This window comes from Microbulbifer sp. JSM ZJ756 (assembly GCF_044383805.1).
Lineage (GTDB): Bacteria > Pseudomonadota > Gammaproteobacteria > Pseudomonadales > Cellvibrionaceae > Microbulbifer > Microbulbifer zhoushanensis.
This window is the reverse complement of the sequence record NZ_JBISER010000001.1, coordinates 56022-113692: the sequence shown is the minus strand read 5'-3', so window position 1 is coordinate 113692 and position 57671 is coordinate 56022. Positions and strand designations below refer to the sequence as shown.

The following is a 57671-nucleotide window of genomic DNA, read 5'->3' as shown; positions in this document are numbered from 1 at the left end:
CCTGCCGGAAACCCGCCTGGGCCTGCTGCCGGCACAGGTGGCCCCATTTATCGTTGCGCGTATCGGGTCATCGCAGACCCGCAGGCTGGCGCTCGCCGGCGCCAGTATCGGTGCCGGGGAGGCCCTGCGCATCGGCCTGGTGCACGCATCGGTGAAAGACGCAAGGGAACTCGATACCGCAGTAGCACAGCAGCTCGCGGCGGTGGGTCGCTGCGCACCAGATGCGCTCGCCGCCACCAAGCGGCTGCTCCTCGACAGCAGCCCCGTACCGCTCGCTGGCGACCTCGACCAACTGCTGGACCACGCTGCACGGCAGTTTTCCGATGCGGTCCAGGGCCACGAGGGCCGAGAGGGAACCCGGGCCTTTATTGAGAAGCGCCCCCCGGAGTGGCAGCAGCAATGATGCAGATACCAGAGAAGTCACCAGCGTCCGCCCGCCCCACACTTCTGGTGGCCAACCGGGGCGAAATCGCCGTGCGCATTATCCGCACTGCTCGCAGTGAGGGGTACCGTACGGTGGCCATCTACAGTGAGCCGGACAGGGACGCCCTGCACGCGCGCATGGCCGATACCGCCGTCGCCATTGGCGGGTGCAGTCCACAGGAATCCTACCTGGATATCGGCAAGATACTCGATGCCGCGCAACGGGCTGGCGCTAACGCCGTGCACCCGGGCTACGGTTTTCTCTCGGAAAATGCCGATTTCGCCCGCGCATGTGCGGAAAGCGGGCTTCTTTTTGTCGGCCCGCCGGCGCAGGCCATCGAGGCCATGGCCAACAAGCGCCGCGCGAAGGCGCTCGTGGCTGATGCCGGGGTTCCCTGCATACCTGGCTTTGCCGCCGGTGACGCGGTCGCTGACGACAACGACCTGGTCCGCGCTGCTGAAGAGATCGGCTACCCGCTGATGATCAAGGCCGCCGATGGCGGTGGTGGCCGCGGCATGCGGCTGGTGGAATCCGCCGAGGAATTGCAGGCCCACCTGCGCTCAGCCCGCAGCGAGGCCCGCAGTGCCTTTGGCAGCGACGAAGTTATCCTGGAAAAAGCACTGGTCAATGCCCGTCACGTAGAGGTCCAGGTCTTCGCCGACAACCATGGCAATATTGTCCACCTGGGCGAGCGGGATTGCTCGGTCCAGCGGCGGCACCAGAAAATTGTTGAGGAGAGCCCCTCCCCCGCAGTAGATACTGACCTGCGCCAGCGCATGGGTAGCGCGGCTATCGCGGCAGCGGGCGCCTGCGATTATCGCGGTGCCGGCACAGTGGAATTCCTGCTGGACGAAAGCGGGAACTTTTACTTTCTGGAAATGAATACCCGCCTGCAGGTTGAGCACCCGGTGACCGAGATGGTCACCGGCCTCGACCTGGTAGCCTGGCAACTGTCCGTCGCCCGTGGTGAGCCGCTGCCAGTGACCCAGGACGAGATCCAGCTTTGTGGCCATGCCATCGAGGTAAGACTCTATGCGGAAGACCCGGATCGCGATTTCCTGCCCCAGACCGGCGAGGTACTCCACTGGCGGACACCTGCCGGTGATGGTATCCGTTGCGATCACGCGGTCATCAACCGTGGCCTTGTCAGCCCGTATTATGACCCCATGCTGGGCAAACTGATTACCGCCGGCCGGGACCGGGAACAGGCCCGGCTGCGCATGCTCGACGCCCTGGCGCGGCTCGAACTGATCGGCCCGAAACATAATGGCTATTTCCTCAACCGGCTGGTGGCCGACCCGCTATTTGCCGCCGGCCAGGCCACAACTGCATTCCTGGGCAATGAGGGAAGATACCTTGTTGAGGCCCCGGAGAGTGCCCGGGCGACTCCCCGGCACGCCGCCATCGCAGTAGTGCTGATGCATCAGGGCCTGCTCGATCCTGCAGACCTGCGCCGCCATCGGGCTGACTGGCGCAGCGGCGATCACAGCACACCACTGGTTTACCGCCTGCAACAGGAAAATAACAGTTTCGAGTGCCAGTTGCTCCCGCTTCGCGCGCGGCATTATCGTGTCCACTGCGAAGGCTTGACCTTCGAGATGGCACTGATGCGCTCTGCTGAAAAGCAGGTGCTGCTGGCAGTCGATGGAGTGGAGGAAACTGTCGTCTTTCATCACCGCGCCTCCGAGCTGGTTACCCTGGTCGGGGGCAGGCAGCTGGCATGGCGGGACTGTACCCATGCCCCGGCACGTACAATGGAAGGGCCGGCGAGCGGCACCCTCAAGGCTCCCATGGATGGCACCGTGGTTGAGCTCTGTGTGGAACAGGGCCAGCCGGTCCGCAAGGGCGATTCCGTCGCAGTGGTTGAGGCGATGAAAATGGAGCATGCGCTCAGGGCCGACTGCGACGGTGTCATCGCTGAACTTGCCGCACGGCCCGGGGAGCAGGTACGCGGTGGGCAATTGCTGGTACGGATAGAACCGGAAGCAATGCTCTCCTCCGCCGAGCAGTCCACCGCCGCATCCTGATCCGGCCACCAAAGTGCATCAACGGTTACCAGAGGGACAGCCTGTGTTCGACATTGATTCCAGCCGCCTGTACAGCCCCTTCCGCACCGACGAGCATCATCAATGGCGCGAGCAACTGCGCCGTTTCGTCGATCGAGAGATTGCACCATTTGTCAGCCAGTGGGATGAGGAAGGCCAATTGCCACAGGAGCTGTGGCCCAAAGCGGCGGATGTCGGCCTGTTACCTCTCGGTTATCCCGAAGCCTACGGCGGCATTCCCGGGGATATATTCCACACCATTGTCGCCGCCGAAGAACTCGCCCGGTGTGGCGCGGGCGGGCTTTACGCCAGCCTGATGGTGCACGGCATCGCCCTGCCACCAGTCGTCCATTACGGCAGTCCCGCCCTCAGGGAGGCGGTGATTCCCCCGGTACTGCGCGGCGAAAGGCATATTGCCCTCGCGGTCACCGAGCCCGGTGCCGGCTCAGATGTTGCCAACCTGCAGTGCCGCGCCGAGCGGGATGGCGATGACTTTATCGTCCGCGGCGAAAAGACCTTTATCACCGGTGGTATGCGGGCCAACTGGTTCACCGCCGCGGTGCGCACTGGCGGCGAAGGCTTCGGGGGAATTTCGCTGCTGCTGATCCCGGCCGATGCAGCCGGCGTGGAGCGCCAGGCGCTGGAGCAGAAACAGGGCTGGTGGTGCTCCGACACTGCCAGTATTTTCTTCGACGGGGTTCGCGTCCCGAGGGCCAACCTGGTCGGGGAGGAGAATGCCGGTTTCCTGCCGATCGTGCACAATTTTAACAGCGAACGACTCGGCATCGCCGCGTCCTGCGTAGAGTACAGTCGCGTCTGCCTGCAGGAAGCGATCGACTGGGCACGGGAGCGCAAGACATTCGGCAAGCGGCTCGCCGACCACCAGGTAATCCGCCACAAGTTTGCGCAGATGCTGCAGCGCATCAACGCCACCGCCGCCTACCTGGAACTCTGTGCCGCTGCCGAGCAGCGTGGTGAACTCGGGGTTGCCGATGTATCACTGCTGAAGGTGCAGGCCACCGAAACCATGGAACTCTGTGCCCGCGAAGCCATGCAGGTTATGGGAGGCGCGGGCTATATGCGTGGCAGCCGCACGGAACGCATTTACCGCGAAGTCCGGGTCAACGCGATCGGCGGCGGTTCCGAGGAAATCCTGCGGGACCTGGCGTCGCGGCAGATGGGAATCTGACGGCAATCACAGAGAAGAGAGGGACAGTTACCAGCGATCAGCGTCCCAGACATCGTGCTCCACCCCCGGGATATTGTGCTTGCGTGCATCGAACATCGGCTGGTCAATGCCCCGCGCGCGCTGTTCCTCGTAGTCAGCCATTACCCGGAATGCCACCCCGGACAGTAACAGCATCGCCAGCAGGTTCGCCGTCGCCATAAAGCCCATGGACATATCGGCCATATTCCACAGCAGCGCGAAATTGTCGGAGCTGCCACTGGCCGCCACCCAGGCACCAAAGAGGATAAACAGGATATAGAGTGCCCGGTAACAGAGGATCGATGTGCGGGTGTGCCAGAGGTAGAAAATATTGGTTTCCGCGTAGTAATAATTGGCAATGATGGAGGTAAAGGCAAAGAAGATCAGCGCGATGGCAATAAAGCCGCTGCCCCAGCTGCCCACTTCGCTGGCCAGCGCATCCTGGGTCAGGGTCACGCCCTCGATGTCACCCACCATATGCACATCAGCCAGCAGGATGATCGCCGCTGTCGCCGTACAGATCAGGATGGTATCCAGGAATACTGACGCCATCTGCACATAGCCCTGGACCGCCGGGTGCTTTACGTCCGCCGCGGCACCCACGTTGGGTGATGAGCCCATACCGGCCTCATTGGAGAAAAGACCACGCTTGATGCCATTGGCAACAACCGCCCCGAAAGCACCCGCCCCGGCTTCCTGCACGCCGAAGGCATTGCTGACTACCAGGCCCAGCACGGATGGCAGCTCACCCAGGTTCATAAAGATCACCAGGATCGCAATGGCCAGGTAGGCCAGCGCCATCACCGGTACCACCAGCCCGGCAAAGCGGCCGATGGTATGAATCCCCCCGAAAACGATCATTGCCGCCACCAGGGCAACAATCACTCCCACCAGCAGCGGGTTTATCTCGAACGCGGCGCTGATAGCAGAAGCCATTGCATTGGCCTGCACGGCGTTAAAGAAGAAGCCGAAACTGATCACCAGGAAAATCGAGAACACCACCGCCAGCCATTTCCACTGGCGACCCAGGCCTTTCTCGATGTAATAGGCGGGGCCGCCACGGAAAGTACCGTGCTCCTCCCCGCGCTCCTTATAGGTCTGCGCCAGGGTGTTTTCCACAAAACTGGTGGCCATGCCCACCAGGGCCACAAGCCACATCCACAGGACAGCACCCGGGCCACCGGCCGTAATCGCCACCGCCACACCGGCAATATTACCGGTACCGACCCTGGCGGCGGCACTGGTGGCAAAGGCCTCAAATGAGGAAACCGAGTCATAGTGCTCGCGGCGCAGGCTACAGCGCATGACGTAGAGCATATGACCGAAAGCGCGGAACTGGATGAACCGGCTGCGTATGGTGAAGTAAAGGCCTGCGGGCAACAACGCCGCAATCAGGACTCCCAGCCACCAGAAACCACCGATCCCCCCCCAGGCAAGGGAGTTGCCCCAGCCGATTACTGTCGAGAGTGCATCAAGGAAGGATTGCATTCGGCCACTCCGCTGGTTGGCCCCGGTTTGCGGGCACGACACCGGCCCGCAACTGGTGGCGGAAAAGACTACACCTGCGTTTAAGACTAGTTTACCCCGAGGGAACTATATGACCCGTGGCAGACCGGTTGGTCCCCTGCCGGCGACGGGGCCCATGCCCCTAGAGGAAAATCTCCCGCGCCCGCTGCGGGGACACGACGGTACGACCGGCTTCCTCCGCCAAATTAACCAGCGCCTCGATCAACGGGCCATTGCCACTGGTACGCGAGCCATCCGGGAGGTAGAAAGTATCCTCCACCCCACTGCGCAGGTGGCCGCCAAGTTCGGCGGTCTTGCGGTGCAGTGCCCAGATTTCCTGGCGCCCGATCACCGTACTCTGCCACAGGGTTCCTTCATGCATGTATCGCGTTAATAGTTGCAGCAGGTCCGGGTCCGCGGGCATGCCCGAGGCGACGCCCATCACCAGGTTATAGTTGGGCTGCTCGACCATACCTACATCGCTGAACATACCAACAGAGCGGACAATGCCCACATCAAAGCACTCGAACTCCGGCCGTGTGCCGGTCTCGCGGCAGACCTCCAGTAACTCCTCAATTTTCTCCACCGTGTTCTCGAACAACATCGGCGGCCAGGCCCAGGTGCCATTCGAACGGGCTTTCAGGTAATTGAGGCTGCCGGCATTGCAGGCGGCAATTTCCGGCCGCCCGGCACGAATGCAGTCCAGCGCGCCCTGCTGGTCCCGACCGATGGTGCCGGTGCTGAAGTTGAGGATTACGCCCGGACAGGCATGGCGAATCGCCTCGGCAATGGCCACGGCCACCTGGGGATCCCAGCTGGGCAGGTGTCCCATACCCGGTTCCTGGGAACGGAAATGCACATGCATCACCGACGCACCGGCATCGAAGGCCTCGCGGGCAGAGGCAGCCATTTCTTCCGGCGTGACCGGTACCGGGTGCTGCTGCGGATTGGTGAGCACGCCGGTCAGGGCACAGGTAATGACAACTTCATCGGACATGGGCAGGACTCCTGAATTATCTTTATTGGAACCCGGGCCCGGGGCAAGCACCTCGCCATCCCGGGGCATAGTGGAATTCGCGCCGCAGGCCGCAATCCGGGCCGGCTGGAACAGAACACAAACCAAGCAATTGCTTGGTTGGTCAGGCTGCCACAGGCCGCCGGGCCGGCAAAGCCGACTTGTACACGGCCTGGCGGCTCGGCAGAATGCGCGCCATAAGTCGGGCAAGCAGCCCCGGAATAAACAGCGGTAGAATGGAGACCAATTCATGAGCGAGCAGCCCAACGGCATTACCGCCGCACCCTACGGCAGCTGGAAATCTGCCGTTACCGCCGACCTCCTGGTAAAGGGCAGCGTGCGACTCGGTGAAGCAAGCCTGGTAGACGGCCGCTATTACTGGCTGGAATCCCGCCCGGCAGAAAAGGGGCGCTCGGTCCTGGTCCAGCACTGCCCGGAGCATGGTACCCGGGATATCACCCCTGCCCCGCTCAGTGTCCGCTCCAAGGCGCATGAATATGGCGGCGCCAGCTACCTGGTTGCAGGGGACCAGGTGTACTTTGTGCTCGCAACGGACCAGCGCATTTACCGGATGCCGCTGGAGGGTGGCGAACCACAGCCTCTCACACCGGATGATCCCTGCCGCTACGCAGATTTTTCCCTGGACCAGCACCACAATCGCCTGGTCTGTATCCAGGAGGACTACCGCCCGTGTGAAGGCGGCGATGAACCAGTGGCACGCATTGTGGCTGTCCCACTGGCGGAAACTGCCACGCAGGGTGAACCCGATGTGCTGGTAGAGGGAGCTGACTTCTACTCCAACCCCCGGCTCAGCCCGGACGGCCAGCGGCTCAGTTTCCTGCGCTGGTTCCATCCCAATATGCCCTGGGATGGAACCGAGCTTTGCCTGGCAAACCTGGATGAAGACGGCATTCCCGGAAATATCGAAGTCGTTGCCGGCGGCGCGGAGGAGTCAATCTTCCAGCCCCAGTGGTCCCCCGGGGGTGAACTGTTCTATGTTTCTGATCGCAGTAACTGGTGGAATATCTATCGTCGCGGCGACGATAAACCGATATGGGAGAAGGACGCCGAGTTCGCCACGCCGCAGTGGGTCTTTGGTATGTCCACTTACAGTTTCCTGACCAGTGACTCGATACTCTGTACCTACACCGAAGAGGGTCGCTGGCAGCTCGGGCGCATTGACCTGGAAGGCGGGGGTCATGAGCGAATCGAGCAACCTTACTGCGATATCGAGAGCCTGCACTGCGAGAGCCATAAGGCGGTATTCATCGCCGCATCCCCCGGCGATTTTTCCTCAGTAGTCGCTTTTGACGACCACTCCGGGCAACTCACCAAGATCGCCCGCAGCAATAGTGCAGGGCTGCCCGCAAACAATTTCTCCCAGGCCCAGGCTATCCAGTACCCGGTGGGCGACCGGAACGTATTTGCCTTCTATTACGCGCCGCAGAACCCGGACTACACCGGTCCCGGGGACGAGTTGCCACCGCTGCTAGTCCTCAGCCACGGTGGTCCCACCGGGGCCACCTCAGCCGGGCTAAACCTGAAAATACAGTACTGGACCAGTCGCGGGTTTGCCGTACTGGACGTCAATTACTCCGGCAGCACCGGCTATGGCCGCGCCTACCGCGACCGCCTCAAGGATGGCTGGGGCGTGCTGGATGTAGAGGATGTCTGTGCCGGGGCGGAATACCTGGTTGCGAAGGGCCTTGCGGATCCGCAGCGGCTCCTGGTCAAGGGCAGCAGTGCCGGGGGCTATACCGTGCTGGCCGCCCTCACTTTCCATCACACTTTCAAGGCCGGCGCCAGCCTTTATGGCGTCGGCGACCTCACCACGCTTGCCCGCGACACCCATAAATTCGAATCCCGCTACCTGGACAAGCTGGTGGGTCCGTGGCCCGCTGCGGAAGCGCTGTACCGTGCACGCTCGCCGATCAATCACGTGGAGCAACTCAACTGCCCGGTGATTGTATTCCAGGGGATGGAAGACAAAGTGGTGCCGCCCAACCAGGCCGAAGCGATGGTCGATGCCCTGCGTCAGCAGGGTATTCCCGTGGCCTACATTACCTTTGCCGAGGAGGGGCACGGCTTCCGCGCCGCCGACAGTATCAAGATGGCACTGTCTGCAGAGCTGGAGTTTTACAGCCGTATTTTCGGCTTTCCGCTGGCGGAGCCCGGCCCCGGTATCGAGATCGAGAATCTCAGTCAGCAAAGTGCCAACGGATAACAGGAGCTGAATTCCAGTGGGACGATGGAGACCGCCGCGGCCCCGCGGCTCACGCTATATCACTCCCGAGGGCGCCCGCCGCATGCGCGCTGAGGTAAAGTTCCTGTGGGAAGAGGAACGGCCGCGCGTAACCAATGCCGTGAGTGAAGCTGCCAAACTGGGCGATCGTTCCGAGAATGCGGATTACATTTACGGCAAGAAACGCCTGCGGGAAATCGACAGCCGGGTAAGGTTTCTCACCAAGCGCCTGGAAGAAATCACGGTGGTGGACCGTATCCCGGAAGAGCGCGACAAGGTGTTTTTCGGGGCCTGGGTCACCATTGAGGATGACAAGGGCAACACCAGTACCTATCGCATTGTGGGCCCGGACGAATTCAATGTGAGAGAGGGACTGATCTCCATGGACTCGCCGGTAGCCCGCGCGCTGCTGGGCAAGCGACTGGACGACGAGGTGGATATTCGCATTGAGGAGCAGTGGGTAACCTATTACGTCCTGGAAATCCGATACGAGGAAGCTGCCGACTGAATGACCGTCGTTTACTCCCGGCGGCAGTAAAAAACCTACCTCATCATTAATTCACGGCACTATCAAATAAACGGTAGCCGGCAGTGGATCCAGCTCAGCCGATTCCTGCTTCTCTCCGGCCGTGAAACTTCCTGGAGTTCGCCCGGGTTCTCCCCGGCGATTACCACATACCTCACTTCGCATGCGCCTCCCTGCAATTTTAAGGGGAACCCCGATTGATCAATTACTAACCACTTCGTTTGCAGGGTATGCAAAAGCGAAATCAATCTGTATGATTTTGCGCCAATTGCGTCGCGCATATGGGGTGTGCGGCTGGCGAAAAGCGCTGCATAAAATTTGTTCACCAAAAAGACAGGGAGTTTCGGGTCGCCATGAGGCGACTATCAGGTCATTGAAGGCTGCAGGTGCATAGCGGACATAACACGCAGCGCGGCTCCGCGAAATGTATAAAAAATAGCCACCAGAAGTGATTCCAATGATGTCTCCCTGTATTCGCACTCTGCTGTTGATGGTCTCTATTTGCCTGCTGTCCGCCTGTAGTGGTGGCGGCGGTGGCGATGACTCCCCTTCCAGCCCGCCCGGCTCCAGTTCCACTGACAATGGCAGCTCCGGTGACAGTGGTGGCAGCAACGGCGGCGATAGCGGTGGTTCCGGCAATACCGGTACAACCGGCCTGCTTCCCGGGGACTATGTCTCCGTCGGCAACTGCGTACCCTTCGAGGGCAGCGAAAACGCCGAGCTGAAGATATTTTTCCTCAATATCAACGACGCACCGTATTTTGACGAGCTGGTCAACAATGCGGTTTTCGAGCAATTCCAGGCGATTCCCCCATTCAGCGAATACTTCAGCCACCTGGCTTTCTACCAGCTGGATGTCGGCAGTGGCGAGGACTTCAACTGCAAGGGCACCAACCAGGGCCTCAACGGCGGTGACCTCCTCCAGTGCGACGACGAAAAAATCCACCAGGAAATCCTGGCCCAGTGCGATGTCAGTGACATCAATGGGCTGATCAAGGTGGCGTTCGCGGACTCTCCCAACGGCGGCTCGGCCGGCGAAGTAATTTACGTGGGATCGAACTCGAACCTGGACCAGGAGACAGTGCTGGAAAAACAGACCAATACCGTAATCCACGAAGTGGGCCACAACTTCGGGCTGGCGGACTTCTACGGTGGAGGCATCAACAAGAACGGCGATGCCGTGGAAGGCTGGCCCAGCGAGCGCTCGCGGGAATGGCGCAACCTGGACGGTCCCGGCTGCTCCAAATGGTGCAATTCTTTCAAACCGGCTTCCGAGTACACGCAGTCCGAGACTTCCGTCTGCCCCACCCTCACTACCCGTGACCAGTGTGTCAGCCACAACCGGCTCGAGGACGGGGACTGCACCAAAGACGAGAACGGGGTTTACCAGTGCTGCGCCTGGTCGGAAACCCCGGACGACTACTTCGGCTCCAACTGCGCGCCAGTCTGGGGGACCGAGGATATCGGCCTGGACTGCGAAGCCGGCGCCGGCTGCTTCTATGGCGGGGCATACGGCAATAATTCCTGGCGCCCGGTGAAATCCTGGGAAGACAGCATCATGTACGGACCGGACGATTCCACCGCCTTTGACAGTGTTTCCGAGCGCGAACTCAGGAAGGCACTGACCTGCTGTGCTTCCTCCGAGGACGGGACCGCAGCCTGTGAGGATTTCCGCGAGGAGTATGCGGATTTCCTGGCCAATGAACAGCTCTGGAAGCAACGCCTGGGCTCCTGTGGCGTGGGTTCCGCCGGCTGAGCCACGGCTGCAGCATGCACATTCAATACGGGTCCCCGGCTTCTTTTCTTTGTTGAGCCGGCGGCCCGTTCCGCGCGGCGCCCACCCGGATAGACTAGAGTTCCCCCATCTCGCCAGCGGGGAAACAGGTCACAATGGAATCGAGGCAAAAGCCGTATCGCACGGCCGGAACCTGCAGCAGGCGCCAGTTTCTCCGGGGCCTGGGCGTCGGCCTGTTTACCACCGGTATCAATGGGGCGCTGCCCCTGGCCTCCTGGGCGCTCGCTTCACCCCGCAACCTGCATGGCGGGATCGGGGATTACCATCCGCAGGACTATTTTGACCTGGCGCTGCGATATACCCCCCTGGGTATCGACGGTCGCTACGGCACAGCCACTGCCATCAACGGCACCGTCCCCGGCCCTTTGATCCGCTGGCGCGAGGGCGATACCGTGACAATGGATGTCACCAACCACCTCGATGGAACAAAGCACGCTTCCATTCACTGGCACGGGATCCTGGTACCTTTCCGCATGGATGGTGTGCCCGGGGTGAACTTCAATGGGATCCAACCGGGCGAGACCTACCGCTATCGATTCCCGGTGGTACAGGCGGGCACCTACTGGTACCACAGCCACTCACGTTTTCAGGAGCAGACCGGCACCTATGGCCCGCTGGTGATTGACCCGAAGGACGGTGAGCCCTTCCACTACGACCGCGACCATGTAATCGTCCTTTCAGACTGGGCGTTTACCGATCCCGAGTCCCTGTTCCGCAATATCAATCTCAACCCCGAACACTACATCTACTACAAGCGCACCGTGTTCGACTATCTGCATGAGGTGCGGGAAAAAGGCTTTGCAGAAGCCAATGCCGAACTGCTGCCATTTCGCAGGATGAACATGAGCCCCCGCGATCTCTCCAACGTCACCGGGTATATCTATACCTACCTGATGAACGGTCATTCGCCGGACATGAACTGGAGCGGCCAGTTCCTTCCGGGTGAGACGGTCAGGTTAAGGGTGATCAATGCCGCGGCAATGAGTAACTTCGATGTGCGCATCCCGGGCCTGGATATGGAAGTAGTGATGGCCGACGGCAAGGCAGTGCAGCCGGTACGCTGCCACGAATTCCGGATTGGTGTAGCAGAGACTTATGACGTACTCATCAGGCCGCGGGAAGCCCGCGCCTACACCCTGTTTGCCGAGTCGCTCGACCGCAGCGGCTACGCTCGCGGGACCCTTGCCCCGGAACCCGGAATGACCGCACCGGTACCGGAACTGCGACCAGTGCCGGATCGCAAGCTGGAAGATATTGGCATGGGCATGATGAAGGGCCGGTATTTCGGCGGCATGTCAGAGGCAATGAAGGAAAAGCTGCACCGCAAGCGCCTGCAAATGCAGGATGACGCCATCCCTGGACCCAATGGCCCTATGCCTTTCCTGCCCAACAGGAAAAACCCCAATGTGGCCATGGTGGTGATGAATCCGCAGCGCCGGCTCAATCAGCCCGGTATCGGCCTGGGCAACGATGGCTGGAAAGTCCTTACCTACTCTGACCTGGTTTCCGCGGAGCCCCAGCCCTACAGCGCCACGGTCGACCGCGAAATGACCATCAACATCACCGCCAATATGGAGCGGTTTATTTTCTCGCTGGATGGAAAGAAATTTACCCAACAACCCGGTCCCTACCTGTTCAGGTACAACGAAAGGCTGCGGCTGTTCATGGTCAACCACACCATGATGGAACACCCGATGCACCTTCACGGGATGTGGATGCAGCTGGAAAACGGCGAGGATAATGAACGGATACCATTCAAGCACACCATCCTGATCAAGCCGGGAGAGGTGCTGTCGGTGCTGATTACACCCATCGAAAAAGGCGATTGGGCGTTCCACTGTCACCTGCTCTACCACATGGAGGCGGGGATGTTCCAGGTGGTACGGGTTGCCTGAGCAAGCTTATGAAAAACTACCCTGCCCTGCCCCTTCTCCTGTTGCTGCCGGTGAGCTTCGCGGCAGCGTCGGAGCCCCCGAAAAATGTCCCGATCCAGGCCTCAGAGGATGGCACCGAGCCCAAACCGGAAGGCTACCGGAGCCCGCCACTGCCCCCTGAACCTGGAAAGCAGATTCGCAAGTACGCAGAAGATGCGACGGGAAAACCCCAGGGAAACTTTGGAGTTATTCCCATCCACGACAACCAGAAATTTATGCAGGTGCTGGGCAAGAGACTCGAGTACCAACGCGACGGTGATACCGAAAAGCAGCTCTGGGAAATTGATGCCTGGTATGGTGGCGACCATAACAAACTGTATCTGGAGTCCGAGGGCGAGCGGGAAGCCGGCGGCAAGACCGAGGCGGCAAAGCTCGAGGTTTTCTGGAACCACGCCATCCGCCCTTTCTGGGACTACCAGCTGGGTATACGACACGACTTCAATCCCCGCGAAAGTCGCTCGTTTCTGGCGTCGGGGCTGCAGGGAATGACACCCTATGGCTTTGAAACCGACCTGACCGGCTACATCAGCGAAGACGGCCATGTCTCCTGGCGGCTGGAGATAGAGCGGGGCTTCCACTTCAGCCAACGGGTTGTGCTGGAGCCCAGGCTGGAAACGGATTTCTCTTTCTCCGATATCCCGGCCTACAACATTGGCGAGGGATTTACCGCTATCGAGCTGGGGTTGCGCCTGCGCTACATGATTACACCCAAGTTTGCCCCCTACCTCGGTGTTTCCTGGGAACGCAAGATTGGGGAATCCGCCGACCTGGTCGAAGCTGATGGGGAGGACTCTGAATTCACCTTCGCAGTAGCCGGTGTGCGCTTCTGGTTCTGATAACTGGCCGCCGCTGCCTCCTGTGGCACAGGCTGTTGAGAGCAACGCCAGATCAGGCTGTGATGTCTATCCCGGCACCTGCTCCCCGCCGCCCCCGGGATCACCAGGCCGCCACAGGGCCCGCGGCCAGCGACTATATTAAAGGATGAACTCACCCGCGACAGATTAAGGACGCCTGCCGGACTGACGAAAAACTCACACCAGTGCATTCGCCCCATGCCGGCTGGCTTGAATGATCCGACAGCATAATCCCAATAAATGGACCCTGACTTGCAAGGAAGCCCCGGTTCCCCCGGACAGCCACTGGAGAACCCCGCCAGCAACGAGATACCCGGCGCTATTGGCTACGTCGACCTGGATAGCGCCATCGCGTTCGGTATCGCACTCAGCCTGGGGTTGCTGGTGGGCCTGCAGCGCGAGCGCACCACCGATCGCATTGGTGGCATTCGCACCTTTCCCCTGATTGCGGTATTTGGCGCCCTCGCGGCACGTATCGGCATGGTCTACCAGGCCCAGTGGCTGGTGCCCGCAGGACTCCTGAGCGTCACTATCCTGCTCATTCTCGGCAATGTTGAGCGACTCCGTGGCGAGGAGGAAACCACCGGCATTACCACGGAAATCACCGCACTGATGATCTACCTGGTGGGGGCCTATGTGATGGTGGGCGAGAAATCCATCGCCGTGGCGGTTGGTGGCACCATCGCCATACTGCTACACCTCAAGCCCAGTATGCACGCCTTTGCCCAGCACCTGCCGGAGAAAGACCTGCGTGCCATCATGCAGTTTGCGTTGATTTCCCTGATCATCCTGCCGATTCTCCCCAACCGGACCTTCGGCCCCTACGATGTACTGAATCCCTTCAAGATCTGGCTGCTTGTCGTGCTGATCGTGGGCATTGGCCTCGGCGGCTATGGCGCCTACAAGATCGTCGGCGCCCGCACCGGCACGCTGCTCAGCGGGCTTATTGGTGGCCTGATCTCCTCCACCGCCACCACGGTCAGTTACGCGCGCAGGGCGCGCAATCAGGCAACGCTGGTCAGGCTGGCAGCCCTGGTGATCCTGATTGCCTCCACCAGCATGTTCCTGCGCATGTTCGTGGAAATTGCCGTGGTTGCGCCGCGCATGGTCCTGCAACTCATCCCGCCCCTGGCGGTTATGCTGGTGGTAAGTGTCACGGTGTGCGGGCTGGGCTACCTGAGAATCGGGGCCCGGGAAGACCAGATGCCCGAGCAGACCAACCCGGCGGAACTGACCCCGGCACTGGTGTTTGGCCTGATGTATGCCCTGGTCTTACTCGCCGTCGCCGCGGCCAAGGATTATTTCGGCAACCAGGGTATCTATGTCGTGGCGTTGATTTCCGGTTTTACCGACGTGGACGCCATTACCCTGTCCACCGCCAACCTGGCCGGCAGGGGGGCACTGGAAGCCGCCACCGCCTGGCGTGCAATGATCATCGCGACACTGGCCAACCTGGTTTTCAAGGCGGGCGCTGCCGGTGCCCTGGGTGGCTGGGCGCTGTTCAGGGGGGTGCTGCTGCTGTTTACCTTACCCTTTATTACCGGCATTGCCGTGATATTCCTCTGGCCAACGGGCGCTGGTTGAGCAGGCCGGCCGCGCTGCAGGTACATGGAGGCACTCGATGGAGAGCACAGCCACTGACAGTGAGGCCATCGCGTTCCGTGCCGAGAAGCTCACCAAAACCTATGGCAGCGGTGAAGCCACTGTGCACGCCTTGCGTGGCGTTGACCTGGAAGTTCCCAGCGGGGAGATGGTGGTATTGCTGGGCCCATCCGGCAGCGGCAAGTCGACCCTGCTGAATATCCTCGGTGGACTCGATTCCCCCACTTCGGGGCGGGTGTTTTTCGGCAGGCGTGAACTGACAGCCTTCGATGACCGCCACCTGACCCTGTTTCGGCGCGAGCATGTGGGATTTGTGTTCCAGTTCTACAACCTGATTCCCAGCCTTACCGCCCGCGAGAATGTCGCCCTGGTAACCGAGATTTCAAAGAACCCCATGCGTCCGGAGGAGGCGCTGCGCCTGGTGGGCCTGGAACAGCGCATGGAACATTTCCCCGCCCAGCTATCCGGCGGGGAGCAACAGCGGGTCGCCATCGCCCGCGCAATTGCCAAACAACCCAATGTCCTATTCTGCGACGAACCCACCGGCGCGCTCGACAGTAAAACAGGAATTGTGGTGCTGGAAGCAATCGCCCGCGCCAACCGCGAGCTGGACACCACCACCATGATCATCACCCATAATGCCGGTATCGCGGACATGGCCGATCGCGTGCTTTATATGGCCGATGGCCGTATTCAGAGAAGCGAGCGCCACCCGGAACCCTGTGCACCGGACCAGCTCAGCTGGTAAGGGCCGTCTACCCCGCAGGCGCTGCCAATGCTGATAGAACTGCTCAAGCCACTGAACCGCAAACTTGTCCGCGACCTCTGGGCCATCAAGGGACAGGGCCTGGCCATTGCCATTGTGATCGGCTGTGGCGTGGGCATGTACCTGATGTCCCGGGGCATGCTGCTGTCGCTTTCCGAAACCCGCGCCGCCTACTACGAGCGCTACCGCTTTGCGGATGTGGTCGCACCGGTAAAGCGGGCCCCCAATGCACTGCTGGACGAAATCACTGCCCTGCCCGGGGTGCGCCGGGCGGAAACCCGAATCCGTGCCGGTGTGATCCTGGATGTGGAAGGCTCCAGTGCGCCGATTACCGGCGAAATCCAGTCACTGCCGGAAGTCCCCACGCCACACATCAACGACATAGTCCTGCGCCGCGGGCGCTACGTGGACCCACAACATGAGGAGGAAGTCCTGGCCCTGGACGCCTTCGCCGAAGCCCATGGACTGGGACCGGGGGACCATCTCCACGCCATCCTCAATGGCACCCGCAAGCGGCTGACCATCACCGGCATCGTGTTGTCCCCGGAATATATCTATGCGATTTCACCCGGGGAAATCGTGCCGGACAAGAAGCGCTTTGGCGTGCTGTGGATGAACCGGGAAGCCCTCGCCAATGCGTTCGACCTGGATGGCGCCTTCAACGAAGCAGTACTGCTCACTTCCGCCGGCAGTAATGAGGATGCGCTGATCGATCAATTGGACACCCTGCTGAAACGCTATGGTGCAACCGGTGCGTACGGCCGCGACCAGCAAATCTCAGACCAGTTCCTGACCAACGAAATCGACCAGCTGGAAACCATCGGGCGGATCCTGCCACCCATTTTCCTGTTGGTGGCCACCTTCCTGCTCAATGTCGTGGTTGGGCGGCTGATAGATACCGAACGCGAACAGATCGGCCTGCTCAAGGCGTTTGGCTATACCGACCGCGATGTGGCGATCCATTACCTGAAGATGATCGGTGTGATTGTGCTACTCGGGATCCTGGTCGGCATCGTGCTGGGTACCTGGCTGGGGCGCGGGCTGGCCAACATGTACCAGGACTTTTTCAAGTTTCCCTTCCTGCTGTTTCGCGCGCCCCTGCAGGTCTACCTGGTGGCGGTCGGGGTCAGCCTGCTGGTGGCCGTGGCCGGCACCTTCTCGTCGGTGCGCCGGGTCATGCAACTGGAACCCGCGGTGGCCATGGTTCCCCCGCCTCCCCCCGACTACAGCCGCTCGGCCCGCTGGATCGAGCGCCTGTCGGCATGGATCGACCAGCCCACTCGCATGATCCTGCGCCATATTTACCGCTGGCCCCGCCGGGCGGCCATGGCGGTGCTGGGCATTGGCATGTCCATGGGGTTGCTGATCGGCGCGAGTTTCTCGATGGATGCCATGATGTATATGGTGGATATCAGCTTCAATGTCATCGACCGGCAGGATGTGACCGTGAATTTCTTCGACCCACGCAACGATCGCGCCATCTACGATGTCATGCATGCGCCCGGCGTCATTACCGCGGAGCCCTTCCGCGCCATCCCGGTGGTATTGCGCAATGGCCCGCGCATGCGTCGGGAGAGCATCGTCGGTATATTGCCGGACGCACAACTGAGCCGTGTCGTGGATACCGAGCTGAAGCCCGTGGAGGTTCCGCCCGCGGGAATTGTCCTGTCGGACAAGCTTGCTGAACTGCTGCAGATCGGGCCGGGTGAGTTACTGCGGGTGGAGGTGCGCACCGGACGCCGCCCCGAACTGGATGTGCCGGTCAGTGGCGTGGTGAAGACCTACATGGGCACAGCCGCCTATATGGACCTGGCGCACCTGAATCGCCTGCTCGGGGAGGACACATCCATCAACGGCACATACCTGCTGGTAGATCCGCTGCAGACCGACGCGCTGTACCGGGAACTGAAGAACACCCCGCTGGTTGCTGGCGTCAGCCTCCAGGAACAGGCGCAGAATGCATTTTATGAAACCCTGCAGGACAGCCTCGGGACCTTTGTTTTTTTCAACACCCTGTTCGCCGGACTGATCGCCGTCGGCGTGGTCTACAACAACGCGCGCATATCCCTGTCGGAACGCGGCCGGGAACTGGCCAGCCTGCGGGTGCTGGGCCTGACCCGCGGCGAAATTTCCTACATCCTGCTGGGCGAGCTGGGGCTGCTGACAATAATCGCACTGCCACTGGGCGCCCTGCTCGGCTACCTGCTGGCGGCCACTCTGGTGATGTCTTTTGACACGGAATTATTCCGTATCCCGCTGGTAATCGCCCCATCCACCTATGGCTATGCCGCGCTGGTGGTCCTGCTCGCAGCACTCGGCTCCGGATTGCTGGTACGCCGGCGCATCGACAGGCTGGACCTGATCGCGGTCCTCAAGACACGGGAGTGATATGCGCGCAAACCTCCTGCGCCGACTGGTAATTATCGGGCTGCTGGCTGGCCTGGGGCTCTTCTTTGCCTACGCATTCCTGCCCGAGCCAGTGCCGGTGGACCTTACCCGGGTTACCCGCGGCCCCCTGGAGGTCTATGTGCGCGACGAGGGCTACACCCGGGTCCGGGATGTCTTCGTGGTTTCCGCCCCGGTGACCGGCTACCTCCTACGGGTGGAGAACGAGGTTGGTGATAACGTTACTGCCGGGGAGTCCGAGCTGGCGCAACTTCTCCCTACCCACCCGCAGTTTCTCGACGAACGCACCCGCAACCAGGCAGCGGCAGCGGTGCGCAGTGCGGAGTCAGCGCTGGAGCTGGCCCGGGCGGAACTCCGGGATGCGCGAGCACAACTCAATTTCGCGCAGGCTGATGCGCGGCGCGCCCGGGCCCTGATCAAGAAAGACCATATCTCGAGAGTGGAACTGGAGCGGATAGAACTGGCCCTCGACAGTGCCGAAGCGGCGGTGGACACTGCCGAAGCCGCTGAGAATGTTCGCCGTAGCGAGCTGGAAAGCGCTCGCGCTGCCCTGATTGAACCACGGCAGGGCAAGCCGGTCAGCCCCGAGGATATTGTCAGGGTCAAGGCCCCGGTGAGTGGCCGGGTGCTGCAGGTGCGGCAGGAAAGTGAAAACGTGGTGAATGCCGGGACGCCCCTGCTGGAAATCGGCAACCCGGCCCAGCTGGAGATAGTAGTCGACCTGCTTTCCAGGGATGCGGTCCAGGTCGAAGCGGGGGATTATGTCCGTATGACCAGCTGGGGCGGCGCAAAGCCCCTGAATGGCAAGGTCCGCCTGGTGGAGCCGTTTGGTTTTACCAAGATTTCTGCCCTGGGTATCGAGGAGCAGCGCGTCAATGTCATCATCGACTTCACCGACCCGCGGGAAAGCTGGCAGCGACTCGGGCATGGCTACCGCGTAGACGCGGCGGTGCGCATCTGGCGTGGCGAGGATATCCTGCAGGTGCCTACCGGTGCTCTCTTCCGGTACCAGGGTGAGTGGGCTGTGTTCCGGGTAATCAACGACCGCGCCGAGCGGGTGGTCGTCGCAATCGGGCACAACAATGGCCAGCAGGCACAGGTGCTCGATGGGCTCAGCGAAGGAGAGACACTGGTACTGCATCCCAGCGAACGGATCGAGGACGGCGTGGAGGTGGAAGCCCGGCATCTGTAATCGCCTGCATTGTTGCCCCCCCCTGGTTTCGCCCCGGGCCCACAGATTGCCCGGTAACGCGCCATATGCCAGACTTGCCGGACCAGCGTTGGGGAGAACAATAATGATCAACTGGACTCATGCTGTAATCAGCGGGGCCGGCAGTGGACTGGGCCTGGGCATTGCCCTGCGCCTCCTGCGCCGGGGTACCAGTGTTTCCGTGCTCGACCTGAAACTGCCCGACCAGGCAGGGGAGCAGCTACGGGATGCCGCCGAACAGGGCAACTGCCGCTGGCAATTTTTCCAGGCCGATGTCACCCGCCAGGAAACTCTGCAGACCGCAACCGAACAGGCGGTGGCAGCATTCGGCAACCCGCAGCTCGCACTCAATTCTGCGGGTATTGTCGTCAACCGGGCATTCCCCGACCTTTCTCCAGAAGAATTCCACCGTGTGGTGGACGTCAACCTGAATGGCAGCTTCCACTTTGCCAACGCCGTGCTGCCCCACCTCCAACCCGGTTCCCGCCTGGCCCTGGTAGCCTCCCTTGCCGGCCTCACCAGCAACTACGGCTACGCCGCCTACGGCGCATCCAAATTCGGCGTGGTGGGGCTGGCCACTACCCTCAGGTTCGAATACCAGCCACTGGGCATCGGCGTCAGCTGTATCTGCCCGGCAGAGGTGCGCACGCCGATGGTGGAAAAGGAGAAGCTGGACGGCAACCCGGTGTCGATGGAATTGCGCAAGGTCGCCGGTTCCCTTGATGTGGATACCGCCTGCGACGAGATACTGGCGGGACTGGACCGGGGCAAGTGGCAGATTATCCCGGGCACCAGGGGCAAGCTCACCGCATTCGCCAACCGGGTGTTCCCGCGGCTGTTTTACCGGATATGCAGCATGGTGCTGGTGCGGGTGTTGCGCAGGCAGTCCTCGACGCTACAGGAATCGGGTTAGCGGAAGGAAAAGTTCCCTGTAGGAGCGGCCATGGGCCGCTTCTACAGGGTGACATATCAGAACGAACGCCGACGGTACTTGCGGTAACCGGGGTACCAGAAATTGCGCTCGATGGAGGCACTCAGCTTCTCCTCGCTCACAACCGGCGCCACACCATCTTCCTGGGCCTGCTGGCCCACCTTCAGGGCAATATACCTGGTGATCTCGCGAATGTTGGAAAGGGCCGGCAGCAACGCACCTTCACCGGTTTTGGCCACCGGTGCGTTTTCAGCCAGGGCGTTGGAGGCCGCCATCAGCATACCGTCGGTCACCCGTGAGGCACCGGCGGCGATAACACCCAGGCCAACCCCCGGGAATATATAGACGTTATTGCACTGGGCGATCCGGTACGAATGTCCATCCAGCTCCACCGGCTCGAAGGGGCTGCCGGTGGCCACCATGGCCTCGCCCCGGGTCCAGGTGAGGATTTCCTTCGGGCTGGCCTCGGCGCGGGATGTGGGATTCGACAGCGGCATCACCAGCGGCCGCGGGCAGCCTGCATGGAGCGCCTCGATCACTTCCTGGGAAAACAGGCCACCCTGCCCCGAAACACCAATCAGGATGGTGGGCTTGACCGCCTGCACCAGCTGCAGCAGGTCCCACTCGCTTACACCTGGGTATTTGGCCGGATCCTGGGCGAGGCGTGACTGGAAGCCGTGCAGGCCTTTCATATCACTGGTTACCAGGCCGTAGCGATCGAACATCAGCAGGTTTTCGCGGGCCCTGGATTCATTCGTTCCCTCGTCCACCATGGCCTTGACCACCTGCTCGGCGATACCACAACCGGCCGAGCCGGCCCCCACGACCAGCACACGCTGGTCGCTCAGGCTCTCGCCACGGGCCTTGCAGGCTGCCAGCATGGTTCCCAGGGCAACCGCAGCGGTCCCCTGGATATCATCGTTGAAGCAGCACAGCTCATCGCGATACTTCTCCAGCAACGGCATGGCATTGGTCTGGGCAAAATCCTCGAACTGGACCAACACCTTGGGCCAGCGCCGCTTACACGCCGCAATAAATTCGGCCACAAACTCATCGTACTCCTCCTGCGACACACGCTCGTGGCGCCAGCCCATATACATGGGGTCATTCAGCAGGGTGCGGTTGTTGGTCCCCACATCCAGGGTCACCGGCAGGGTGTAAGCCGGGCTGATGCCTCCACAGGCGGTATACAGGGACAGCTTGCCGATGGGGATACCCATACCGCCAATGCCCTGGTCGCCCAGCCCCAGGATCCGCTCACCGTCAGTGACGACGATTACCTTCACATTGTCCTTGGTGGCACTGCGCAGGATGTCATCCATATACTCGCGGTCCGGGTAGGACACAAACAGGCCGCGGTGGTTGCGGTAAATATTGGAGAACTCCTCACAGGCCTTGCCCACCGTCGGGGTGTAGATGATCGGCAGCATCTCCTCGATATGCTCCTCGATCAGGCGGAAAAACAGGGTCTCATTGTCATCCTGGATAGCGCGCAGATAGATATGCCGCTCCAGGTCGGAGTTGCACTGCTGGTACTGGTGATAAGCGCGGCGCGCCTGTTCCTCGATGGTCTCTACATTGTTCGGCAGCAGCCCCACCAGGTTAAATTCCAGCCGCTCTTTCAGGGTAAAGGCGCTGCCCTTGTTCAGCAGGGGCATCTCCAGCAGGGACGGACCGGCGTGGGGAATATAGAGGGGGCGTTTATCTTCGTTGGTCATCGACTCGGTATTTCTTGGAAGTATATCGAACTGCCGCCGGCCATTCGCACCGGCACGCAGCATTCATTGTTCGGGAATCAGGTAAAGGTGCTGCACCGCCAACCGGCGTGAACAGAGCCCTTGCTGCAGTCACAAAAACACTGGTTTTCCAGCCTGAAACGGGCTGTCACCGCACGTGACCGTGCGGGCGGAGAGCCTAACGCGGCGCGCTCAGGATAACAACTCTCCGGGCTCATCCAGGACCGACGACTGGGCAATCCCCTCCACCTCTACCGTGAGGTGGAACACCTGCGGGCAGCGCGCCTTGAGTTCCGATTCCAGTTCGTCGATCACCCGCTCGGTGCGCTCCAGGGTGGCCTGGACCACCGCGCGGTCCTGGGCGTAGGCCCGGACCGCTTCAGTGCGCCGATGCTCGGGCACCCGCTCCAGCAGTGCTTTTTCGTGGGCCTGGATGCGCTCACGCATATCCCTTACCAGCACTTCCTCGCGCAGTTCCACCTCGGCTACCACCACCACGTGGGTCTCGTCGACAATCACCGAGCGCAGGTCATGGAAGCGCTCTATATCCCGGCGCCCCCGGCAGATCTCCGCAAAAGCCTTCTCGGCATCCGCATCGCGGATACTGGTGAGGAAACGCATATTGATTGCGCCCAGAAAGATCGCCGTCAGGCCCAGCATCACGGCGATGGCCACCGAGAACCAGATATCCCAGATCTTGTCACCCGTTACCTGGGCCAGGCCGATACCGGTGGCAGCAAGAATCACACCTGTCACCGCGATTGAGTCCTCCAGCAAGACCGCGATCAATGTGGGATCGTCGGCTTCCCGCAGGAAACGGAAAGGGTTGGTGGCCCCCCGGGCACGCATCTGCGCGCGGAACTCCTTCGCCGCCACTAACAGCACATAGGCCTCGAGCACCAGGGCAATAAACAGCACCACGGCGGAGATCCAGATTGGGGCAATTTCCACGCCCAGGATCGACACCACGGTCGGCCGCTCTGAAACATGCAGCTGGTGGTAGGCATGCCAGGCGTGGGCCAGACCCAGGCCACAGCCGATGGAAAACAGGCCAATGGCGCTCCACAGGTTCCAGAGGTACTTTTTCTGGCCGTGGCCGAAGGCGTAATTCTCATCGGCCGGCCGGCCGCCACGCAACAGACCGATCATCAGGAACACCTGGTTGAGAGTGTCCATCAGGCTGTGTACCGCTTCATTCATCATTGCGGCTGAATGTGTTGCAAGGGCTGCAAATCCTTTCAGTACGGTGATGATGCCATTGACGCAGATGGCATAGAAAACCGCTTTCTTCGAGCCTTGGGCCATTGGTGCTTCCAGTTTTCTGCTGTTTGTTGAAGTAAACGTATTGCCCTACCGGCATCAAAGGGCGCCAATAATGGTGATCGCCAAAGCCGGTGGCCGGCTTTCGAGAGCACTGGCCCCCCTTTGACTCCACCGCCCCAATACAGCATATATAGTAGTTGCCATGATTGGCGGCACTCTTTCCATCCAGTAGCTCAGTGACACCCAGAATCAACTTTACTCTTGAAGGCGACCTTTTTCCCGGAGTGAAACAAGTGATCTATCTCAAGAGCCTGGTTTACAGTGCCCTGGCAACAACCATATTCGCCTTTGCACCAGCGCACGCTGCCCCCGAAGTGCCGGCAGCAATTACCACACCAGATAAGATCGACACCCGAATAGGCACCCTGGAATTCGTCAATGGGGTCCCGACCCCGGACACCGCCCGGACTGTCCGTGACACCCTGGACTTCACCCGTGCCCTGGAGGCCTTCAACAACAGCTTTCGCGGGGCATCGGCTTACGCAATTCGGGAAGGCCTGCACAGCATCGGGGCGAAGGACAACGACATCGTCATATTCTCCGAATTGATGGACTCCAATTCGCTGTTTTTGACCGCGAATGCGGACACTGTCTATTACATGGCAGTTTTGGACCTGTCGAAGGGACCACTGGTACTGGAACAGCCTTCGATGGGTCTGGGGACCATAAACGACATGTGGTTCAACTGGGTAATCGACATCGGGTTTCCCGGTCCCGATCGCGGTGCGGGTGGCAAGTATCTACTGGTTCCACCTGGATATGAGGGCTCATTGCCGGAGGGTGGCTTCTTTATCGCACACTCCAAAACCAACCACCTCCTCTACGCCGCCCGAACCTACCTGGTGGACAATGACCCCGCCCCGGCCGTGGCCAATATCCGCAAATCCCTGAAAATATACCCCTATACCCCTATACCCCTGGCGGCCATGGCACCAGTATCGCCACGGCACTGGAAGGCAAGGTGCGTCTTGGCAAGAATCCCCCGGTTCCCGATACTCATTTTATCGAGGCAAGCGGAAAGAAATTCAACACAATTCCCCCGAGTGACTTCGGCTTCTTCGAAATGATTAACGCAAACCTGCAGAATGAACCTGCGGGAAGTTACGACGTGGAACTGGCGGGCCAACTGGCAGCAATCGGCATCGTCCGGGGTAAGCCTTTCAAGCCCGACGTGCGGATGAAGAAGATCCTGACCGATGCCGCCGCCGCAGGCAACGCCACTGGCCGCATTCTCAACTGGCGCTGGCCCATGGTCCACCCGGACTGGGCCTATTACCCCGATTCCATGTGGGGCAATATGTTATGGGAAGGCGGCGCCTTTTTCGAAACACCGCCGCCAAAGTTCACCAAAGACGGCATGTTCAAGCCCTTCCCTCCCACCGGTGCGCGCACACTTGACTCCCGTACTGCCTTTTATTTCGCCTATACACTCGACTCGCCGGGGATGATCATGCGCATTCCCGACGTCGGCTCCCAATACCTGATGGGTTTTACGGACGCCAACGGCGAACCGTTCGACGGCGCCAAGACCTACAGGGTCACACTGCCGAAGGACATACCGGCGGGAAAATTCTGGTCGCTGACCGCCTATGACAACCAGACCCGTTCCATGCTGGCAACACCGCAGCGCTTTCCACGCGCTGGCAGCCAGTCCTATCCAACCCCGGCAGCCAAACCAGGTCGCGATGGATCAACCACTATTTACTTCGCTCCGAAGCAACCAGACGGTGTAGCAAGTGGTAACTGGATCCAGACAACCCCGGGAAAGGGCTGGTTCACTATTCTGCGGCTCTACAGCCCGCTGGAGCCCTTCTTTACCAAGGAGTGGCGCGCTGGGGAGATCGAGGAGGTTAAATAGCAGGACAAGGAGGAATGGCGAGTAGCCGCACTGGCCCAGCGCCTGATGTCGGAAACCATTACATTCGCCGTCGTCTCCTCCTGTATCAGTTGACACTCCAGCCGTGGCCATCACCAATGGCTGTGTTTATCTGTGTGTCTCCGGCAATTCCCTTGGGACTACTCTGCTATTACTACTACACGGAACTCTCACGGGTAATCCGGGTAACCTTTCAATAGAACCAAGAGGCACCCCATGACCAAAATCGGCCTGCCCATCCTGCTCGCAACCATCCTCCTGGTGGGCTGCGGAGGTGACCGTGATAAGGAATCTCCCGCCGGGGAAAGCCCTGACGTCAACGGTGAACAAGAACTCGGCACAGGGGGTGACCAGATCATCGGGGAGGAATTCGGGGCGGATGACTCTGCGGAATTGGACAGCGACCCCGAATCCAATCCCTACTCCGCGAAGGGGCCGGCCGTCAAAAGTACAACAGCGGACTCTTCAACGAGTAATGGTGTCGCTGACGGCGCTGATTACCCTACCCAGGCCTACTTCGGCGACAGCCACGTACATACCGGCTGGTCGGCGGATGCAGGCATGGATGGCGCAATCCTCACTCCTGACGACGCCTATCGCTTTGCACAGGGTGAAGAGGTGAAGTCCAACAGCGGCATTGAGGCCAAGCTGCACCGGCCCTACGACTGGTTCATGATCACCGATCACTCCGATGGCATGGGTACAATCAACGAGATCATCGACGGCAACCCGGAAATGCTGAAGGACCCGACCATCAAGAAGTGGAGCGAGGCGCTCAATTCAGGGGATCCGGACCAGGCCAGTAAGGCCAAGAGTGAGCTGATCACCATGCAGTCTGAAGAGCGGCTGCCGAAGGTGTTGATGGATCCCAAATGGATGAAGTCTGCCTGGCAAAAGACCGTCGATGCGGCAGAAAAGTATTACCGGCCGGGAGAGTTCACTACCTTCATCGCCTATGAGTGGACCGTGAATGCCGATGGAGGCAACAACCTGCACCGAAATGTCATATTCCGCGATGGTGCCGACCGGACCCGCGACATCCTGCCGCTCACCACTTTTGAGACCCAGGATCCGATGAAACTGTGGGAGTGGATGCAGGCCTACGAACAGAAAAGTGGCGGCCGCGTCCTCGCCATTCCCCACAATGGTAACCTGTCCAACGGTCGCATGTTTGAGGAACAGCAGTTCGATGGCTCGCCGATGACCAGAGAATGGGCACAGATGCGGGCCAAGTATGAGCCCTTATTTGAAGTCACCCAGATCAAGGGCCAGAGTGAATCCCACCCCTCCCTGTCACCGGAAGACGAATTCGCCAACTGGGACCTCTGGGATCGCGGCAACCTGATACTGGTCCCCAAGCCCAAGGGTGCATTCAAGACCGAATACTGGCGTGAGGCACTGAAATCCGGCCTCCGGCTGCAGGCGGAACTGGGTACCAATCCCTTCCAGTATGGCGCTAATGGCGCCAGTGACACCCACACCGGCCTATCCACGACTGAGGAAGACAACTTTTTCGGCAAATTCAAGACACTGGAGCCCTCCAACAAGCAGCGCTGGAACTTTCCCCTCCTCGAGGGCAAGAGCGGGGATTTCTACGGCTGGGAACAGGCAGCCTCCGGCATTATGGGTGTATGGGCGAAAGAGAACACCCGGGAGGCCATCTGGGACGCCATGATGCGCAAGGAGACTTTTGCCACCACCGGCCCCCGGATGAAGGTACGCTTTTTCGCCAGCCACGACTTCAACAGGGAGGATGCCGGGGATGACGTTGTAGCCATCGGCTATAAAAAGGGCGTCCCCATGGGTGGCAAACTCAAGGGCGCGGAGCGCGGCCAGCCCATGACTTTCCTGGTGGCAGCGATGAAGGATCCCGAGGGCGCCAACCTTGACCGGATCCAGATCATCAAGGGTTGGGTGGACGGCAACGGCGAAACCCACGAAAAAATATACAACGTCAAGTGGTCCGGCGAGCGCAGCAAGGATGGCAGGGGAAGGATCCAGCATGTCGGTAACAGCGTTGACCTGAAGACCGCCGGGTACAAAAATGACATCGGCGCCGAGCAACTGATTGGCTATTTTGAGGACCAGGAATTCAACCCCTTACACAAGGCGGTTTACTACGTTCGTGTCCTGGAGATCCCTACCCCGCGCTGGACGCTGTACGACAAGGTTCGCTTCGATATCGATATGGACAAGAAAGTCCCCATGGTCCACCAGGAACGCGCCTTTTCCAGCCCGATCTGGTATACGCCCTAAAGGCCCGGAAAGAGTGATGAAGGCTGCCGTGCTGAAATCACGGCAGCTTCCACCGCCCCCTGCAAGAATATCAATTACTCCCCGCTGCACCTGACTTCAGCTGTTCCTCGATTTTCTTCAGGTTGAACGCACCCGGTGTCTGGCTGGGAGGATACTCTTCCATGGTTTTCAGGAACTCTGCAGCCATCTGTTGCAACGGAACCAATACGAAGGCCCGCTCCAGCAACCAGTCATAGTAAGTATTCGCGTTATGCTGGGCCCGCTCGAACGGATCCCGGCGCAGGTTGAATATCAATGGCACCCGCAGCTCGGTGAAGGGCTCCATCCATACCCCGAATGCCTTGCCGCGATTCTCCAGAAATACCGCTTTCCATGGCTGGTAGCGCATTGCCACGATCTGGCCGTCGTCATTGACATAGATAAACTCGTTACGCGGCGACTCTTCAGTCTTGCCGGTAAAGTAATCCAGCATGTTGTAGCCATCAATATAGTTGCGGTACTTGCGCCCCTCCAGGCGCACGCCATTCAGCAATTGCTCCTTGATATCGGTGTTACCACCAGCCGCTGCCAGGGTTGGCAGCCAGTCCTCATGGGAGACAATACCATTCAGCGTTTTCCCGGCGGGGAATTTCCCGGGCCAGCGCACGAAAGCCGGAACCCGGTAGGCGCCCTCCCAGTTTGAGTTCTTCTCGCTGCGGAATGGCGTGATACCCGCATCGGGCCAGGTATTGAAGTGGGGACCATTGTCGGTGGAATAGAAAACAATCGTATTCTCGGCTATCCCGAGCTTATCCAGCAGGTCGAGGAGCTTGCCCACATGCTGGTCGTGCTCCACCATCCCATCGATATACTCGTTGCTATCTGGCCCACCCAGGTTCTTGTGTTCCTCTTTGACATGGGTCCTGAAGTGCATCCTGGTGGCGTTCCACCAGACAAAGAACGGTTTTCCGGCGTCGTGAGCGCGCTCGATAAAATCGATTGCGGCATTCACCGTTTCATCATCAACAGTCTCCATCCGCTTTTTCGTCAGGGGACCGGTATCCTCGATCGGCCCGCCCGCTTTTGCACGGATAACGCCGCGCGGGCCAAATTTCTTGCGGAATTCCGGGTTTTTCGGGTAGTCCCGATTTTCCGGTTCTTCCTCTGCATTCAGGTGATACAGGTTGCCGAAAAATTCATCGAAGCCGTGATTCGTGGGCAGGTGCTCATCCCGATCGCCCTGGTGGTTCTTGCCAAATTGCCCGGTGACATAACCCAGGCTCTTCATCACGGTTGCGATTGTGACATCGGATTCCTGCCAGCCCTCCTTGGCACCGGGCAGCCCGACTTTCGTCATACCTGTCCTGACCGGTACGTTGCCACCGAGGAATGCGGCGCGACCCGCGGTGCATGACTGCTGGCCGTAATAATCGGTAAATGAGAGTCCCTCTTTGGCGATGCGGTCGATATTCGGCGTCTCGTAGCCCATCAGGCCGCGGCTATTGAAGCTGATATTGGTGATACCAATGTCATCGCCCCAGATCACCAGGATATTGGGTTTACCCTGCGCCTGGACATTACTGTGAAAGCCAAGCAGCATGACCACCGGAATAGCCAGCAGCCACCGCAATGAGCACATAAACATCTCCTTGCTCCTAACAAACTATCCAGATTCATCAATCACGAGCTATCCGGCTTCCTGTCGGCCCGAAAGTCACCTTAGCGCAGCCTTACCAATAGCCGGTCACTGCTTCTCGAAGGGGAAAACCATTCTCCAGTCGTCCTGCATATCTATCACGGTCCAGCCTTTCTCCGGCGCCAACTTCAAGGCCTTGTCGAGACGACCGACTTCGGAATCGCGATCGTACGCCCACTCCCTGCGGGAGTCCGTATGGTGCAGCAGCAGTCCAAAACGGGGCCCCTCACCATCCGTGGTATATTCCAGCATCTGCAGGTCGCCATCGGAGTTGCCCACGGCGAAAATTGGCCGACGGCCGATGTACTGGTATATCCCCACCGGCTTGCCTTCCTTGTCATCGATCAGGTTGATTTCCGGTAGCTTGACCAGGGATGGCTTGCCATCCTTCACCTGGTATTCTGCCTTCAGGCTGCTACCCACTACCTGATCCGGCGGGATTCCATACACCTCCCTGGCGAAAGCACGGATAAAATCAACCCCGCCGCCTGAGACTATAAAGGTCTTGAAGCCGTTGGCGCGGAGATGCCGGAGAAGTTCCAGCATTGGCTGGTAAACCATTTCGGTATACGGCTCCTTGTATTTCGGGTGGCGGGCAGTGGCGAGCCACTTACTGACGCTTTCCTGAAACTCATTGCCGGTCATACCGCTGTGCGTGGCGGCCATCAATTTCATCAGGGCGGGCTTGCCGCCCACCAGCGCCTTGCGCGGATCTCCGTCCAGTATTGAGGCAAATGGTTCCTGCTTTTCCCAGTCCGGGTGATCAGGTGCCATATCCCTGACCATGTCCATTGCATAAATCAGCTGGAAGTAGAGAGGCTTCTCTGCCCACAGGGTGCCATCATTGTCGAAGACCGCGATGCGTTCTTCGGGAGGGATATACTCGGGCCCACCCTCCTTGGTGACATTCGCCACAAACTCCATAATGGCATCCTTGGTCGGACCGTCTGTCCAGGACCGCAGGGGGTCGGCTGCCAGAGCCGGCAACGTGGCAAGCAGGTAAACAGGAATGAGCAGTATGCCGCCCCAAATGCGTGCCATGCATCTCGACATCATGGGTACCTCAGGCTAACTGGAACGCGTAGTTTGCAAAATGCGCCCTATTACACCTTAGCTGCTGGCAGGGGATTGTGCCTAGAGGATGAAGCCAGTGACACCTGTCCCGGAACAGCCTGCGCTCATCCTGGATGACACTCCCCCACGGATTGCAGAAGCCTGCGGATGCCTGCAGGGGAGCTATTTGATTCGGCGATAACGCATCTTCGGCTAATTCTGCGCCTGTCCCGACTATACTAAATTGTTGCGGTCTCCCTTTGCCGATGGGCCGGCCTGCCGTCGCTACAGCCATAAACAGGAAAATAACGACAGGGAAATAATTCCGGGGAATTCAATGCCAGTTAAACTGTACCCCTTCGGCTTCACGTTGTTGGTCCTGATGTCATTGATTTCAGGCTGCGACCGAAACGCAGGGTCTGCAGGCGGGAATGACTCCCTACAGGGCAGGTCTGCGGATACCTCCACTGGTCCGGCCGGGTCAGCGTCCGCACCATCGGTGGATCGGGCAACAACGAACGCAGCTTTCATTCCTGAAGGCCCGGGACAGTTTGTCGGCTCCGGGAGCTGTGGCAACTGTCACCGGAAACAGCTCAAGGCCTGGCAGGGGTCCCATCATGACCTTTCCATGCAGGAAGCCGCCGGTGGGGCTGTGCTCGGACAATTTGACGGTTCAGAATTCAATTATTTCGGCAGCGTGACCCGCTTCTACAGGAAAGATGGTCGGTTCCTCGTCCAGACTGCTGGTCCGGAAGGTAAGCGACAGGACTATCCCATTGCCTATACCTTCGGGGCCTTTCCCCTGCAGCAATACCTGGTGGAACTCCCCGGGGGCAGGCTGCAGGCACTCCCGTTCGCCTGGGACAGCCGCGATAAGGCCGAGGGCGGCCAGCGCTGGTTTCACCTCTACCCGGATGAGGAGATAACACCCGGGGATCCCCTGCACTGGACCGGTATCAACCAGAACTGGAACTTCATGTGTGCGGACTGCCACTCCACCAACCTGCAGAAAAACTACGACCTGGCCAGCGGAACATTCAGCACCGAGTGGTCCGAAATCGATGTGGGCTGCGAGGCGTGTCACGGCCCCGGCGCCAGGCATATGGAATGGGCGGCCAACCCCGACAGCAATATTGCCGATAAAGGCCTGGTGGCCAGCTTCGCCCAGCGGAAGCAGGTGGCCTGGGAAATGGATCCGGAATCCGGTATTGCCCGGGCGAAGCTGGCCGGACGGGGCCAGGGAGAACTCAAGACCTGCGCACAATGCCACTCCCGCCGCTCCACCGCCCATCCCGACGCTAGGCCCGGCGACTCGCCACTGGACCACTACAACCTGTCACTGCTGGATGAGGGCCTGTACCACGCCGACGGCCAGGTGGATGATGAGGTCTTTGTCTACGGCTCCTTCCTGCAGAGCAGGATGCACGCCGCCGGCGTGACCTGCAGTAACTGCCACGAGCCCCACAGCCTGGAACTCCGCGCCAAGGGCAATGCCGTGTGCGCGCAGTGCCATATGCCGGACAGGTTTGATACCGCGGAACATCACTTCCATCCCGCTGGCAGTCCCGGGGCGCAGTGTGCCAACTGCCATATGCCGGCGAAGAATTTCATGGTGGTGGATGCACGCCGCGACCACAGCTTCCGTATCCCGCGCCCGGACCTGTCGGATCGGCTCGACACGCCCAATGCATGCACTGGCTGCCATACGGAGCGCGACAATAGCTGGGCCACCGCGGTGCTGGAAGAGAAGTTCGGGAAACCGGATGGCGGTCATTACGGTGAAGCCATCCATGCCGGGCGCCAGGGGTTACCGGGCGCCGCCGATGCGCTGGCCAAACTCGCCCTCGACGAGTCGCAGCCCTCCATCGCCAGGGCCACTGCGGTATCCCTGCTGCCCCGCTACCTTAACCGGGACACCGCACAGCTACTGCAGGTGATTGCCCAGCAGGACGACCCGCTGCTGGAGCTGGGCCTGGCCCGGGCACTGGAAACCGTGCCGGAACAGGTGCGCCCAGCCCTGGGCATCCCGTTACTTTACAGCCAACAGCGGGTAACACGGGGCCTGGCAGCCAATGCGCTGGCCGGCATGCCGCTGGATCGGTTCCCCCAGTCGGTGCAGCAGCAGTTCGCCCTGGCCCTGAACCAGTACCTGCAATCCGAGACTTACAATGCCGATCGCCCCGAGTCCCTGGCCAACCTGGCAAACCTGCATGCGCAACAACAGCAGGCAGCCAGGGCGGAGGCACTCTACCGCGATGCGATCGAGCTCGCCCCCTATTACCTCCCTGCCCATGTCAACCTTTCCGAGCTGTACCGGCTGTTGGGGCGCGAAGATCAGGCGGAGCGGGTCCTGAGGAAGGCGCTGGAGACAAACGACCGGGCCGCGCCGCTTCATCACGCACTGGGGCTTTCCCTTATCCGGCAAAAGAAAACAAGGGATGCCATGGAGCACTTGCGTCGCGCCGCAGAGAGCACGGAAACCATCCCCCGCTATATCTACGTATACGGCGTTGCCCTCAATTCTGCCGGTGATACCCGGGCAGCCATTGCCGCGCTCGAGCAGGGCCTGCAAAAATTTCCCCGGGACCCACAGATTTCCAGCGCACTGGCATCCATTAACCGGGGATCGGGAGAACGGGCCGGGCAGTAAATGATTCCCGCCCGGTATCCGCATCGTGGCCGGCATCCAGGCTCATACCCGGGCACGGTGGCGGTCCCGCCACTGCCGTGGAGATAGCCCCGTCCAGCTGCGGAAGTTGCGACTGAACACCGCAACATCGGCATACCCCAGGTTCAGTGCCAGCTCGGTAATACTCAGCTGGCCGTGTTGTAGCTGTCGCTGGGCTATTTCCTGGCGGCTTTGCTGTAACAACTGACTAAAGCTGGTGCCCTCACTGCCAAGCCTTCTCTGCAGCACCCGTGGATGCAGGTCGAGGGCTGCGGCAACCCCCTCCAGGTTGCACTCACCACTGGCCAACAGGCCGCTGATCAGGTGGCGCACCTGCACCGGCAGCTTTTCGGGGTAAAGGGATTTCAGTTCCTCTATCCGCCGGCCAAAATATTCCCGTAGCCTCTGCTCACTGTAATTTGGCTTACGGTCCTGCCAGCCCAGGGGAAAGCTGACCCCACAGAAATGGCTGGCGAAAACCGGTTCCCGCAGGAACCGGCCCGGGCGCCACTGGCATGCCCGGGGTCGTTCCTGCTCAAGGTGCAACCTCGGTTGGGTAGCGGACTCACCGGCCATTTCCGATACCGCGATAAACGCCTGGCCAGCACTAACCTGCATCAGTTGCCGCAGGCCGGTCGCGTTGGTGAAATCAAAGTTCAGGCGTAATTCCAGCCGTTCAGGGGTAGGCACCAGTCGGGCATGGACGCCATAAGCGTGCAGGCTTAAATGCCGGTTGGCGTGCTCCAGGGCCTGGCCAAGTGTCTCCTGCTGGTTGATCCAGAGAGCCACTTCCCCCAATACCTGTATGGTGTGGCGCTCAGCCAGGCGGAGCCCGAACAGGGGCTCATCGCAGCTTTCCGCGGCAAGGTCGAGCAGGTCCGCTACCCGCAGATAAGACACGTAAGTGTCCGGATCACGTAGCTGCGCACCGCTGAGGCCGCTCTTCCTTAACATGGCCGCCGGGTTCCCTCCCAGGTGCCTGACAAGCTCGCCGAAACCCTCGATAGCGCCTGTGCGCACCAGGAACATGCCGCCTCCCGCTCGCGATCTGTGCCGCCAACTCACAACCGTCGCAATTGGTCAAAGTTTAGTCGCCAAAGGTCAAGTTTGCGGAATGCGCATGGCCATAAACTGCGTGGTTGTCCTCGAACGCGCGGTTAAAAATTAACCATGGCGCTGCGCTGAAGCAGGATGAGACCAGATACGCCTGGCGACTCTCACCTCGATTGACCCGAGAGCTTTGCCCCCTGCCATGGGCCTCCGCGAGACTCCCGGAGGCCGACGGAAAACAGAGATGCAACAACTTACCTCAGCCCTGGTCACCGGGGCCGACAGCATTATTGGTCGCCGGCTGGTAAACCAGCTGCTGGCCGAGAAGGTTCGCGTAGTGGCAGCTGTCCACCCGGGGCGATCCATACCCACGGCATGGGCCGGGCGCGTCACCATCATCCGCGTCGCTGCCCGCCCGATTACCGACCTGGCCGAGAACCACGGGCCGGTTGATACGGTGTTCCAGATCGGGAACAGCGTAGCTGAAGGACCGGAAAAAACTGCACACACTGACAGGATCCTTACCACCACACGGCAGAGCATCAACCTGGCGCTGATGTGGGATGCGCACCTGGTCGCTACCACAAGTATCCGCTGCTACGGCACCGCACTGGGCAAGGGAATCCTGGACGAACGAACCCCGACTGGGGCACCGGGCTCAAGTTACTCCAGCATACGCCAGCAGGAAGAAGCCATGATCCGCGAGGCCGTGGCAAAGATTGGCCTCAAAGCCACAATTATCCGGCCCGGCAACGTTTACGGGAGCGGGGAGATTCCCTGGGTGGGTCAATTGATCTCGCGTCTCCAGGCGCGCCAGCCCTGCCTGATCGGCAGGGGCAACTGGGATGCCGGCCTGGTGCATATGGATAACCTGGTAGCCCTGTTGATTGCAGCCGCCCGGTCCCCACTCAAGGACGGGCAACTTTTCGTTGCCGGCGACGGTTTCGGGGTGACCTGGGAGCAATTCCTGCGAGCACTGGCCAGAGCGGTCGGTACCCGTGCGCCCCGCAGCATTCCCCGGCCGGTCGCCCGGGTCCTGGCCATCCTGCGCGCCTGCAACGACCCGGCCCGGCACAGGCCACAGCGGCCATGGCTCAACCAACAAACATACCGCCTGATGGGCGGCCCCAACCAACTGGTGCCTGCCAGGGCCGAACGCCTGCTGGGTTACCGGCCTGTCACTACTTTTGAGAATGCCATGCAGGATATGGCCAGGCTCTTTCGCAATCCCCCGCCTTCCCTGCCCGCGGGTGGGCAACGCTCCCGGCAAAAGCCTACTGCCAGCTAGCGCTTCCGGGGGAGCGGCTGAATTCAAGGCCGAACCCACAGGCCAAAATCCCTCCCGCATTCCTGTTACGCGCCCCGGAAATCCGCTATCGTTGGTGCGTCCGGGGCACCGGAACCAGATAGAACAATAATGATGCGGGAATCCCTATGTCGCAGCAGCATTACGATGTACTGATCATTGGCGCCGGCCTGTCCGGTATAGGCACCGCCTGCCACCTGAGCCGGGACTGCCCGGATAAGCACTTCGCCATCCTCGAGCGCCGCAACCGCATCGGTGGGACCTGGGACCTGTTCCGGTATCCGGGAATTCGCTCGGATTCCGACATGTTCAGCTTCGGTTTCAACTTCCGTCCCTGGAATGGGTTCAAGGTCCTGGCAGACGGGGAGTCGATCCGCCAGTACATCAGCGATACCGCCGCAGAGTATGGTGTATCCGAGCGGATACAGTTCGGTATTGACCTCCAGCAGGCAAACTGGGACAGCCAGCGCCAGTGCTGGGAATTACGTGGGGAGCAGGACGGGCGCCCGGTGCGCTACAGCTGCGATGTACTGATTTCCTGCACCGGCTACTACGACTACCACCAGGGCTACCTGCCGGAATTCCCGGGCATCGACCAATTCGGCGGCCAGACCATCCACCCACAGCAGTGGCCTGAGGACCTGGACTACAGCGGCAAGCGCATTGTGGTGATCGGCAGTGGAGCCACCGCAGTGACCCTGGTTCCCGCCCTGGCAGAGAAAGCCGCGCATGTCACCATGCTGCAGCGCTCCCCCACATACGTTCTGTCGGTGCCGGCACAGGACAAGATTTCTGCAGTCTTGAAGAAATTCCTGCCCGAGGGCCTGGTTTACCGCATGGCGCGCAAGCGCAATATCAAACTGCATCGCTGGATTTTCAAGGCCGCCAGGCGCTGGCCCGGTTTCGTCCGCCGCATGATGCTGCGGGGCGTGCGCAAGGCACTGGGCAATGGCGCCGACATGCGCCACTTCTCCCCCGACTACCAGCCCTGGGACCAGCGACTGTGCGCAGTACCGGACGGCGACCTGTTTGATGCCATCCGCGCCGGCACGGCATCTGTGGAAACCGACGAAATTGAGACCTTCACCGAGGATGGCATCCGCCTCAAGTCCGGCAAAGAGCTGCCCGCCGACATCGTGGTCACCGCCACCGGCCTCAAGGTACAGGTACTGGGGGGGATGACGCTCAAGGTGGATAACCAGGCGGTGGAGATCAACCGCCGGCTGACCTACAAGGGCGTCCTGATGGAGGGGGTGCCCAATATGGGCTGGGTATTCGGCTATACCAACGCCGCCTGGACCCTGAAGGCGGACCTGTCCGCGGATTACCTGTGCCGCCTGCTCAACCATATGCGGCGTGAGCAACAGGCGGTGTTTATGCCGGTGGATCGTGAAGGCTGCAAGGAGCATGAGTCCGTCATGGCTGCCCTGAAATCGGGCTATGTCCAGCGCGCCGACCACCTGCTGCCCCGCCAGGGCACCCGGTATCCATGGCGGCTGATGAACGATTACGAGCGCGACCGGAAGATATTGCTGGAATCCCCGATTGACGACGGGATTCTCAACTTCTATCCCCGCCCGAAGAAACGAATGCCAATCGCACAGGAAGCCGCGAGCGAAGCGGAAGGCGTTACTGACTGACAAATGGTAAAGACCACACGCCCCCTTAATTGAAAAGTGAACAGCCTGCCCCCTGGCGGGCTTGCCCCGAGACGATGATCGGTCGGCCCCTTCTACCTCAGCCGCCCTGCCCGGCCATCACTACTTCCCGCCACGCCACACTTTACTACACTGCCGGAAGCGAGTTGGACATAGCGACCGCAATGGGTACCCCCTGAAGCGGGAGCGTAAAACCTAGAACTTCCTGGTAATTACTTCCCTCCCTGCAAGAGCACCCGGCGATTTATGGCTAGAGACATCTCAGTCCTCTTCAAAAAGTTAAGAAATAAACGATCCAATACCCTCATTTTCCTTGGGGTATTTTCAATGTTCCTAATGGTGCTCACCGCACTCATACTGATATCGAGTGCAGTCAGCGTCGCAGCCTTCATCATTACTGAGGGCTTTATCTACAAAGACAACCAGATCCCCGAACTTATCACCAACGCCATCAGTAACCTGATCGTCGCTCTTGCAATCTATGAGCTTCAACGCGCCCTGTCCCATGAATTACGTAAGCCGGCCATTGGTGAAGTAACCCATGTACTGCGTCGATCCACGCCACGTTTTATCGTGGTGGTCTGTGTGGCGCTTGCCCTGGAGGGGCTGATTTTTGTCATCAAGTTTGGCCAGACCGGACAACCCCAGCTCCTGTTGTACCCGGCGCTTATCATTCTCTCCGCAGCCCTACTCCTGGTGTGCCTGGGCATTTTCCTGAGAGTCGCCCCTGAGGAAACCGTGGGCCAGCACATGCTGGAAGACGTTAAAGAACAGCCAGAAACAAAAGTGGTAGGCGGCCACGCACCAACCGATTGACTAGCTGACCGAAAATGGTGGTCGTGAGTTCCTGGGGTCAGGCTGTGGCTTCACGTAAAAAGCCCCGCCCTTTGCCGGCATAAGAACATCGTCCCAACAGTAAGCTCCCGGGGAGAACCCGCAGCGGAGCCATACCCAGGGCACCGCGACATACCTATCAGGGCTACTATAAGTAACCGGCACCCGCTTACATTGCCCGGTGCAGTTCGGCCGCTGCGGGTGCCCAGGTGATCATCCAAGCCTTTGAAGACAGTATGTGCGCCAACCCAATGAACGCCAATTACAGCTCCCGACCGGCAACGCTGCCATTACCCATGATGATACTTTCCAGCGTTTTGAGCCTGCAGGCATGTAACAGCAACAACCAGGAGTACGACCCCAATTCACGCACGGCCTCCTATGCCCTGCCCCCGGCGACCGAATCCCCCATGGCGCAGGCTATTAACAAGCATGCGGAACAGCATCCCGGCGAGCATTCCGGCTTCCTGCTGCTGCCCGAGGGGCTGTCGGCCTTTGTGGCGAGGGTAGCCCTGATTCACGAAGCACGGGTGTCCCTGGACGTGCAGTACTATGAGTTCAAGGATGACACTGCCGGCAACCTGCTCGCCAGCAAACTGCTGGAAGCCGCCGACCGCGGCGTACGCGTAAGATTGCTGGTCGACGATGTGGCCACACGTATCGACAACCCGGATATCCTCACCCTGTCCAAACACCCCAATATGGAAATCCGCGTATTCAACCCGGTGGCGGGGCGCAGTGGCTTCAAGAAGGCACTGGAGCAGGTACGGAACCTGGGACGTATCAATCATCGTATGCACAACAAGCTGCTGGTCGCCGACAGCCTGGCCATGATCACCGGGGGCAGGAATATCGCCGACGAGTACTTCTCCTCCACCAGCGTGAAGTTCCTTGACGCCGACATCCTCGTCATCGGTCACCTACTCCCCAGGGCCGCGGCCACATTCGACGAGTACTGGAACCACCCAGTGTCAGTGCCTGTCTCGCAATTGATGCTGGACGATGACGACTCCAGGACACTGGAGGAAATCCGTGCCCAGATCCGGAAGTTCCTGCGGGAACACGCCAGGAGTGAATTTCGGGAGGCACTGGAGAAATCAGAATTCAGCGAGCGGCTGACGGAGGGCCGGCTGCAATTCCACTGGGGCCCGGCGACACTTTACTCGGATCCCCCGGAAAAGGCGCTGGACAAAAACCTCCCCGAGCACGAGCTCCCCGGTTACCACCTGAAGGAGGCACTTGCCGATACCGAGTCACTTATCCGCATCAGCTCGGCCTATTTCGTGCCCGGGGACCCGGGAGTAGAACTCTTTACCGGGCTTGCACGAAACGGCGTCGACGTCGGGATCCTGACCAATAGCCTGAGCAGCACCGACGTGGCGGCGGTTCACGCCGGCTATGCACCGGACCGCGTGCGCCTGATGCAGGGCGGAGTGAAGCTGTGGGAACTGCGGCCCGGGGCGGACCAGGAGCAGCGGCGGCACTTGTTCCAGGGCAGTGCCAGTGCAGCGCTACATGCCAAGACATTCGTGATCGATAACAATCGCAGCTTTATCGGCTCGATCAATATGGACAGCCGCTCGCTGCGCCAGAATACGGAAATCGGTGTTTTGATCGAAAACACCGCCATCAACTCTGAGCTGCGCCAGTTGTTTGACAGCTGGGTGACCCCGGATTCCGCCTGGAAGCTTTCACTCGGTGAAGAAGGTGAAGGGGATGGACTGCGTTGGACCGCCGAGGAAGATGGCAAAACAGTCACTTACGAAAAAGATCCCGATACCTCGGCCTGGGACCGCTTCGTGGTCTGGCTGCTGACCTTCCTGCCAATTGAATCGCAGGTGTGAGAGCATCGCGGCCAACAGCACCTCCCGTTCGGGAATTGCTGGCTGGCCTGGGGCATTGTGCTGTTAGTATCAGGCAGAAGACAGGCGTGAGCGAACCACAATCTCCGATGTCAGGGTGCGATGTACCGGGCAACGGTTGGCGATATCGAGTAATTTTTCGCGTTGCTCACCGGTCAGCTGGCCCTCCAGTGTAATCTCACGCACGATCTCATCGATCTTGCCCTCTTTTGTCTCACAATCCTGGCAGTCCTCCGCATGCACTTTGCGGTGCGAGAGTATCACCCGGATACGATCGAGCGGAATCTTCTTACGGTCCGCGTACATACGTACAGTCATGCTGGTGCAGGCACCCAGCCCCATCAAAACATACTCATAGGGACCGGGTCCCAGGTTCTCACCTCCGAACTCCTCGGGCTCGTCGGCGACAAGCCGGTGCGGCCCGGAATGCATAGACTGCGTAAACTTGCCGTCGCCACTCTCTTCCACGGTAACTACGGTCGGCGTCGGTCCGCTCATGACAGCTGTCTCATCACTATGGCCTATTCAAGTAGTGAGTGTATGAATTCGTGATGCAGAAGACCAGACCAGCCCTTAAAGCTCAAACTGTATCGAGCCCCCAAAAAAGTTCAGCGAGTAGTCATCAAAACTACCCTGCAAGCGTGGGCTGAAAGGCGGCCGCCCTTGCTGGTCTATTGGCACATCTCCCATCCATACAAGTGTGTAACCAAAATCCAGCCGCAGGCCAGGACACAGCTCCTTACGGCCCCCCAGCCCCAGGCGCCACTGTTCGTCTACAACGACATCAGCGGTGCGAAACTGGTTCTCGACCATGCTGCTGTCATAACCCAGTCCGGCAGAGAGTGCCCACCCGCCCAGGATCCCAGAACGAAACTGGTGTCTAAGCCCCAGTGATCCATGCCAGGTGTCTTCATAATTACGATTGACGGTCGCACTGGTCTGGTTGGGATTGTCTATCTGGATGCCCACCAGTCCGAACTCGGACCAGTTCTGCCAGTTCAGGTTAGCGTACAACGTGGTATCCGCGGCCAGTTGTTGCTGCAAACTGGCGGTAGCGGTCTGCGGAACATCCATGTCAATCTGCAGGCGCCTGTCATTCAAGCGACCGAAAACGCCATCAAAAAGTGGGCCAAAACCGGCCAAGCGTAGATTATAGGAGAATTCCCAGTCCACCTCGGTAGTCAGGTCCAATCCCAGTATTGTTGCCTCTCCGGGCCGATAGATGACGCCAAAATTACCACCTGGCGCCACATCGGTATCGTCATATTTCAACCGGGCATCACCGCCAACCAGGCCCGCCCGGGGACGGGACTCAAACCGGTAGTATCCGGTCATCAGGTTCAACCCTGCCCCCAGCGACAGGCAATCGCTTGCTTTCCAGCTGATAGACGGCATCACGCTCATGCCGATCAGGTCAGTCTCGGTAACAAAGCGGCGCCCATACCAGTCGTTGTCATAGTCCAGGCTACCGCCGAGGTTACCGGCAAGCGCAAACCCCCAACCGAAGCGCTCATTGAGCCGCCCCGCGGCAAAGAAACCGCCACCGGGAAACCACTCGATGGCGTTTCCACCGTCATCACCCGGCACATTACTCTGGCCGCCATTACTGAATTCCAGGTTGCCGTACAGAAGCTGCCCCGATGCCATCAACTGTGTGCCGTCGCGCCAGACCGTTCCCGCCGGATTCGTATACGCGGTAGAGGCATCCTCCGGCATAGCAGCCCAACCGGCACCGGCGGTTCCCAGTGTGGGGGTCCCAATCTCCCACACCATCAGCCCGCCTGCGCTGGCCGGCGAGGCAAGCCCCATAGTGCCGAGGTAGAGCATCAGGGGCATAACTGCACTTCTGTCACTTCCTGGCTGTCGCATTTCCAGCTCCCTCTGCCTGACGAATCACTGCCCCCCCTTGGGGAACAGCAGAATAAAATTGAGCCTGAAGCCCAGCCCCTCGGCACCGGCATCCGGGCTGTCGGCGTAATACCTTGGCCCTGCCTGGATCTGGTAAGTCTGGCTACCTACCGGGATTACCTTGGCCGCCAGCAGCCCGACCGGCACATTCCACTGCTCGGATTCCCAGTCGTAGGTAGTTTCCGCCTAGACGGTGATCGTCCACGCATCGAGCGTGGTGTAAGCGAAGAACGGCTGGATAAACGTGCTGTCCATGTCATCGCGGTTATCATCGCCGGCAAAGGACCAGATATGGTTTACCAGCGCACTAATGGTCCAGGGCCCCGACTGTTTCAGTACCACACCGGTAGGCCCGGCACCCCACTTCTCACTGCCCAATTGCGGTTCAGACGCGGTGGGCACCAGGAATACCGGACCGAGACCCCAGGTAATGCCACCTTCAGTGGGTTCCGCAGGGGAAAAGAACACGCTCTGCACAGTGTCCCCGGTGCCAGTCTTCCTGGGCGTCCCCGGGAGCACGTCGTCCTGGCGGATAATCGGGAAAATGGTGCGACTGACCAGGTTCCAGTCTTCGTTGAGGCTGACCGGCTGCACATTCAGGCTGAAGCGGTGCCCCTGGTCAAAGGGCCCGACCTTGTGATCAAAGTTGCCCGGGAACGGGACACTGACCAGGCTCGATACCGGGTTGGCCAGTTGCTTTGCCAGGTCCTTCTCGTCCTGTGCCACCAACTGGCCAGCGCCCAGCAGTGCGAAAAAGAAAAATATGAAAGTTTCGGACAAGCCTGGCCGTGGCACGGTACTTCCTCCCACCTGGCCCCGGTGTCACATACCTTTTAAGGTTAGCCGCCGTAACCTCTTACGAGAGTCAACGCAGTGCCGGGAGCGAATTATGTGTCATCACTGGCACCTGCTGCCCGCCGGCAACCGGAACTGAATCCTTGCTACCAGGCAAATGCGGTGGGATAAGGAACCCTGAAAGGAATCCGGCGAATAGGGGATCAGGAGGAAGCAGGTGCAGGAACGCAGGTCTCCGCAGCGGGAGACCTGCGCAGGGAAGTTGCGAGAGGCGCTTAACGCATCCCGGTCAGCAGGTGACGGGCAATGATCAGCCGCTGGATCTCGCTGGTGCCCTCGTAGATGGTGGTGATACGCACGTCGCGCGCCATCCGCTCCAGCGGGTAGTCGCGGGTATAACCGGCACCGCCGTGCATTTGCAGTGCCGTGTAGCAAGCCTCGTTGGCTTTTTCCGTCGCATACAGCTTGGCCATGGAAGCGGCCGGACCGAAGTCCATACCCGCGTCTTTCTGCCAGGCTGCCTGTAACAGCAGCAGTCGTGCGGCTTCCATCTCAGTATATTTGTCGGCCAGCTGCCATTGCAGGCCCTGGAACTTCGCCAGCGGCTGCCCGAACTGCTCGCGCTCCTGGATAAATGCGCGTGCGCAGTCCAGCGCCTCCAGGCCGATACCCAGGCCCAGGGAGCCGATGCCGATCCTGCCGCCGGCCAGCTCACCGGCGGCAATACGGAAACCACGGTTCTCCTCGCCCATCAGGTTGGCGGCCGGGATGCGGCAGTCATCGAAGGAAACCTCATTGGTGACCGAGGCTTTCTGGCCCATCTTTTCCTCGGCCTTGCCGATCACCAGGCCCGGCGTGCCCGCCTCCACCAGGAAACAGGAAATCCCCTTCCCTTTTGGCGCTTCCGGATCGGTCACCGCCCAGACCACAAATACACCGGCGAATTCGGCGCTGGAGATATAGAGCTTGCTGCCATTCAGCACGTACTCATCACCGTCCTTCACCGCACGGGTACGCATGGCGGCGGCGTCGGAACCGGAGCTGGGTTCGGTCAGGCAAAAGGAACCGGCAGGATATTCACCGCTGCAGATCTTCGGCAGGTACTTTGCCCGCTGCTCCTCACTGCCCACCGCCTGGATCACCTCTGCCACCATATTGGTTACAGAGGTAGTGGTAGCGGTGGAAGCGCAGCCGCGGGCGAGCTCGGTGATCGCGAGGCTGAAAGCCACGGTACCGGCACCGGTGCCGCCAAAATCCGGGTCAATATTAATGCCCATAAAACCCAGTTCGGCCAGCTGCTTCAGCTTGTCCAGTAACAGCTCGCGATTGCCGGTGGCATCCAGCTCTGCCGCGACCGGCTTCAGCTCGCTGTCGGCGAACTGGCGGGCGGCGTCCTGGATCATCTGCTGTTCTTCAGTGAGGGAAAAATCCATGGGGGTACCTGCTTATCTTTATCGCTTTTCAGTTTCTCTCAATCGTTATTATTAACCCGCCAATTACATATTGCCGGGTTAATGCTGCACATGGATGTGCAGCCGCCGAGCGTAGCTCGGAGCAAGCCCCTGAAATACAAGAAGATCCGCGCATCTTTGCCAGTATTTCAGGGGCGCCAGGTCAATATTGCAGGAGCGGCCACTGGCCGCGACCGGGCCACGTATGACCGGGCCAGTATCGCGATCGGCGGCCGCTCCTGCGGGATTTACAAACCGGAATCATCAACGCTTCAGAAGCGCCCGGCGCAGGATACCCTGCTGCACGGCGACCCCGAGCATAATCAAAACCAGGCCAACAATGGTTGCCATCTGGATCGTTTCGCCCACCAGTAGCGCAATAAATACCAACGAAAGTGGCGGCGAAAGATAAATCAGGTTACTGATGCGCGCCGTGTTGTCACAGGCCATCAATGCCGCCTGCCAGAGCAGGAAGGCGATCCCCATCTCGAACAGGCCCACGTAGATCGCACCCAGCCAGCCGGCCAGGGGCGGCCACTGCCAGCCGCCCTGCCATACCAGTGCCACGGCCAGCCAGGGCAGTCCACACAGGAAGCTGAGCAGCAGGTTTACCGGCGCGCTGCCGCCGATGCGGGTATTCAGCAGCCAGAAACAGCACCAGATCAGGGTGCTGAACAGCGCCAGCCCCACACCCAGCGGGTCGGCAAAATCCAGGGCCAGGAGATCCCCGCCGGTGGCAATCACCACTACCCCGCTGTAGCACACCAGTGCCGCCACCAGGTCCTGGGTCCGCAATTGCTGCTTGAGCACCGGCACCGACAACAGGGCCAGCAATACCCCCCAGGTGTAATTGAGTGGCAAAACCTGCTGGGCCGGCAGCAGGTCGTAGGCCGTGAACAGCACCAGGTAATAAAGGAAGGGATTACAGAATCCCAGCCCCAGGTACCAGCGCCAGTTCTGGCGCCACGCCAGTCGCAGCTCGCCCCAGCGCCCTTCTTTCGTGACCACTGCGCCCATCACCAGCGTGGACACCACCGCAGCGATGCTTACCAGTTGCAGCGGTGACACGAACTTCAGGGAAATCTTGAAGGCGCTGGCCACCGTAGACCAGCACAGGACGGCGGCCAGGGCGAGCAGGACAGCGCGACGGTTATCCGGGGATGACGAATCGGTCATTCAGACTACTTTGTTCCGGGGTGTGGCGGGAGTGACAGGTGCAGGTGGCGGGCCCGCCATTGGCGGGCGATCCCGCCCTAGCGCTTGGCGGAGGACTTGGCCTTTTTCGGCTCGGGATCCGGCACCGCCACGGCGGTATCGGTCTTCACTTCCTCTATAACTACATAGGTGTGGGTCTCGCGGACCCCGGGGACCGAGGCCAGCTTCTCGCCCAGGAAGCGGCGATAGCCAAGCATATCCTTGATACGGATCTTGATCAGGTAGTCGAAGCCGCCGGCCACCATGTGGCACTCCTGCACCTCTTCCAGGCTGGAGACATGGCTGTTGAAGGCTTCCAGGGCCTCGGTGGCTGTATCGGTCAGGGTCACCTGGACATAGACCACCAGGCCGGCATGGACCTTGAGCGGGTCCAGCAGCGCCACGTAGTCGCGGATAAAGCCCTCACGCTCCAGGCGCTTGACCCGCTCCAGGCAGGGGGTGGGGCTGAGATTTACCCGCCGGGCCAGCTCCACATTGGGCAGGCGACCTTCGCGCTGCAGGATGCGCAGAATCTGGCGGTCGATACGGTCAAGGTCTTCCATCTGACGAGACATAGCAACATACCCTACTGGTGATCGTGCAAATAGGCGCTACATTTAACCACAACTGTTTGCAAAATGGCGATTAATTCTGAGGAAAATCGCACATAATCCGACTTTTCTTCTGGTCCAATTTAGAGCTTTGGAGTCATCATGCCAACACAATTCGCCGGAGACCTGCACAGCGCGCGCGAAAAGTCCCGCCAGTACCTGCATGCCGACGAAAACCAGTGTGTGAGCGAGCTGCTGGCAGCACCGCGCCCCAGCGACACACTGCGGCAGAAAATCCTCGCCACCAGCCGTGAACTGGTGGTGGAGTCCCGCAAAGAGCGCAGCAAGCGCGGCACCCTGGATGCCTTCCTGCAGCAATTCGGCCTCTCGAATAAAGAGGGCGTGGCGCTGATGTGCCTGGCCGAGTCCCTGCTGCGGGTTCCGGATGCGGATACTGCCGACAAACTGATCGCCGAGAAAGTGCATTCCGGCAATTGGGCCAGCCACCGTGGCCAATCTGACTCCCTGTTCGTGAACGCCTCCACCTGGGGCCTGATGCTGACCGGCAATATCGTCGAGCTGGACCCGGATATCACCGAGCAGCCCTCTCACTGGATGAAGCGCCTGGTCAGCCGTATGGGCGAGCCCATGGTGCGTACCTCCATGATGCAGGCCATGAAGATCATGGGTGGCCAGTATGTACTGGGCCGCACCATCGAGGAGGCACTGAAGCGCGGCCCGGCGGAAAACCAGCCCGGTACCCGCTTCTCCTTCGACATGCTGGGCGAAGGTGCCCGTACCATGGCCGACGCCAAACGCTACTTTGACGCCTACATGATGGCCATCGAGGCCATCGGCAAGAACAATGACAAGCGCGACGTGGTGGAGGCCAACGGCATCTCCATCAAGCTGTCCGCCCTCCACCCCCGCTACAGCGTACTGCAGCGCGAGCGCGTGATGACCGAGCTGTTGCCCCGGGTAAAAGAGCTGTGCGTCGCTGCCGCCAAATACGATATGGGCCTGAACATCGACGCCGAGGAAGCCGAGCGCCTGGACGTTTCCCTGGATATCTTCGAGGAACTTGCCCGCGCGCCGGAGCTGGGCAACTGGCAGGGCCTGGGCTTTGTACTGCAGGCCTACCAGAAGCGCGCTCCCCATGTGGCCGACTGGCTGATTGCACTGGGCCGCGACACTGGCCGCAAGATCATGGTACGGCTGGTGAAAGGGGCCTACTGGGACACCGAGATCAAGCACGCCCAGCAGATGGGCCTCACCGACTACCCGGTATACACCCGCAAATCTCACACCGACCTGTCCTACCAGGTCTGCGCCAAGAAGCTGCTGGATAACCGCGATGCGGTCTACCCGCAGTTCGCGACCCACAACGCCTACACCGTGGGCCTGATCCTGGAGCTGGCCGGCGACGCCAACAACTACGAGTTCCAGCGCCTGCACGGCATGGGGCACCTGCTGTTCGCACAGGTGGAAAAAGTACATGGCAAGCGCGTCCCGGTACGCGTCTACGCTCCCGTGGGCGCCCACAAGGACCTGCTGCCCTACCTGGTCCGTCGCCTGCTGGAAAACGGCGCCAACAGCTCCTTCGTCAACCGCTTTATGGACGAGAAAACACCAATCGAGGAACTTGTGCAGGACACCATCGAACAGAGTGAAAACGCCAAACCCTTCCGTCACCCGCAGATCCCGGTACCGGAAGACATTTACCTGGGCGGCGAACCGTTGCCCCGCAAGAACTCCCACGGCATCGAACTGACCGACCCGGTGGCGGTAGAGCCGTTGCTGCACAGCGTCGAGAAACTCAAGGGCAAGCAGTTCAAGGGCGGCCCGATTATCAGTGGCAAGATGGGCAAGGCCGATGAGCCGGTCCACAACCCCGCTACCGGCGAGGTAATCGGCCATACCGCCAACGCGGACAAGCACCAGATCGACGCGGCCTACCAGGCAGCCACCGAGGCACAGATTGCCTGGGATCGCCTGGGCGGCAACGAGCGCGCGAAAATCCTCGACCGCATCGCCGACCTGTACGAGGAGCACCTCAACGACCTTACCGCGCTGATCTGCCTTGAGGCGGGCCGCACCCTGAATGATGGTATTTCCGAGGTGCGTGAGGCGGTGGACTTCTGCCGTTACTACGGCAACGGTGCCCGCCGCCACTTCAGCGAGCCGCAGGAACTGCCCGGCCCCACCGGCGAGAGCAACGAGCTGTACCTGACCGGCCGCGGCGTGTTTGTGGCCATCAGCCCGTGGAACTTCCCGCTGGCGATTTTCACCGGCCAGGTGGTGGCGGCACTGGCAGCAGGTAATGCTGTCCTGGCCAAGCCCGCCGAACAGACCCCGCTGATCGCTGCCCGCGCCATCGAGCTGATGCACGAGGCCGGCGTGCCGAAGGAAGTGCTGCACCTGATCACCGGCACCGGTGCCGCGGTGGGCGCATCACTGATCGAAGACCCGCGCCTGTCCGGTGTGGCTTTTACCGGTTCCACCGAAACCGCACGCCTGATCAACAAGCAACTGGCCAACAAAGAGGGCCCGATTATCCCGCTGATCGCGGAAACCGGCGGCCAGAACGTGATGATCGTGGACTCCACCGCGCTGCCCGAGCAGGTAGTGGACGATGTTATCCAGTCTGCCTTCCTCAGTGCCGGCCAGCGCTGCTCCGCCCTGCGTATCCTGTGCGTCCAGGACGTGATTGCGGACAACCTGCTGAAGATGCTCAAGGGCGCCTGTGAAGAGCTGACCCTGGGCGATCCGTCACAGCTGTCCACCGACATCGGCCCGGTAATCGACGAAAAAGCCCTGGGTATGCTGGAGAAGCATCGGGAGCGCATGGCCGGCGAAGCCAAGCCGCTGTTCGCCTTTGACCGTGACAAGGTGCCGGCGAAAGGCACTTTCTTCGGCCCGCAGGTGGTCGAGATCGAGGATTTCTCCGTGCTCGAGCGTGAGGTGTTTGGTCCCTTCCTGCACGTTGTGCGCTTCAAGGCAGGTGAACTCGAAGATGTGATCCGTCGCATCAATGCCACCGGCTACGGACTGACTTTCGGCCTGCACTCCCGCATCGAGGGACGTGCGGGCGCGGTATTCAAGCGCGTGAATGTGGGCAACACCTACGTCAACCGCGACATGGTCGGCGCCGTGGTCGGGGTCAACCCGTTCGGTGGCCAGGGACTGTCCGGCACCGGCCCCAAGGCCGGCGGCCCGCACTACCTGTTCCGCTTTGCCGACGAGAAGACCAAGACCATCAATACCGTGGCTACCGGCGGCAACACGCAGTTGTTCTCCCTGGCCCAGTAAGGCCAATCGGATTCCGGGGAAACCGCGGCCTGCGGTGCTCCCGGGAATTCGTTCCCGATCGCGACCAGCGGCCGCTTCTGTCACGGCGTGGAGGGTTCATTTCTGGATCCAGGCCTCGCCCGCGGGAGCGGCAGTTGGCCGCAATCGTAATAACCCCGCCCCCTTTGTATTCACCGCCATGGGCCGCCCCACGGCTGGCGCCTATTTGCACCCTCCTACAATCTTCAGGGTAATCCCACCGTATTCCTGTAGGAGCAGCCCACGGCCGCGATGGATCGGGTGATGCAGATAGCTTTTCCAGCAGCCAAAAAAAGAGCCGGGCGACTGCCCGGCTCAAGCCAAGTCCTGTGAGATTGCCGAATATCAACAGGCTGTGTTGATTCTTTGACCGCCAGTGCGGCAGAAAGATCAAAAAAAGATCAATTCAATACACGATATCCGCGACCGCGCAGACAATTCCTGACGATGCGACCTTCTTCGCTATAGGAACTACCCACTCCGGAAACGCCGCCCAGCAGTGCACCGGCACCGGCTCCGGCCGCAGCCGCACTACTGGAGTCGCCGACGATTGCACCCAGCGCGCCGCCCAGCAGCGCGCCACCGGCAGCGCGGGTTACCCCGCGGCGACCGGCATCGGCCCGGGCGTAATAGGCTTTCGAGCGACAGTCCGCCAGGTCGAGCTGGTACTGGCGCATATTGACGCCATAAGTATCGATTACCACGCCACCGGCCCCCGGAACCTGCTCCTGGGTGACACAGCCGGCAGCCAGAATGGCGCTGAGCCCTACGACAGAGAGAAATGCAGACTTCATCGCGTTACCTCGGTTGAAGAGTTGACGCCTGCCACCGTGCGCACGGTTTATCCCGCGCGGCGCGGCCAGCGCAAACATGTCGCCTCTTTCCACTTAGGTTTAGCTGCAAGTCGAAGTGTGCGCCAGTCGGCGCCGAAAATTTTTTTGACCGGGAGGTACCAGTTATTTCCCCGCAAGCGGAAATCCCCCGGGGGACGGGGCGTGCAGGGCATGGGGCTGGACATGGATAGAAAAGCCAGCCGCCTGGTCCTGGCTATCCAAGATAGCCAGGCCTGGTGTTGCTACTGGCTACTGCTGGCTACCGGTAGAAATAGTCGATACGCAGTTTCTGGCTCTCCCCCTGGTCATCGAGCAGATTCACGATCCCCTCGAATTGCCTGAGCTGGCGCTGTTCCGTCCCGTATACCAGGTAGAGATCGCCGGCGAACATGCGCAACAGTGCCTGCGCCAGGTCTACCCGCAGGCAGAGATTGCCCTGTTCCTCTCCCCGGCAATCCACCTTGCGCGCGCGCAGTTTTACCGCACGACCATGCAGCGGGGAGGCGAAGTTGAATTCCACCGCGTCACCGGCTGACAAGCGGTCCCAGTTATTGCGCACAAACGGGTCAAAGCCGGCATCGATCACATCGAGTTCACCGGCATCAATGACGTCGATCTCCCACCCAGCCGTATCACTCTCCCGGTAGCGCATTTCCCACTGGTCGCCCCGTCGCCGCACGACGCGTTCCTCGCCATGGCGGTAATCCTGCTGCACTACCTCCGGGCGCGGTGCATTGCGCGGCTTTTGGCCGGACGGGGTGATCAGGGTTTTCTCGGCAATACGGTGGCCCCGGGGGTTGTAGTAGAGGACCCGCGTGCGGTTGTCGCGGGTGGGCAGGTAGTACTCACAGTAGGCCAGGTTGTTATTGCGGGGATCCCGCGCCAGGCCCAGGGCCTGCACCTCACCCTGGTAACCACAGTGCGCGGCGGCGTTCAGTGCCACGGCGGCAAGGAGACTAAGCATATTCAACCCCGGTGAAAATCCGTCGGCGCGACAGCCAGGTGGTAAACGGCAGGAACAATGCCCAGATACATACGAGCACAATCACCGGAACGATCACTGGCTGGCTGAATTCCACAGTGCCGTTGAGCCAGGCACCAGTCCAGTAACTGAACGGCCCGAAGATACCCCCCAGCAATGCGGCAAGGATAGCGCTCTTCTGCAGGAAGAACATGCTATAGCGGAGCGCCATGGCAAAATTGACCCACAGCAGCAACAACCAGGCCGGCGGGAACGGTGAACCATCGTCATTGACCAACAAGCCACTGGAGAATACTGCGGTATCGATGCTGAAGCCAAGGAGCCACACCACCGCGATCCACAGCCATTCATTGGCCTTGTCGGCAACGATTCGCAGGTGCACAAACAGGTTGGCTGCGGTGAACGCGATGATAATCCATACGCTATCCACCAGCACACAGAGGGGCCAGGCAATATCGAAAAGGACAGCGTTTACGACAATCCGCCACATAACCCCGCCCCTTTACCGGCCCGTCAGGCTGGCAGCGCCTTGCAACGCGGCTTGGCAAAAACAAACTGTGCGGTGCTGATCACCCGCTCGAGAAATCCGCCCTCGCAATAGCACAGATAGAAATCCCACATACGGATAAAACGGTTGTCAAAGCCCTGGCGTCGCACTTCATCCAGGCGCTCAAAGAACGCATCCCGCCAGGCGGCCAGGGTTCGGGCATAGTGGAAGGTGATGTCTTCCAGGCCCACAATCTGCATATCGGTGTTGTCTGCAATATGGTCGGCTACTACCTGGTTGGACGGCAGGCAGCCGCCGGGAAAAATATACCGCTGGATAAAGTCCACCTGCTTGCGGTAGCGATCATAGCGCTGGTCCTGGATGGTGATGGCCTGCATCACCATCAGGCCATCTTCCTTCAACAGCCGGCTACAGCGGGAAAAGAAGTCCTTGTAGTACTCGTGCCCCACAGCCTCGATCATCTCGATAGACACCAGCTTGTCGTATTCGCCATCCAGGTCGCGATAGTCTTTCAGCAGCAGTGTCACACGGTCCTGCAGTCCCTCGCGCTCCACCCAGGCCCGGGCGTGCTCATATTGCTCCCGGGAAATCGTGGTCGTGGTCACCTGGCAACCATAATGCCTGGCAGCGTATACCGCCATTCCGCCCCAGCCAGTGCCGATCTCGAGCAGGTGGTCGTGTTCATTGAGATCGAGCTTCTGGCAGATACGCTCCAGCTTGTTCAGGGAGGCGTCCTCAAGGCTGGCACTCGCTGAAGGGAATACGGCCGATGAGTACAGCATGGTGGGGTCGAGAAACAGCTTGAAAAAGTCATTGCCCAGGTCGTAATGGGCGGAGATGTTTTTGCGCGAACCGGAGCGGGTATTGGCATTGAAACGATGCAGGATACGCAATGCGAATTTCTGCAGGAAGCTCCAGCGGGAATCCATATTTTCCAGCAGGGCCATATTGTTGACCATTAACCGGATCACATTGACCAGGCTGGGTGATGTCCAGGCGCCCTGCATATAGGCCTCCCCGGACCCAATGGTGCCGTTGAAGAGCACATGGGTGTAAGTTGACTCATCCTGGACGCAGATCCGCGCAGACACCTCAGCCTGCTGTTCCGGCTCGCCGAAGCGATGCACGTCACCGCCCTCTTCCACCACCAGGTGGCCATGCTTTATTCCCGCCAGTTTTCCCAGCACCAGGCGCCGGGCAAGCTGGGTAATCCAGGTCGACTGACTCGAGTCTTCGACTCGACTGGCCTGGCCTGCTTCAACAGTCTTCATTCGTGTTCTTCTCCTGCATCGGCCCGAACGCTGCGATTCGGATGGGTAAACAACGGCACGCGCTTGAGCCACAACCTCAATGCCTGCCAGTAGATGGCAGTAATGACTTTTACGGTCATCAGGGGGTATCGGATTAGCGCAAGATTCAACGAACGCGGGGAGATTTCCTCGCGTTTCAGGCTGAGGGTGGCGTCGAAGACAGCTTTACCGTCCTGCAGGTTCTGCAGGAATATGGACAGGCGATCCGCGGGAGTGATACTGCGCCAGCGGTATGCCTGCCGCATCGGCATAAAGGGGGAAACGTGAAATGCCTTGTCGAAACTGCTTCTCTGCACTCTCGATATTCTTTCCGGTGTTTCGTCCGATGCCGCGTCGCGACAGTCCAGCACATAACTGTGACGCTCGTTCCACGGCGTGTTATGCACATCGAGCATTACCCAGCGAACGTCGCGGCCATCCCGATCGAAACAGTAATAGGTACTGATCGGGTTCATGTTATATCCAAAATAGCGCCAGTTGGCCAATACCCGCACCGGGCCATCCGGCCGCTCGCCGCACGCCTCCTCTACGCGCCGGCGTACAGCCTCACCGACACCCAGTGCCGGATCCCCGAAGAAATCCTCCCGCCGGAAGCTTGCCGGGGCCCAGCGGCTGCGGGACCACAGTGGGCTCATGGCAAGCACCTGGTCCAGCTCCCCCAGGTCCAGGTACATCATGAACACCCGGTAGCGAAATCGGTGCTCCCGTGGCGCGAAACGGCGGTGCTGGACCCAACCGCTGTAAATGGCGCTCTCCATCAGAGCGTCACCCCGAATGCCTGGGCCACACGCAGCGCGCTGTTCACGCCATCCTCGTGAAAGCCGTTATGCCAGTAGGCACCGCAGAACCAGGTATAGTTCTGGCCATTGACCGCCTCCCATTGCTTTTGCGCCTGCATGCCCGCCACGGAAAACTGTGGGTGAGCGTATTCGAAGCGCCGGATAACCTTGTCCGGATCGATCATATCGTCCGCATTCAGCGTCACACAATAGGTCTGCTCCGAGTCCAGTCGCTGCAGGATATTCATGTTGTAGGTCAGTACCGGCAAACGGTCACTGTCACCCTGCAGGCGATAATTCCAGCTGGCCCAGCTGCGGCGACGCTCCGGTAGCAGCCGGGTATCGGTATGCAGTACCACCGAATTGGCCGCGTAGGGAATGGCTCCCAGTAGTTCCCGCTCCGCAGTTGTCGGCGCGTCCAGGCAGGCCAGCGCCTGGTCGGAGTGGCAGGCCAGCACTACCGCATCAAAATCCAACGCCTCGCCAGCCCCTGTCCGCAGGGTGACACCGTCGGAGCCGCGTATCACGCTGGTCACCGGCGTGGAGAGCCGGATGCGGTCGGCAAAGTCTTTCACCATCGGGCCGATATATTCCCGCGAACCGCCCTTGATCACCCGCCACTGGGGCCGGTTGAAGATATTCAGCAGTCCGTGGTTGAAAAAGAAACGCACAAAAAAATTCACCGAGAAGTCCAGCATCTGCGACATGCTGGCTGACCAGATGGCCGAGCCCATTGGCACCAGGTAGCGATTGGTGAATTCTTCAGAGTATCCGTTATCCCTCAGGTACTGGCCCAGGGAGAGTGCATCATCGAGCTTACCGCTACGCCAGTCGCGAACTGCCGCGCGATTGAACCGCACGATATCCCGCAGCATGCGCCAATGCCCAGGGCTGAGCAGGTTGCGCCGCTGGGCGAACAGGCTGTCCAGGTTGTTTCCTGCGTACTCGAACGACTCCCGATCGGAGCAGACACTGAAGCCCATGTCCGTGGGCTGGGAATCCACACCCAGCTGTTGCATCAGCTTGATAAAGTTGGGATATGTCCAGTCATTGAACACAATGAAGCCGGTGTCGATTGCCAGCCGGCGATCCCCCTCCTCCACATCCACAGTGGCGGTGTGCCCTCCCAGCCGATCGGCCGCCTCGAACAGGGTGATATCGTGTTTCTTGTTTAACAGGTAGGCCGCAGTCAGGCCGGAAATGCCGCTACCGACAATCGCAATGCGCATCCAGGTTTCCTTATTCTTCGAATAACCACCACAGCTGTTCCCGCTGTGCTGGCCTCACTTCCAATACTGTTGCAGTTGCACGTGCCGGCTATCGACCCGCGCCGGCCTGCTGGCGACGGAACCGATCCATCTTCCGCCGCTTCGCCCGTTTACTGCCGGGCCGACAGGGACTGTATCCGCGTCATCCGGGGTGCGGAAAAGCGAAACCACAGCCAGCGGAAAAACCCGAAAAAGCGCAGCGGCCAACTGAGCCGCCGGGGAAAATCAATCGTGCTTTTCCCCTGCAACAGCCCCTTCTCGATACAGGCGGCCGCCTCCTCCGGCGTCATCAGGAATGGCATATCAAAATCATTGCGCTCGGTGAGCGGCGTATCGATAAAGCCCGGCCGGATGTGCACCACCTTCAGGCAGGTACGGGACACGTCCGCCCGTAAGGCATCCAGGAAGTACCCCAGTGCCGCCTTGGAAGCACCGTAGGCCTCAGCACGGGGAAAACCAACCACCGACGAAAGACTCCCGACCCCGGCAAATACCGGCGCCTTGCTCTGCGACAGCAGCGGTAGGGCCTGGCGCAGGGTGTTAATAGCCCCAAAGAAGTTGGCATCAAACACCCGCCGGTAACTGGCGCTGTCCAGTTTCAGGCCGTCGTCGTACTCACAGGTACCGGCACAGGCCACCACCATATCCAGGTGGTCGGTAAGTTCAGCCAGCTCCCGGCCAGCACGGTCCATGCCCGCGTCATCACTGACATCACAGGGCAGCACGCGAATACGTGTGGGTGCCACCTTCTGCACATCCAGCAATGATTCCCTGCCCCGACTGCTGATAATGACGAAGTTGTTGTGCTCTGCCAGGCGCCGGGCCAGGGCTTCCCCTATCCCGGAACTGGCGCCGGTAATCCAGATGGTTTTGCCTTCGATTGCGCTCAAGAAAATCCCTCCTGTCCTGTGGGCATCAGTCCGCCGTCCTGGCCATACGGCCCTTGATGCCGCGCACCAGGGCGCCCATCAACGGCACATGCTCATAGACCATGGCGCCAACATCGTAAAAGTCCTCGTGGTAATGAATACGCTCAGCGAACCGGAGCAGACTGCAACCGCGCAGCTCAAGCGGCCGGCCCCCTTTCAGGGATCGATGGGCGTAGTGCATTACCCACGGCAGGCAGGCACTGCCACTTCCCTCGACCGCCTCGCCGAACTCGAACCGGCAGCTCTCCAGGCCCCGGCTCATCCCTTCGAAGTAGGCTCCCAGGGCGTCCAGGCCCTCAACCCGGTGAATCGGGTCGCAGAAAATGACGGATGGGTCATAGATACGACCCAGGCGGTCGGTATCCGCCTGGAGAAAGTCCCGGTAAAACGACTGCAACTCCCCAATCAGGCCACTCATGCTGTCACCCTGTTAAGATTTGCGGAATATTACGCCGATGGCCACTTATCGGATCATCCCCGAACTGATAGCCCATTTACATGGAAATTCCCATATAGATGGTGATCCACCTGCCGCTCGACCACGTAACCCGAGGTCGACAAACGTGGAAAGACCGATAAGATGGCTTTAGCAACACGGACAGACCCAAACGGAAACACTTTGCAGCAGACCCAGAGTCGCGATGATGACTGGAGCAAATTGCTCGTACTGGTGGGCTCCCGCCAGGACCGGGCGGCCTTCGAGCGCCTGTTCCACCATTACGCCCCCCTGATCAAGGGCTTTCATTACAGCCGCAGCGCCCAGGCGTTCTCCGCCGAGGCGGCGGATGAGCTGGTACAGGAAGTCATGTTCCGGGTCTGGCGCAAGGCTGCCAGCTTCGATCCCACCAGGGCCTCGGCCAATACCTGGATCTACACCATCATGCGTAACTGCCGCATCGACATGCTGCGGCGGAACAGCCGGCGCCAGGATGCCGACGGTGGTGATGTGGAAGTGGATGATATCTGGGATGACTCCCCTGAGAGCCAGCCGTTGCTGGTGCTGCAGCACAAGCGCAGCCAGCGGGACATCGCGGAGGGCCTGCGCAGCCTGCCGGCCGAACAGAGCCATGTACTGGAGAAGGCCTATATGGAGGGCAAGTCTCACAGTGAAATTTCCAATGAACTGGGACTACCGCTGGGTACGGTCAAGTCCCGTGTAAGACTGGCTTTAAAGAAGCTGGAAGCGATTTTGAGTAAACAGGGTGCATCATGATTCGACACCATCCCGACAACAACCTGCTGGTTGAGTACGCCTCCGGCAGCCTGCCCTGGGCCATGAGCCTGGCAGTGTCAGCGCACCTGCAACTGTGCCCGCAGTGCCGGAGGGAGAGCGAGCGCCTGAACCATATTGGTGGCGGCCTGTTGGATGACTGCGAACCCCAGGAAACCTGCGACGGAGCCCTGGATCGCCTGATGCAGCGCATCGACCACGAGGAGACGGCACCAGCCGAACCGGAACAGTGCGCCGCGCCCGCACCGCCCAGCAGGCGTTCCCGCAGCACCAGGGACGACCGCGACCCGGCCCTGGCACGCCTGCCGCGCGTCATCCGCAAGCTGGTGGGCAGCAACCGCCCGCTGAAGTGGCGCCGTGTGTCACCATCGCTGAAAACATCGCGGCTGGCTGCGGGCCAGGACAGGTACGAGGTTGCGTTCCAGCGCATCTGCAGCGGCGGCAAGGTGGTCGAGCACGACCACCGCGGGCGCGAAGTAACACTGGTGTTGTACGGTAGCTTTTCCGATGCCGACGGTGTTTACACCCCGGGCGATTTCCTCCTGCGGGAGCCCGGCGAGGTGCACCAGCCGATTGCCACCCAGGACCAGGAATGCCTGTGCCTGTCCGTGGTCGAGGCCCCCGTCCATGTGAAAGGTCCACTTGGCTGGCTGGTAAACCCGTTGCTGTCTTTCAGGCCGGCGTAACAGGCCATCCGGTTGTGCTGGAGCAGCAGCCCCCAGACAGCAAAACTGAGCAATAAAAAAGGCAGCCCGTATTGTGCGGGCTGCCTTTTTTTGTGCCTCTGTACAACCCCCGGGTTACGGTGCCTTCTCAGCCTCTGCCGGTGAACGGGTCATCACCGT

Annotated in this window: 47 protein-coding genes (2 of these 47 cut by a window edge); 24 read left to right on the top strand and 23 right to left on the bottom strand. The window is 60.3% G+C overall.

Annotated features, from left to right (window positions below):
* The 3 genes in view from ACH6CX_RS00520 to ACH6CX_RS00510 are tightly spaced (at most 43 nt apart) and all read left to right on the top strand, a layout consistent with a single transcriptional unit that may run on beyond the window.
* A protein-coding gene (locus ACH6CX_RS00520; protein ID WP_232942182.1) for an enoyl-CoA hydratase/isomerase family protein crosses the window boundary here: on the top strand, positions 1–403 show its end. The gene continues 425 nt to the left of window position 1, outside the view; 403 of the gene's 828 nt are visible here — the last part of the coding sequence; the start codon falls outside the window, past its left edge; it ends in the stop codon at positions 401–403.
* Positions 400–2451, top strand: a complete 2052-nt coding sequence (locus tag ACH6CX_RS00515) for a biotin carboxylase N-terminal domain-containing protein (protein ID WP_396674277.1) — start codon at positions 400–402, stop codon at positions 2449–2451. Before ACH6CX_RS00520 ends, ACH6CX_RS00515 begins: the two co-directional genes overlap by 4 nt.
* 43 nt (positions 2452–2494) lie before the next feature.
* On the top strand, positions 2495–3658 hold the full coding sequence (locus ACH6CX_RS00510; RefSeq protein WP_232942180.1) for an acyl-CoA dehydrogenase family protein: 1164 nt from the start codon (positions 2495–2497) through the stop codon (positions 3656–3658).
* Between the two features lie 27 nt (positions 3659–3685).
* Here the strand turns inward: ACH6CX_RS00510 and ACH6CX_RS00505 are convergent, their stop codons facing one another.
* Positions 3686–5164 carry a sodium:alanine symporter family protein gene (locus ACH6CX_RS00505; RefSeq protein ID WP_232942178.1) on the bottom strand — a complete coding sequence of 493 codons (1479 nt, stop codon included), beginning with the start codon at positions 5162–5164 and terminating at the stop codon, positions 3686–3688.
* Positions 5165–5324: 160 nt separating this feature from the next.
* The gene (locus tag ACH6CX_RS00500; RefSeq protein WP_334078928.1) at positions 5325–6179 is read right to left on the bottom strand and encodes a 3-keto-5-aminohexanoate cleavage protein; all 855 of its coding nucleotides are present in this window, start codon (positions 6177–6179) and stop codon (positions 5325–5327) included.
* Positions 6180–6447: 268 nt separating this feature from the next.
* Here ACH6CX_RS00500 and ACH6CX_RS00495 point away from each other — a divergent pair, with 268 nt between their 5' ends.
* The 10 genes from ACH6CX_RS00495 (at position 6448) to ACH6CX_RS00450 (ending at position 20445) form a co-directional block, all read left to right on the top strand.
* On the top strand, positions 6448–8421 hold the full coding sequence (locus tag ACH6CX_RS00495) for a S9 family peptidase (protein WP_396674274.1): 1974 nt from the start codon (positions 6448–6450) through the stop codon (positions 8419–8421).
* A 16-nt stretch (positions 8422–8437) separates the two neighbouring features.
* Positions 8438–8947, top strand: coding sequence for a transcription elongation factor GreB (greB, locus tag ACH6CX_RS00490; RefSeq protein ID WP_237061319.1), 510 nt, complete (start codon positions 8438–8440; stop codon positions 8945–8947).
* A gap of 475 nt (positions 8948–9422) precedes the next feature.
* Complete coding sequence (locus ACH6CX_RS00485; RefSeq protein ID WP_396674272.1) at positions 9423–10721, top strand: hypothetical protein; 1299 nt, start codon at positions 9423–9425, stop codon at positions 10719–10721.
* 134 nt (positions 10722–10855) lie between these two features.
* Positions 10856–12655, top strand: coding sequence for a copper resistance system multicopper oxidase (locus ACH6CX_RS00480; RefSeq protein ID WP_232942168.1), 1800 nt, complete (start codon positions 10856–10858; stop codon positions 12653–12655).
* A gap of 8 nt (positions 12656–12663) precedes the next feature.
* Positions 12664–13530 (top strand): copper resistance protein B, encoded by an 867-nt coding sequence (locus ACH6CX_RS00475; RefSeq protein WP_232942166.1) that lies wholly within the window; start codon positions 12664–12666, stop codon positions 13528–13530.
* Between the two features lie 270 nt (positions 13531–13800).
* Positions 13801–15132 (top strand): MgtC/SapB family protein, encoded by a 1332-nt coding sequence (locus ACH6CX_RS00470; protein WP_232942164.1) that lies wholly within the window; start codon positions 13801–13803, stop codon positions 15130–15132.
* A 37-nt stretch (positions 15133–15169) separates the two neighbouring features.
* A complete protein-coding gene (locus ACH6CX_RS00465) occupies positions 15170–15898 on the top strand; it encodes an ABC transporter ATP-binding protein (protein ID WP_232942162.1) in 729 nt (242 codons plus the stop codon).
* A gap of 27 nt (positions 15899–15925) precedes the next feature.
* The gene (locus ACH6CX_RS00460; RefSeq protein ID WP_237061314.1) at positions 15926–18304 is read left to right on the top strand and encodes an ABC transporter permease; all 2379 of its coding nucleotides are present in this window, start codon (positions 15926–15928) and stop codon (positions 18302–18304) included.
* Between the two features lies 1 nt (position 18305).
* The gene (locus tag ACH6CX_RS00455) at positions 18306–19514 is read left to right on the top strand and encodes an efflux RND transporter periplasmic adaptor subunit (protein WP_232942158.1); all 1209 of its coding nucleotides are present in this window, start codon (positions 18306–18308) and stop codon (positions 19512–19514) included.
* 103 nt (positions 19515–19617) lie between these two features.
* On the top strand, positions 19618–20445 hold the full coding sequence (locus ACH6CX_RS00450; protein ID WP_396674268.1) for an SDR family NAD(P)-dependent oxidoreductase: 828 nt from the start codon (positions 19618–19620) through the stop codon (positions 20443–20445).
* A 56-nt stretch (positions 20446–20501) separates the two neighbouring features.
* Here ACH6CX_RS00450 and ACH6CX_RS00445 read toward each other — a convergent pair whose 3' ends face one another.
* Positions 20502–22181, bottom strand: coding sequence for an NAD-dependent malic enzyme (locus ACH6CX_RS00445; protein WP_232942154.1), 1680 nt, complete (start codon positions 22179–22181; stop codon positions 20502–20504).
* Positions 22182–22391: 210 nt separating this feature from the next.
* Positions 22392–23504 (bottom strand): cation diffusion facilitator family transporter, encoded by a 1113-nt coding sequence (locus tag ACH6CX_RS00440; protein ID WP_237061310.1) that lies wholly within the window; start codon positions 23502–23504, stop codon positions 22392–22394.
* 251 nt (positions 23505–23755) lie between these two features.
* Between ACH6CX_RS00440 and ACH6CX_RS00435 the strand changes: the two genes are divergently transcribed.
* From ACH6CX_RS00435 to ACH6CX_RS00425, 3 genes are all read left to right on the top strand, one after another.
* Positions 23756–24589, top strand: a complete 834-nt coding sequence (locus tag ACH6CX_RS00435; protein WP_396674265.1) for a DUF1254 domain-containing protein — start codon at positions 23756–23758, stop codon at positions 24587–24589.
* Positions 24484–25380, top strand: a complete 897-nt coding sequence (locus tag ACH6CX_RS00430) for a DUF1214 domain-containing protein (RefSeq protein WP_396674263.1) — start codon at positions 24484–24486, stop codon at positions 25378–25380. The genes ACH6CX_RS00435 and ACH6CX_RS00430 overlap by 106 nt, the downstream gene beginning before the upstream one ends.
* Before the next feature lie 234 nt (positions 25381–25614).
* On the top strand, positions 25615–27654 hold the full coding sequence (locus ACH6CX_RS00425; protein WP_237061305.1) for a DUF3604 domain-containing protein: 2040 nt from the start codon (positions 25615–25617) through the stop codon (positions 27652–27654).
* A 70-nt stretch (positions 27655–27724) separates the two neighbouring features.
* On the opposite strand, the gene ACH6CX_RS00420 is transcribed toward ACH6CX_RS00425, so the two are convergent.
* Both ACH6CX_RS00420 and ACH6CX_RS00415 read right to left on the bottom strand, forming a co-directional pair.
* The gene (locus ACH6CX_RS00420; RefSeq protein WP_370636703.1) at positions 27725–29272 is read right to left on the bottom strand and encodes an arylsulfatase; all 1548 of its coding nucleotides are present in this window, start codon (positions 29270–29272) and stop codon (positions 27725–27727) included.
* A gap of 105 nt (positions 29273–29377) precedes the next feature.
* Positions 29378–30370, bottom strand: coding sequence for an HAD family hydrolase (locus ACH6CX_RS00415; protein WP_396674261.1), 993 nt, complete (start codon positions 30368–30370; stop codon positions 29378–29380).
* 664 nt (positions 30371–31034) lie between these two features.
* Here ACH6CX_RS00415 and ACH6CX_RS00410 point away from each other — a divergent pair.
* Complete coding sequence (locus tag ACH6CX_RS00410) at positions 31035–33032, top strand: tetratricopeptide repeat protein (RefSeq protein WP_334078930.1); 1998 nt, start codon at positions 31035–31037, stop codon at positions 33030–33032.
* Positions 33033–33074: 42 nt separating this feature from the next.
* Here the strand turns inward: ACH6CX_RS00410 and ACH6CX_RS00405 are convergent, their stop codons facing one another.
* Positions 33075–34079, bottom strand: coding sequence for an AraC family transcriptional regulator (locus ACH6CX_RS00405; protein WP_232942142.1), 1005 nt, complete (start codon positions 34077–34079; stop codon positions 33075–33077).
* Positions 34080–34344: 265 nt separating this feature from the next.
* On the opposite strand from ACH6CX_RS00405, the gene ACH6CX_RS00400 reads away from it, so the two are divergent.
* The 4 genes from ACH6CX_RS00400 (at position 34345) to ACH6CX_RS00385 (ending at position 39742) form a co-directional block, all read left to right on the top strand.
* On the top strand, positions 34345–35388 hold the full coding sequence (locus tag ACH6CX_RS00400) for an NAD(P)-dependent oxidoreductase (RefSeq protein ID WP_334078931.1): 1044 nt from the start codon (positions 34345–34347) through the stop codon (positions 35386–35388).
* A 146-nt stretch (positions 35389–35534) separates the two neighbouring features.
* The gene (locus tag ACH6CX_RS00395; protein WP_396674258.1) at positions 35535–37046 is read left to right on the top strand and encodes a flavin-containing monooxygenase; all 1512 of its coding nucleotides are present in this window, start codon (positions 35535–35537) and stop codon (positions 37044–37046) included.
* Positions 37047–37310: 264 nt separating this feature from the next.
* On the top strand, positions 37311–37880 hold the full coding sequence (locus ACH6CX_RS00390) for a hypothetical protein (RefSeq protein WP_232942136.1): 570 nt from the start codon (positions 37311–37313) through the stop codon (positions 37878–37880).
* Positions 37881–38107: 227 nt separating this feature from the next.
* Complete coding sequence (locus ACH6CX_RS00385) at positions 38108–39742, top strand: phospholipase D family protein (protein ID WP_237061298.1); 1635 nt, start codon at positions 38108–38110, stop codon at positions 39740–39742.
* 69 nt (positions 39743–39811) lie between these two features.
* Here ACH6CX_RS00385 and ACH6CX_RS00380 read toward each other — a convergent pair whose 3' ends face one another.
* The 7 genes from ACH6CX_RS00380 to ACH6CX_RS00350 form a co-directional block, all read right to left on the bottom strand.
* Complete coding sequence (locus tag ACH6CX_RS00380; RefSeq protein WP_232942132.1) at positions 39812–40258, bottom strand: OsmC family protein; 447 nt, start codon at positions 40256–40258, stop codon at positions 39812–39814.
* A 75-nt stretch (positions 40259–40333) separates the two neighbouring features.
* Positions 40334–41596: an OmpP1/FadL family transporter gene (locus ACH6CX_RS00375; RefSeq protein ID WP_232942130.1), complete on the bottom strand. Its 1263-nt coding sequence runs from the start codon at positions 41594–41596 to the stop codon at positions 40334–40336.
* Between the two features lie 57 nt (positions 41597–41653).
* Positions 41654–41815 carry a hypothetical protein gene (locus tag ACH6CX_RS00370; RefSeq protein ID WP_232942128.1) on the bottom strand — a complete coding sequence of 54 codons (162 nt, stop codon included), beginning with the start codon at positions 41813–41815 and terminating at the stop codon, positions 41654–41656.
* A gap of 39 nt (positions 41816–41854) precedes the next feature.
* On the bottom strand, positions 41855–42448 hold the full coding sequence (locus ACH6CX_RS00365; RefSeq protein WP_396674254.1) for a hypothetical protein: 594 nt from the start codon (positions 42446–42448) through the stop codon (positions 41855–41857).
* A gap of 290 nt (positions 42449–42738) precedes the next feature.
* Positions 42739–43896, bottom strand: a complete 1158-nt coding sequence (locus tag ACH6CX_RS00360; protein ID WP_232942124.1) for an acyl-CoA dehydrogenase family protein — start codon at positions 43894–43896, stop codon at positions 42739–42741.
* Between the two features lie 282 nt (positions 43897–44178).
* Complete coding sequence (locus ACH6CX_RS00355; protein ID WP_232942122.1) at positions 44179–45090, bottom strand: DMT family transporter; 912 nt, start codon at positions 45088–45090, stop codon at positions 44179–44181.
* Positions 45091–45167: 77 nt separating this feature from the next.
* Complete coding sequence (locus ACH6CX_RS00350) at positions 45168–45683, bottom strand: Lrp/AsnC ligand binding domain-containing protein (protein WP_232942120.1); 516 nt, start codon at positions 45681–45683, stop codon at positions 45168–45170.
* Between the two features lie 138 nt (positions 45684–45821).
* On the opposite strand from ACH6CX_RS00350, the gene putA reads away from it, so the two are divergent.
* The gene (gene putA, locus ACH6CX_RS00345) at positions 45822–48968 is read left to right on the top strand and encodes a bifunctional proline dehydrogenase/L-glutamate gamma-semialdehyde dehydrogenase PutA (protein WP_232942118.1); all 3147 of its coding nucleotides are present in this window, start codon (positions 45822–45824) and stop codon (positions 48966–48968) included.
* A gap of 419 nt (positions 48969–49387) precedes the next feature.
* On the opposite strand, the gene ACH6CX_RS00340 is transcribed toward putA, so the two are convergent.
* The 8 genes from ACH6CX_RS00340 to ACH6CX_RS00305 all read right to left on the bottom strand — a co-directional run bounded on the left by ACH6CX_RS00340 (position 49388) and on the right by ACH6CX_RS00305 (position 56013).
* On the bottom strand, positions 49388–49780 hold the full coding sequence (locus ACH6CX_RS00340) for a glycine zipper family protein (protein ID WP_232942116.1): 393 nt from the start codon (positions 49778–49780) through the stop codon (positions 49388–49390).
* A gap of 298 nt (positions 49781–50078) precedes the next feature.
* Positions 50079–50783 carry a hypothetical protein gene (locus ACH6CX_RS00335; RefSeq protein ID WP_237061292.1) on the bottom strand — a complete coding sequence of 235 codons (705 nt, stop codon included), beginning with the start codon at positions 50781–50783 and terminating at the stop codon, positions 50079–50081.
* On the bottom strand, positions 50776–51291 hold the full coding sequence (locus tag ACH6CX_RS00330; protein WP_232942112.1) for a DUF2878 domain-containing protein: 516 nt from the start codon (positions 51289–51291) through the stop codon (positions 50776–50778). The genes ACH6CX_RS00335 and ACH6CX_RS00330 overlap by 8 nt, the downstream gene beginning before the upstream one ends.
* Positions 51292–51314: 23 nt before the next feature.
* Entirely contained in the window at positions 51315–52580 is a 1266-nt protein-coding gene (locus ACH6CX_RS00325) for a cyclopropane-fatty-acyl-phospholipid synthase family protein (protein ID WP_334078933.1), read from the bottom strand.
* Entirely contained in the window at positions 52577–53377 is an 801-nt protein-coding gene (locus tag ACH6CX_RS00320; protein WP_237061289.1) for a DUF1365 domain-containing protein, read from the bottom strand. Before ACH6CX_RS00320 ends, ACH6CX_RS00325 begins: the two co-directional genes overlap by 4 nt.
* Positions 53377–54627 (bottom strand): NAD(P)/FAD-dependent oxidoreductase, encoded by a 1251-nt coding sequence (locus ACH6CX_RS00315; protein ID WP_396674249.1) that lies wholly within the window; start codon positions 54625–54627, stop codon positions 53377–53379. Before ACH6CX_RS00315 ends, ACH6CX_RS00320 begins: the two co-directional genes overlap by 1 nt.
* Before the next feature lie 149 nt (positions 54628–54776).
* On the bottom strand, positions 54777–55556 hold the full coding sequence (locus ACH6CX_RS00310; RefSeq protein ID WP_232942104.1) for an SDR family oxidoreductase: 780 nt from the start codon (positions 55554–55556) through the stop codon (positions 54777–54779).
* Between the two features lie 25 nt (positions 55557–55581).
* Positions 55582–56013, bottom strand: a complete 432-nt coding sequence (locus ACH6CX_RS00305; RefSeq protein WP_232942102.1) for a nuclear transport factor 2 family protein — start codon at positions 56011–56013, stop codon at positions 55582–55584.
* 201 nt (positions 56014–56214) lie between these two features.
* Between ACH6CX_RS00305 and ACH6CX_RS00300 the strand changes: the two genes are divergently transcribed.
* Together ACH6CX_RS00300 and ACH6CX_RS00295 are read left to right on the top strand one after the other, a co-directional pair.
* Positions 56215–56808 (top strand): sigma-70 family RNA polymerase sigma factor, encoded by a 594-nt coding sequence (locus ACH6CX_RS00300; protein WP_237061285.1) that lies wholly within the window; start codon positions 56215–56217, stop codon positions 56806–56808.
* A complete protein-coding gene (locus ACH6CX_RS00295; protein ID WP_232942098.1) occupies positions 56805–57512 on the top strand; it encodes a ChrR family anti-sigma-E factor in 708 nt (235 codons plus the stop codon). Before ACH6CX_RS00300 ends, ACH6CX_RS00295 begins: the two co-directional genes overlap by 4 nt.
* Before the next feature lie 114 nt (positions 57513–57626).
* On the opposite strand, the gene ACH6CX_RS00290 is transcribed toward ACH6CX_RS00295, so the two are convergent.
* A protein-coding gene (locus ACH6CX_RS00290; RefSeq protein WP_396674246.1) for an indolepyruvate ferredoxin oxidoreductase family protein crosses the window boundary here: on the bottom strand, positions 57627–57671 show its final stretch. Its footprint extends 3504 nt past the window's final position; only the last 45 of its 3549 coding nucleotides appear in the window; its start codon lies beyond the right edge, outside the window — the gene reads right to left on this strand; it ends in the stop codon at positions 57627–57629.

Coding starts and splice junctions, on each gene's coding strand:
- ACH6CX_RS00515 (WP_396674277.1), top strand. CDS start 400: ATGATGCAGATACCAGAGAAGTCACCAGCGTCCGCCCGCCCCACACTT.
- ACH6CX_RS00505 (WP_232942178.1), bottom strand. CDS start 5,164: ATGCAATCCTTCCTTGATGCACTCTCGACAGTAATCGGCTGGGGCAAC.
- ACH6CX_RS00500 (WP_334078928.1), bottom strand. CDS start 6,179: ATGTCCGATGAAGTTGTCATTACCTGTGCCCTGACCGGCGTGCTCACC.
- ACH6CX_RS00495 (WP_396674274.1), top strand. CDS start 6,448: ATGAGCGAGCAGCCCAACGGCATTACCGCCGCACCCTACGGCAGCTGG.
- ACH6CX_RS00485 (WP_396674272.1), top strand. CDS start 9,423: ATGATGTCTCCCTGTATTCGCACTCTGCTGTTGATGGTCTCTATTTGC.
- ACH6CX_RS00480 (WP_232942168.1), top strand. CDS start 10,856: ATGGAATCGAGGCAAAAGCCGTATCGCACGGCCGGAACCTGCAGCAGG.
- ACH6CX_RS00475 (WP_232942166.1), top strand. CDS start 12,664: ATGAAAAACTACCCTGCCCTGCCCCTTCTCCTGTTGCTGCCGGTGAGC.
- ACH6CX_RS00465 (WP_232942162.1), top strand. CDS start 15,170: ATGGAGAGCACAGCCACTGACAGTGAGGCCATCGCGTTCCGTGCCGAG.
- ACH6CX_RS00460 (WP_237061314.1), top strand. CDS start 15,926: ATGCTGATAGAACTGCTCAAGCCACTGAACCGCAAACTTGTCCGCGAC.
- ACH6CX_RS00455 (WP_232942158.1), top strand. CDS start 18,306: ATGCGCGCAAACCTCCTGCGCCGACTGGTAATTATCGGGCTGCTGGCT.
- ACH6CX_RS00450 (WP_396674268.1), top strand. CDS start 19,618: ATGATCAACTGGACTCATGCTGTAATCAGCGGGGCCGGCAGTGGACTG.
- ACH6CX_RS00445 (WP_232942154.1), bottom strand. CDS start 22,181: ATGACCAACGAAGATAAACGCCCCCTCTATATTCCCCACGCCGGTCCG.
- ACH6CX_RS00440 (WP_237061310.1), bottom strand. CDS start 23,504: ATGGCCCAAGGCTCGAAGAAAGCGGTTTTCTATGCCATCTGCGTCAAT.
- ACH6CX_RS00425 (WP_237061305.1), top strand. CDS start 25,615: ATGACCAAAATCGGCCTGCCCATCCTGCTCGCAACCATCCTCCTGGTG.
- ACH6CX_RS00420 (WP_370636703.1), bottom strand. CDS start 29,272: ATGTGCTCATTGCGGTGGCTGCTGGCTATTCCGGTGGTCATGCTGCTT.
- ACH6CX_RS00415 (WP_396674261.1), bottom strand. CDS start 30,370: ATGGCACGCATTTGGGGCGGCATACTGCTCATTCCTGTTTACCTGCTT.
- ACH6CX_RS00405 (WP_232942142.1), bottom strand. CDS start 34,079: ATGTTCCTGGTGCGCACAGGCGCTATCGAGGGTTTCGGCGAGCTTGTC.
- ACH6CX_RS00400 (WP_334078931.1), top strand. CDS start 34,345: ATGCAACAACTTACCTCAGCCCTGGTCACCGGGGCCGACAGCATTATT.
- ACH6CX_RS00395 (WP_396674258.1), top strand. CDS start 35,535: ATGTCGCAGCAGCATTACGATGTACTGATCATTGGCGCCGGCCTGTCC.
- ACH6CX_RS00390 (WP_232942136.1), top strand. CDS start 37,311: ATGGCTAGAGACATCTCAGTCCTCTTCAAAAAGTTAAGAAATAAACGA.
- ACH6CX_RS00380 (WP_232942132.1), bottom strand. CDS start 40,258: ATGAGCGGACCGACGCCGACCGTAGTTACCGTGGAAGAGAGTGGCGAC.
- ACH6CX_RS00375 (WP_232942130.1), bottom strand. CDS start 41,596: ATGCCCCTGATGCTCTACCTCGGCACTATGGGGCTTGCCTCGCCGGCC.
- ACH6CX_RS00360 (WP_232942124.1), bottom strand. CDS start 43,896: ATGGATTTTTCCCTCACTGAAGAACAGCAGATGATCCAGGACGCCGCC.
- ACH6CX_RS00355 (WP_232942122.1), bottom strand. CDS start 45,090: ATGACCGATTCGTCATCCCCGGATAACCGTCGCGCTGTCCTGCTCGCC.
- ACH6CX_RS00350 (WP_232942120.1), bottom strand. CDS start 45,683: ATGTCTCGTCAGATGGAAGACCTTGACCGTATCGACCGCCAGATTCTG.
- putA (WP_232942118.1), top strand. CDS start 45,822: ATGCCAACACAATTCGCCGGAGACCTGCACAGCGCGCGCGAAAAGTCC.
- ACH6CX_RS00340 (WP_232942116.1), bottom strand. CDS start 49,780: ATGAAGTCTGCATTTCTCTCTGTCGTAGGGCTCAGCGCCATTCTGGCT.
- ACH6CX_RS00335 (WP_237061292.1), bottom strand. CDS start 50,783: ATGCTTAGTCTCCTTGCCGCCGTGGCACTGAACGCCGCCGCGCACTGT.
- ACH6CX_RS00330 (WP_232942112.1), bottom strand. CDS start 51,291: ATGTGGCGGATTGTCGTAAACGCTGTCCTTTTCGATATTGCCTGGCCC.
- ACH6CX_RS00325 (WP_334078933.1), bottom strand. CDS start 52,580: ATGAAGACTGTTGAAGCAGGCCAGGCCAGTCGAGTCGAAGACTCGAGT.
- ACH6CX_RS00320 (WP_237061289.1), bottom strand. CDS start 53,377: ATGGAGAGCGCCATTTACAGCGGTTGGGTCCAGCACCGCCGTTTCGCG.
- ACH6CX_RS00315 (WP_396674249.1), bottom strand. CDS start 54,627: ATGCGCATTGCGATTGTCGGTAGCGGCATTTCCGGCCTGACTGCGGCC.
- ACH6CX_RS00305 (WP_232942102.1), bottom strand. CDS start 56,013: ATGAGTGGCCTGATTGGGGAGTTGCAGTCGTTTTACCGGGACTTTCTC.
- ACH6CX_RS00295 (WP_232942098.1), top strand. CDS start 56,805: ATGATTCGACACCATCCCGACAACAACCTGCTGGTTGAGTACGCCTCC.